Below are 57,671 nucleotides of genomic sequence, written 5' to 3' on the forward strand. Positions count from 1 at the left end.
AAAACAATTATTTAAATAATATTGGATATCAAGAATTATTATCACTTCACTTAATATTTATTGTCTATACTAAGTGAAGCTATTTATTTACTATTTATATTTTAAATTTAACCCAATCATTCTATTCCTTTCGCCATACTCATTTTATTTATACTCGTATTAAATATTATAAAACTTATGGCTGGTAATAAATATCGGCATCTGTACCCTCACCACCCTGTTTACCATCTGCGCCAAATGAATATAGGTCATAGCTACGGCCTTCTGAACCGGGAATTACATACTGGATATCATTATCCCAGCTATCTTTAGGGTAGCCCCCTTTTACATAACCTCCCGGTAGCCAGTTCTTGGCTGTCGCTGGCTGGTTAACCAATGCATCCAGTCCCCCATCCTGCATTGAAGGAAATTGGCCATTATCGAGTTTGTATTGGTCCAATGCTCCTGCTACACCTTTTAAGGTAATGACTGTGGTATCAATCTTGGCTTTTTCACCTCGTCCCATTACATTCGGTACAATCAGCGCTGCCAGTACGCCTAAAATCACAATTACCACCATGACTTCAATCAGGGTAAAACCAGACTGACGGGTTCGATAACTCTTGTTCTGCATTAAAATTTTCTCACTTTACTTATAGTCTTTAAAAAAATTAAACCATATTGTTCATATTCACGATAGGTAACATCACTGCAATTACTATTACCAGCACAATACCGGCCATGAGTACCAGCATCAGTGGCTCCAGCAAAGCGAGCAACGTAGATATAAAAGTAGCCACTTCACGGTCCTGCATGGTAGATGCCCGCTCCAGCATGCGGTCCAGCTCACCGGATGCCTCGCCACTGCGAATCATCTGTACCATCATTGGCGGGAAATAACCGGCACGTTCAAGCTGGGTCGCAAGGTTACCGCCTTCTGTTACTTTTTCTGCAGCAAGATTGACAGAATCCCGGATTACCCAGTTATTACTGACCGCCGCACCAATTTTAAGCGCATCAACCAAAGGTACACCGGAGCGGGTTAAAATAGACAGGGTACTGGCAAAACGGGCAGCATTGATACCACGAGCCAATTTACCAAAGAGAGGCAACTTCAGTACAAAGCGGTCAAAGGTATAATGGCCGGCTGAAGTCTTTAAAAAACGTATCAGCAGCATAATACCCACTACACTGATCACCAGTAAAAATGGCCAAGCCTGACGGATAAAATCACTGGTCTTCATTAAAATAACCGTAATGGCTGGAAGTGCCTGCTTGCTCTGATCAAATGTTTTTACAATATCCGGCACTACATACGTCATTAATCCCATTACGATCGCAAATGACATCAGCATCAGGATAATCGGATAAACCATTGCCCCCTGAATTTTCTTCTGCATGGCAAAGCGGTTTTCTGTATAGTCGGCCAGCTGATCCAGAATCAGGTCCAGATGCCCTGAACGCTCACCTGCTGCGATGGTAGCAATATAAAGATCAGGAAAACGCCCAGACTGTTGTATAGCCTGAGCCAGTGAATGGCCTTCGAGCACCTTGGAACGTACCGACATCAGTAAATTCTGCACATGTACTTTTTCACTTTGTTTGCCTACAGCCCGAATAGCTTCTTCTAACGGGATTGCGGCAGCGACTAGCACTGAAAGCTGACGGGTCATGAGTGCCAGGTCATAGGCATTTAAGCCTTTTTTGCGCCATGATCTGGTCTGACCTTTTTCTTTATTTTCTACTGGTTCGACACTGACCGGAATCCATGTCTTATCACGCAGCTGCTGTCGTATCTGACGTGCGGAATCGCCTTCCAGTATGCCTTTTTGCTGCTTTCCCGAAGCATCCATTGCAGTAAATTGATATGCTGGCATTGTAGTTTTCTAGTTTTTCCCAAAATTTATCATCATTGCTGTTGCATCAGGCAATACAGATCATTCATATTCATGTTGTTGTCCGCTTGCTCACTGTAATATAACCGAGTCGATAGCATGACGCCATTTTATCTAAAACCTTTAACGAAATTTATATGCCTAGCTCGTCCCATAATAACTGCTGTATATACCGTGTCCGGGTAGCTGTACCTGTTCATCTCTATGATAGTTTTGACTATCTGCTTAGTGCCGAACAATACTTACAGGCAGAAGTCGGTGCGCGGGTAGCAGTATCTTTTGGACGGCAGAATCTGATTGGTATCATTGTAGAGAAAATTTCTCCCGATGTTATGCCTGATCCGCGTATCAAACTTAAGGCTATTACTGAGCTGCTCGACAAGGAAGCCATTATAGACAGCAAAGTTTTAAGTTTGTTGACATGGTCTGCACAGTATTATCAATTTCCTTTGGGTGAGGTAATGCAATGTGCTCTACCCGGCCTGTTGCGTCAGGGTAAACCGCTAAATCTGCTGGCTCGAGTCTGGAAGGTGGTACAACCTGATGCAGAACAGCTGCTCAAGCGTTCAATCAAGCAGCAAGATGCTTATAAGATTTTAAAATTACATGCAGCCGGTACAACAGAAGATATCCTGAATTTAAGTGGTGTTGAAACTGCTACCTTAAAAGCTCTTGAAAAAAAAGAAATCGTCCGCTGTGAATTAACAGCAATAAATACCACGCCTGAACCGGTGCAGCTGGCACAAATGCCGCTCACACCCAATGAAGATCAGCACAAAGCAATTCAGCGTATTTTAAAATCCTTGAAGAAATTCCAGGCCTTCTTACTTGATGGTTTGACTGGTAGCGGCAAAACAGAAGTTTATTTGCAGGTGATGTACGAGGTACTAAAACAGGGCAAGCAGATATTGGTTCTGGTTCCCGAAATCGGGTTGACACCTCAGACCATTTCCCGGTTTAAATCACGGTTTAATGTAGATATTGTACTATTACATTCTGGTTTGAGTGAATCCAAACGTTTGCAAGCATGGCAGCATGCCCAAACCGGCAAGGCTTCCATTATTCTCGGAACCCGTTCAGCAATTTATACGTCGTTGCCCCGGCTGGGACTGATTATTCTGGATGAGGAGCATGATCTGTCATTCAAGCAACAGGAAGGCTTTCGCTACCATGCCCGTGATGTAGCTCTCTACCGTGCCCATCTGGAAAACTGTCCGATTATTCTTGGCTCAGCCACACCCAGTCTGGATAGCTATCATCTGGTAGAACAAAATAAACTGACACGACTGGAACTTAACCAGCGGGCTGGCAATGCGGTCTTACCCAAAATGCAGTTAATAGATCTGAAAGTAGCCAGAAAACAGCATGGAATCAGTGAACAGCTCATCAAGCAGATTCAGCAGCGGCTGGACAAAAAAGAACAGGTGCTAGTTTTTTTAAACCGGCGTGGTTATGCGCCGGTGCTGGTCTGTAATCATTGTGGCTGGCAGGCCAACTGCCCCCATTGTGATGCGCATTTTACTCTGCATACACAGCCCTATAATCATCTGCACTGTCATCATTGTGGTTCCATTCATCGTGTACCGGAAAGCTGTCCCGAATGTCAGCAAACGACCTTAAAAACGCTCGGAATGGGCACTGCCAAGGTTGAAGAAACCCTGACCGAGCTCTTTCCAGATTTTGATGTAATTCGTGTGGACCGTGATAGTACCAGCCGGGTTGGCCAATGGGACCATATCTATCAGCGGATTCATCAAAGCCAGCCTGCTATTTTACTCGGTACCCAAATGTTAGCCAAGGGCCATCATTTTCCCTACGTGACCTTGGTGGCAATTCTGGATATTGATGCCGGACTGCTCAGCTTTGATTTTCGTGCGCCGGAACGTACAGCCCAGCTCATCATTCAGGTAGCTGGTCGCGCTGGCCGTGGAGACCGCAGAGGCGAAGTCTATCTGCAAACATTAAGGCCTGATCATCCACTGTTAACTACATTGATCGAGAAAGACTACCGTGCTTTTGCCAAACAAGCACTCATCGAGCGCCAGCAGGCACAGCTGCCGCCTTATCGTTATACGGTACTGGTACGAGCCGACTCCAGAAACCAGCAATACAGTCAGGAATTTTTAGCTGAAATTGCCCGTAAGCTACGTGAACTTACAGGTAGTCAGGTTGATATCTGGGGCCCTATCCCTGCCCCTATGGAGCGTAAGGCGGGTCGCTATCGGGCCCATCTGGTCCTGCTTTCGGCTGACCGGGCACAGCTGCATTTTTATTTACGGCAATGGTGGGCGATGGTAGTACAACAGTCACGACAGCATCAGTTAAAGCTGAGTATCGACGTTGACCCGCAGGAACTCAGCTAGACAGATACGAGCGGCCTCTACAGCTTGGCAGTATTTTCAGGTTTAATAGTACAAAGAACAAAACAAACGCCCGGGATAAACTTATGTCTTTGATGTTATATATGACGATTTTTCTTGGAGCATCCTTAATCCTGGTAGCCCTGAGCAGACGTTTAGGCTTGACCTCAGTGCTCGGCTATCTGGTGACAGGCTTAATTCTGGGTCAAAGCGGATTTAATCTGATTAAATTTTCCCTGATTCAGAATTTTATAGATTATGCATCGATTCTTCTTGTATTTTTAATAGGACTGGAACTCAGGCCGCAACGAATCTGGTTGATGCGATCACACCTGATTAAACTGGGTGGTATTCAAATTGTTATCACTGCAGGGCTCATCGTAATCTTGGGAATAACTGTATTGCAGTTACCGCTGCTGAACAGTTTTATTGTTGGTTTTGCTCTAGCCCTCTCTGCCATGATTCTGGCCCTGCAGTTACAGATACAATATGAACAGCTTAATACCACTACTGGTCAATACACACTTGCAGTTACTCTGGCACAGGCATTGGTCGCCATATTCCTAATTGCCTTATTACCCTTATTTACCCGTACTGAAAGTTCACAGCATGGGATTGCCTATTTTGCTGCAACTCTTGCAACTATTAGTGGCGTTTTTCTTTTTGGCCGTTATCTGATCCAGCCATTTTTAAATTATCTGGCCAAACAAAACAGTATCGAACTGATGGCCGCTACAGCCCTGTTTACCGTACTGGCCATTTTTCTTACCGTAGATGCTTTAGGGCTGCATGTGCTGATTGGTGCATTACTGGCAGGGATGTTACTGGCAGATACTCCTTTTCGACATGCGTTTGAAACCATGATCAAACCTTTTCGTAGCCTGATGTCCGGTTTTTTCTTTCTAAGTCTTGGTTTATATGCTTCATTCGCTGTGATTACACAGTCCCCAGTCTTTATTGTCTCTCTGGTTGCGGCCCTACTGATCATTAAGTCAATTGTATTAGCTGTACTTGGACATTACTCGCGCCTGAACTGGAGTAATGCAAGTTTGTTGGGTTTAGGACTTTGTCAGAGCGGAGAGCTAACTTTTCTAGTGCTGTATGCGGCATTAAAAGAACAGTTAATTGGACAGGTTATAATGAACCAGCTAACCGCAGTTATTGTATTGTCAATGTTGCTCAGCCCATTTATCTATTTACTGGCCCAGCACATTATAAAACAGCGACCCGAACGAACCAGACAAGATGATGTTAATACTGAAGCCTCTCCAGCACTGATCATTGCCGGTTTTGGCCGTTTTGGTCAAATTATTGCCCGAGTTGCCCATCAGCAGCTGCTGCCCTTTACCATCATTGATAATAATCAGCCTGGAGCAGAGTTTATTGAAGCGTATGGCGGACGGTTTATTGAGGCAGATATTACTGATTCTCAAACCCTGCAACAGGCCGGTATTGAACAGGCCAAGATACTCGTTATCGCCATTGATGATGTCGAGGACTGTATGAATGCAGTACGCTATATACGGCTGAACTATCCTGAACTAAAACTATTGGTACGGGCTCGCGACCGCTATCACGTACATTTGCTACGTGATATGGGAATAGAACATTTCTGGCGGGAAACCCAGCTTTCTGCATTAGATATGGCAGAATATATGTTACATGCTCATGGTTTATCCTTAGAAGAAGCCCATGAGCAAGTAGATGCATTTCGCCAGCACGACTTAATACTGCTTAAACAGCAACAACGTCTTAATCGTGATGATCATAAAATTTATGAAACCCATGGCAATGCTTTAGCAGAGCTCAAACATTTGTTTGCCTATAATGAGCAGGTACAGGCAAGATATGAAGAATCTGATTTAAACCCGAATGTGGAATATTATCGTAGTGATGTTACACAGGGTGGTCAAAATTAACTTGTATTTTAAAATAAAGACACCATAAAGACAGGGTTTGGAGAAATTTATGTCTGATTTACGTCAACGCTTCTATCTTGAGAATAGCCCTGTTCGTGGTGAAGTTGTTCATCTTGAAGAAGCCTTACAAACTATTCTGGCACAGCGTCCCTATGCCCCCGCCGTACAGCTGTTGATTGGCGAAATGCTAAGTGCGACTGCACTGCTGGCCAGTACCCTGAAAATTAAGGGCCGTATCAGTTTACAAATTCAGGCTGCCGGTACTTTTAAATGGGCTATGGCTGAGTGTACCCATTTAGGTCAGGTCCGTGCCTTGGCTGAGTATGAAGAAGATCCACGTTTTGGCGAGGCCACAGATAGTAGTGTCGTACTCGGCTCTCTGGTCAATCCAGTGCTATTTATCAATATCGAACCCGAATTTGGCGAACGCTATCAAGGGATTGTACCGCTTGACCGTTCAACTTTGGCAGAATGTCTCATGCAGTATTATGACCTGTCTGCACAGATTCCGACCCGGTTAGTGTTGGCCAGTAATGAACAGCGTTCCGGTGGCTTACTGATTCAGCTTTTACCACGTAACAGTGAAGAAGAACAGCAAATCGTGGATGAAGACTTATGGCCACGGCTAACCATGCTGACTGAAACATTAAAATCGGAAGAACTGACCGAACTTGGCGCCGAGGAAATACTTTATCGTCTTTATAACGAGGAGGATGTCCGCTTGCCTGAGGTTGAACATTTACGTTTTGGCTGTACCTGTTCAAAAGAGCGTTGTGCTGCTGCTCTGCAACAGATTGGCGTAAGTGCTGTGCGTGAAACACTTGAATTCCAGAATCCAATCGTAATGGACTGCCAGTTCTGCCAGGCACAGTATACTTTCACTGCTGAAGAAGCCTTGGGCCTGTTTGGCGAACATCTCAGTTAAAAATTACTAAGAATCAGAATTTTAAAGCCCTAATTCTTTAGGGCTTTTTTATTATTTTCCTTATTCGCTTACCTGTTTCTCACGCTTTAACATTGAAGTTCTTATATCTTTATCTAAAAATAAGTTTTTGATTAATAAATAAAAAATTTAACTTCCTCTATACCAAACCTGGCTCAGATTTTATGACAGTCTTACTACTTTCTCCTTATCGCAATATCCTATTGATTTTTTGGTTGAAATTTTAAAGATGAGCCGTTATAAATTAGGCGTTTTACTCTAAAACAAGACTGAAAAAATTATTATTTTATATTTGGGGTTTATTTCATGAAGAAACTATTGTCCTGCATGGCTGCGGGGATCTTTTTTACAACGATTAGCACTTTAAGTTTTGCAAGCGTTGATCCTTTGGTCGGTAAATGGAAAACGGTAGATGACCGGACGGGCTATTCCCGCGCTGATGTAATGGTCAAGAAAAACGCAGATGGTACTTATACCGGCACAATCGTAGAAACCCGTGCAGTACCTGGCCGCCCAAAAATGGAAATATGTGAAAACTGTCCAGGTGATTTAAAAGGTAAGCCTTTTATTGGCCTTCCCTTTATTTATAACTTTAAACAGAATCCAAATAATCCATATGAATACATTGATGGTCGTGTACTTGATCCGATCGGAGGAAAAATTTATAAGGGTAAGGCTAAGGTCAATGCAAATGGCAAACACCTCACGCTAAGAGGCTATGTAGGTGTATCCGTCGTAGGCCGTAGTGTGACCTGGGTTAAATACTAGAATATTTAATTGAAACTTAAATCAAAAAGCTCCAGTTCTCGGGGCTTTTTTTGTCACGCTTTGAAACAATATAACTAATGCTTTACTCTGGCTTTTTTTTATACAACTCCAATAATGAATTAAAACAGATAAATGAATAGACGTAGAGCTGATCTATGGAAAAAAATTATTATGAACAATTGGGTATCTCACGAGATGCCAGTCCTGAAGAAATCAAGAAAAGTTATCGAAAACTGGCCCGTAAATATCATCCTGATGTCAGTAAAGAAGCAGATGCGGAAGCACAGATGCAGGCCATTAATGTTGCCTATGATACGTTAAGTGATCCGGAAAAAAAGGCTGAATATGACCAGATGCTGGATCATCCACAAGGCTTCTCTGGCTTTAATCAGAATGCAGGTCAGGGTGGCTTTGATGGCAGCCGTTTCTATCGGCAAGGTTTTTCTCAAGGAGATGCTTCAGATTTTAATGGTTTTGAAGACCTGTTTGGTCGTTTCGGTACAGGATTTGGTGGAGGCCACTATCAATACCAGCGCGAGCCTCGTAGTTATCGTGGTGAAGACCAGCATGCCAAGATCGAGATTGATGTAGAAGTCGGTTATCAGGGAGCGACCCAAAATATCACTTTGCAGATTCCAACTGTAAATGCATATGGGGAACCAGAGGTACAGCGCAAAACATTACAGGTTAAAATACCTAAAGGTATGAAAGAAGGCCAGCAAATCCGCCTAAGCGGTCAAGGTCAGCTCGGTATTAATGGCGGCGAGAATGGCGATTTATATATTGAAATACAATACCGGGATACTGACCGAATCAGGGTAGATGGTACGGATGTTTATTATACCGTCAATGTTACGCCTTGGGAGGCTGCACTAGGCAAAGCGATTACCGTAAATACACCAGCCGGTTCTCTGAATGTAAACCTGCCTAAAAATGCCCAGTCTGGCCAACAACTTCGCCTGAAGGATAAGGGAATTCCAAATAAAACACCGGGCCATCTTTATCTTATTCTGAACATTGTAGTGCCACCGGCAACCACTGCACAGCAACAGCAGGCTTATGAATCTCTGGCTGAAGCATTCGTATCTTATCAGCCTCGCGCTTATTAAGGAGCATGAAAAATGGCGATTATTCATTACCGTGAAGTTGTATATCAGGGCCAACATGACTCTGAAATTATTGACGAACAATCTATGCTAGATCTTGAACATTTTGCTCAAGTGTGTGGACAGAGTCAGGAATGGGTATTGGAATTGCTCGAATACGATATCTTACCAGTACGCTCTCAGCAATCTTCATATCAGTTTCTGGGCGAAGATGTAGCTCGTGCCCGTAAGGCTTACCGTTTACAGCGTGATTTCAATGCCAGTTTATCTGCAGTTGCAGTAATGCTGGATCTGATTGATGAAGTTCAGCATTTACGCAAACAGATTGGCATATTTAAACCCAAATAGCTGTATAACTTGGGCCAGATAAACTATAAAATTTAACTCTGGAGTAGAGAAAAATTAATCGACCGATTTACGTAATTTAAATCTGGCACGTTTTCTCTGCTGCTGTGCTGAATGATACCTTTCTTCATCGAGTAACCAGGACAGGTTTACATTACGCTGATGATGCTGCTGAGCCAGCAGATCCAGAATACTGCGCTCTCCCCGCCCTAGCAAATGTCGCCGGTAAAATAGATAAATGAGCAAGACTGTGCAAAATAGCATGGCTACCAGCATGAGCCAGAACCCGTTCTCTACACTAAGTCCCGGCATATATTCAAAGTTCATTCCATAAATACCGGTTAATAAGGTCAAGGGCGCAAAAACAGTTGTAATAATCGCCAGAATCCGCATATTTTCATTGGTCTGGTTGGAAATAGCAGAGAAATGTAGATTAATGGCACTTTGTATGGAGTTTCGAAGCCGGGTGGTATGCTTTTGTACCCGTTCAATATGGCCAGTTAGATCATCCAGTCGAATCAACAGGATATCCTGAGGATCAACCAGATCTTCTCCCATTAGATGATGATAGTTCTGAACAATTTCATCACGGATTTCCTGCATAGCCTCAATCTGTTCTTCACAGAGATTTTCAATTTGCTGAAATAGAGTCATTTCCTGAAATAATTGATGCCACTGTTTGAAACGTTTTCTGCCCTGCAGCAACTCACGCTGCCAGTATTCAACCCGCCGTGTTAATGGCATTCGGATATCGAGATAGTTATCGATAATGCTACATAAAAGACGTAATGCCAGGTCAAAAGGAGAGGTAGCGAGTTTTTGTGGTTTTCCAGGATCATCAATATTGCAACTGAGGCTGGCCTGAAGCCGGTGGATAAAGACTTCCAGTATAGTATTGCCTTTTTCCCGCACTGTAATTAATAGATCAGGGTTAAAAATAAAACTGACTGGCGTGGTAGCCAGACCAAAAGCACTTTCCTGCGGTTCCAGTCCAAGATCAATATTTTTGATCTGGTCATCTGGCGTAACCAGTTTTCTAAGGATCAGTAAATTGTATTCTTCAGTACTATCGAAAGTACATGGATGCTCTACGTTTAAAATATCTTTGACATGATATTCAGACAGGGACAGCTGTGAAAGCTCATGAATTTTATTCTGCCAGTCTTTAACATGATTAATTACATCGTCACGGGTCGAATCAATCCAGATAAACTCAAGCTCGTGGCCTTCTTCGGGTTGATGACTCACAAAAATGCACTGTTCGCTCAGATGTCGATAGAAATAATAAACCTGCATACCTGATAATTATTATAAAAACTTACATATGCATCATGACATAAAAAAAGCCTGCATCAAGCAGGCTTTTCTTTTCATTTCAAATTGATAACAAACTTAGTTAGAAGTTTGCTCAATATCTTTCATCGTCAGTTTAATACGGCCACGGTTATCTACATCAGCAACCTGAACTTTCACTTCCTGACCTTCTTTAAGAACATCAGTCACGTTAGCAATACGCTCATTTGAAATTTGTGAAATATGTAACAGCCCATCAGTACCTGGCATGATATTTACAAATGCACCAAATTCAACAATACGGATAACTTTACCGTCGTAGATCTTGCCTGGCTCAACCTCAGCAGTTAAGGCCTGAATCTTGGCAATTGCAGCGTTCGCAGCAGCTTTCGTTTCACCGAAAACACGAACGGTACCATTATCTTCAATATCAATTGCAGCTTTAGTTTCTTCAGTAATCTGACGAATTGTCGCGCCACCCTTACCAATAACATCACGAATCTTGTCTGGATTAATTGTAATCACAGCAAATGTTGGGGCATGCATACTAATTTCAGGACGAGCACGAGAAATGACTTTATTCATTTCATTCAAAATATGCATACGACCAGTAAATGCCTGATTTAGGGCAACTTCCATGATCTCTTCAGTAATACCTTCGATTTTAATATCCATCTGAAGGGCAGTAATACCATTAGCAGAACCGGCTACTTTAAAGTCCATGTCACCCAGATGATCTTCATCACCCAAGATGTCAGAAAGTACGGCGAAACGCTCTCCTTCTTTAACCAGACCCATTGCAATACCTGCAACTGGAGCTTTTAATGGTACGCCTGCATCCATCAGTGCAAGTGAAGCACCACAGACAGAAGCCATAGAAGATGAACCGTTTGACTCGGTAATATCAGATACTACACGTAGAACATACGGGAAGCGGTCAACCGGTGGAAGTACAGCCTGTACACCACGACGCGCCAGACGTCCGTGACCAATTTCACGACGTTTAGGACCAGATTCACGGCCAGTCTCACCTACTGAATACGCCGGGAAATTATAGTGCAGCATGAAGTTGTCAGTTTTGGTCCCTGACAGTGTATCAACCATCAACGCATCACGGGTATTACCCAGTGTTGCAGTAACCAGAGCCTGAGTTTCACCACGGGTAAACAATGCTGAACCGTGAGCACGTTCCAGTACGCCAACCTGTACATCAAGTGCACGTACAGTCTTAGTGTCACGACCATCGATACGTGGTTTACCTGACAGGATATTGTCACGTACGGTACGATATTTCAGCTCTTCGAACAGTTCGTTTACTTCGTCAGCAATACCAGTCTCGTCATTTTCAGGAACAAACTGTGCAATAGCTTCAGCATGTAAGGCATCAAGAGCTGCATAACGCTCCTGTTTTACAGCAATTGTATATGCTTCAGAGATTTTAGCTTCAAAAGCAGTTTTTAGCTGTTCAAGCAGTGCATCATTTTTAGTAGGTGCAACCCAAGTTGACTCAGTTGCGCCTGCTGCTGCTGCAAATTCTTTAATTGCCTGAATAGCAATCTGCATTTCATCATGACCGAACAGTACTGCGCCCAGCATCTGGTCTTCTGAAAGCTCCTTGGCTTCAGACTCCACCATCAGTACCGCAGTTTCAGTACCAGCAACCACAAGGTCAAGATCACTTTCTTTTAACTGTTCATGGTTCGGGTTAAGAATATATTCGCCGTTAATTAAACCAACACGTGCGCCAGCGATTGGGCCACGAAATGGCGTACCGGCGATTGACAACGCAGCTGAAGTACCCAACATGGCAGCGATATCGGCATCCATGGTCTTGTCAGAAGAAACAACGGTCGCAGTTACCTGAATTTCGTTGTAGTAACCTTCTGGAAACAATGGACGAATTGGACGGTCGATCAGACGTGAGATCAGAGTTTCAGCTTCAGATGCACGGCCTTCGCGTTTACCGTAGCCGCCCGGGATACGACCAGCAGCATATTGTTTTTCTTGGTAGTTTACAGTCAGTGGAAAAAAGTCCTGACCAGCTTTGGCAGTCGGTTGAGCAACTACAGCAACCAGTACAGAAACACCACCCATAGTGATCAGCACGGAATTCGCCTGACGTGCTACACGGCCAGTTTCCAGTACAACCTGATGCTGACCAAATTGAAATTCTTTACGGACAATGTTAAACATCGACATATATTTTAATATCCTGATTTTATTCTAGTGGAGGCCCCTAAGGTTTGACATTCATATCATTCCCGACAGCAATGATAAATGACAAAGCTTAGAAGCCGCACCTCACTAGTTTTAAACACAAAAGAAGGGACGAACTATTCGCCCCTTCTCACTTTAACCTGCAAAAGCAGATACACTTTCATTCTCAGCAAACGAAAAATCGATCATTCGACTTACCGAAAACAAAATAGGAATTGCCAGATTAACGGCGCAGACCTAGAGCAGCAATCAAATCGCTATAACGTGTAGTGTCTTTACCTTTAAGGTAATCAAGCAGCTTACGACGCTGGTTAACCATACGGATCAGACCACGACGGCTGTGATGGTCATGTTTATGAGCTTTGAAGTGAGTCTGTAAATCATTGATTTGAGCAGTCAGCAAAGCTACTTGAACTTCCGGTGAACCTGTGTCGTTTTCAGCACGAGCAAATTTAGCAACAATCTCTGCGCGATCTTGATTTGTTAAAGCCATTCGATTTCTCCGAGATGCTTTGAAAAGAGTTTTGATACCTACCAGTTTGACCGAGCCAAACTGACTGCCGTGCATCACTACAGCAAGCGTCATATTTTAAGCGAAAAACGCTCTAATTGCAAAAATTGCAGGCTGTTTTTCTGATTTAACCCTTTACCCTGACCGATTTATGATTTTTCTCCGCCTTAAATTTTTTATGAATATCTCTTATGTTTTATAAAATTGAAACTCACAGAATCCCTTAATTATTTTAGTACTTTATTAAACTTTTTAAAGATAATATATTTTGCCAATTCTAAAAATAATTATTTAAAAAAAAGCCCAAGCTAGGCTTGGGCTTTTTTTGCGCTGTAGTTTCTTCTTTTCTCGTTATTATTCTTTAATTTATAGTTGTTCTTAACTTCTTTAAGCCAATCTTATTATGAATGAATTAATAATGTCCTGTATATAATTGTATATTTCCTTATGTGTAATATTTTGTCAGATCTAATTATGTATAAAAGTCGTATTTTACGTATCAATATGTAAGCTAAAACCTACAAATGAGTAAATTCTATCTATTGGTGTATTTATGGTTGAGTCCCTTTGACATTTTAACAAGCAATAAAAAAGCCTTGTAGTCTCTCCCAAAACTACAAGGCTTAGCGGCTGTAAGTTTCCTCTTTTTCACTTACTTCATGCAAGTTCGCTGTCATTCGACTGATTATAGTTATAATGCGATTATTGCTTAGCTTTCCGTGCTAGGCTTTTTATGTGAAGCCATCATCTCAGAAACTCTGCATTAGCTCTAGGCGCTAATTTCTCGAATTGATGTAAGCAAAAACTTACAACAAGGCTTATTATTAACTTTTATTTCACAAACTTAGTTTTCTATTAATTTTACTAACCAATCCACTTTTACGGGTGGTTTTTACTGTTAAAGACTGGACAAATGCTTCCGTGTCTACCAGTAAGCTCACTACTTTCTTAGCTCGAGTAATGGCTGTATAAATCAGTTCCTGACTTAACAAGTTTTTCGCTGTCTGGTCTAATACAACTGCGGTATGAGTAAATTCTGAGCCTTGTGACTTATGAATAGTCAGCGCAAATGCTGTTTCAATATTTTTAGGTAGCCGTGTAGCAGCCACCCATTTGTTCAGACTGGGAAAATAAACTTCAAACTGGTCAGGATGCTCCCGATGTCGAACACAGATACCGATATCACCATTTGAAAGCCCCAGCTGATAGTCGTTATAGGTCATCATAACTGGACGGCCAATATACCAGTCACCTACTGCAATTGTTTTCAAAGCCTGATTCAGCCATTGTTTAGCATACTGATTAAGTTTCTCAAGCCCTAATGCCCCGTGTCGGGTAGCTGCAAGCAGTCGGTAATGGTCAAATGCCTGAACCAGAGGTTTGACTGTATCCTCAGAAGTTTCTTCTGCCTGTAAATAATTTTTAAGTGCTTTAAGATAAGGTAAATAACCCTGCATCAGTTTTTCATAGAATTCTGTCCAATTCAGGCTTTGAGCTGAAGCAGGCAAGAATTCAAGTTGTACCTGATCCTGCATATCATGACTTAATGTAATAGCTGAAAGTTGGTCAGCCGGTACAATCTGTTGCTGGAAATAATCCAGAATCTCTGTATGAGGTTTTCCAGCTTGAAACTGCTGGATAAACTTGGCCATTTTTCCAATAAGTGCATCTTCTGTAAAACGACGGCTATTTACCAGATGGACCCGGTGTTCCGCCAAGGCAGGAATCTGTTGCAGGTCAGCAAGAACCGAGCCTACTTCAACTGAGGCTAACTGCTGAGCATCTCCAAGTAAAATAAGCCGGCAGTGATCTGGTATAGCTTCAAATAGTAAGGTCGCGAGCTCCAGGTCAAGCATGGAAGCTTCATCAATAACGATAACATCATAAGGTAACGGCTGCCGGCTATGAAAACGCGGTTGCTGGTTTTGACCCAGCCCAAGCAGCCGGTGAATGGTTTGAGTAGTCTGCATTTGCAGGCTCTGTGTGATCAAACCAGATTCCAGTAATTTGGGATCTTGAAAAGAATAACGTAGTGCTTCCTGCATACGCTGGGCAGCCTTTCCCGTAGGCGCTGCCATAGCAATACGGATATCGGGAATAGCCTGGTTAAGAACCGCGATAATACGTGCCAGTGTATAGGTTTTGCCTGTTCCCGGTCCGCCAGTAATCATACTCAGTATTTTTCCGGCAACCATTGTCAGAGCAGATTTCTGATATTTATCTTGTAACAGCCCAGAATAGGCAGTCAGGTCAACCGGAGGAATCTGCTGCTGCCACAGGCGTTCAATCTGCTTTGCCAGTCGGGTTTCCAAGTTCCAGTAGCGGTACAAGTATAATGAGCTACCATCAAATATAAATGGCGCAACCGGCAAGTGCTCCTGCTGCTCAAATCCTACCAGATTATTTAAAACCTTGACCTGATCCTCGGTGGCTTCAATACAGCTATTGCCCTGCTGAAGAGCCTCGAGAACCTGGACAATTATATTAGTAGCATTTTCATGTTTTTCACCCGCATGAAAAGGGGCCTGTGTAATAAAACTGCTCCATGTACTGATCCATTGCTGTTGGGAGTTTTCATGAAGCTGTTTATTTTCCACACAGTTATCCTCATAGTTATCTACAGAGTTATAAACAAATTTATCCACAAGTTAAATTTTTGTTTATAAAATATTTCAAATAACTTATTAAGCAATTTTACTTATTTTATCTTCAATAAAATAACCTAATAAAGCATCAAGTCGCAGGATAAATTCTGTACTGGGTTTCCAGTGATACACGCCATGATCCGGTTGACCGTTCATGCCACGCAGATAGAGATAGCTTGCTCCGCCCAGATCCCGACTGATCTCGTAATTTTGCATCTGTATACTCAGATAACGATGCAGTGCAACCAGATAAAGACCAGCCTGTAACCAATAACTTGAATGTGACATACTGGCTCGGATTGAGGCATGATTATAGTCTGACTGATCACTACCCAGAAAATTACTCTTATAATCGGCAATATGATACTGATGACCATCAAAATAAACCAGATCGATGGAACCATTCAGATAACGCGCGGATTCGGCAGGATTTAGTTCAGGCATATCAATCCCGTATTCAGCAAACAGCTGGTGAATTCGCTGAATTGCCAGTACATGATCTGAAAGTGCCAGACAAAACGGAAATTCAGCCAAATGCTGTTCCGGTTGTAACTGCTTTAACTTAAAACCTGCGTGTAATGGGGTGGCAAGTACCTGTTGGAGCCACTCTGCCAGCCAGTTTAACAGTAGCTGTTCATCTTCTGCCTGTTCGGGAAAATCCCGCTGATATTTGTCCCGTAATTCATTCCACAGTCCACTATAATCATTTTTAAAACGGCGGCGGGTTTCCAGTATCCAGTCTGCCGGCTCCTGAAAATCAATATGCTCAAAAATCTCATGCAGGAAATTACCAGCAACAGTACCCATTGGAAAGTTCTGTTTGATCCAGCTTAAGGGCTGGGTTGCCGGTAAGTACACTTTATCTACTACATGCAACTCGTCTTCGGCACTTTCTGGTCGCTTTACTTCATTTGCAAGCGGATCAAAGATTTTTCTAGTTTTGAGATGCTGCGCCAGATAGCTAAAGCTGGTTTTGGCCCGAGGATAAAAACGCTGCTGGGGCAGATTCAAGGCTTGGACACTGATTTGCTTTGAGACCGAACTGGCAGAAACTTTTGCCGGTAGCTGCTCTAGAAGCGGCTCATCCATGCAGTGACGATGTACAAAAGGCTCTGTCCGATTACGCCAGAAAGCCAGGCTGTCCTTGGCTTTACCTTCAGTATCTTGCAGCATGGCATAAACACGGTGACTGGCGCGGGTTAAGGCCACATACCAGAGACGGCGGTTTTCTGCTGCTGCACGTTCCTGATGCTGGTTTACTGCATTTTCATCTAGCAGGTTTTTGTCTGCTACCGCAATAACCCGCTGCTTTTCAAGCTGACCTGTTACAGGGTTTAACTGCTCAACCGTAGAGAAATTCAGGGTTTTATTCATTTCCTTAAATGCTTTGTCAGCACCCAGCAAAAATACCACCTTAAATTCCAGTCCCTTTGACTGGTGAATGGTCATCAGTTGTACACCTGCTTCATTAGACAGGCGTCGTTCCAGTTCCCATTCTCGCTCGCTTGGTGACTGTAACTGTTTAAAATACCAATAATACAGATTCTTGGCACCCGGATAAATTTCGCTATGCTGGCTCAGTACTTCGGTTAAATGCCGCAGATTTACTACAGCCCTTTCGTTATCTTTACTGGCAATGGCTACCAGTTTCTGCCAGACCTGAAAATGTTGCAGACAGTACTGCCAGGCACTCAGGAAACCACGTTCCAGCCATAATTCACGGATATCATCAAACTTGTGTATAAAACTGCTCAAACCATCAGTGCGCTGCTCCAGCTCGACCAGACTTTGCAAATTAAAATCGAGTAACCGGCTCAGTAAAGCCCGTTTAACCTTACCCTCATCATACGGATGCATGATAGCCGTCAGCAGTGCTCCAACATCGCGGGCCACTTGGCAGTCAAATACGCTACGCTTAGAAGGCCGGTTAACCCGAATACCTAAAGACTCTAAAGCATACTGGGCTTTGTCTAGCCCATCATGATTCTTGGACAGGATAGCAATATCATTTTCATTTAAAGGACGCTGACCGCCTGACTCGTCAAATAACAACTCTCTGGCTATACCATGATTTAATAATTGACGAATCTTCCAGGCAACCTGTTCAGCCTCTTTGTTTTTATCACTAAGCTGGACCCAGCGCAGTGGACAGTAGTTTTTACGCTGCTGGTCGGTCAAAGGCGGATGCTGACGTGCTCCTGCCTGAATCGGGGTATAAATAACCTCTTCACCAAAGTTGACTTCACGTTGAAATAGCGCATCGACCACTTCTACCAGTTCAGGAACTGAACGGTGGTTTTGTCTTAAGGTATAGAGCTTACCCTGTTTGATTAAAACATCCTGCCGGGCCTTGATATAAGTCAGCATGTCTCCGCCCCGGAAACCATAAATTGCCTGTTTTGGATCACCGACCATAATCATACAGCTGTGCTGATGTCGCTGTGGATGCCGCCAGATACTGGCCAGCATATTATCCTGATCCTGATTGGTATCCTGAAATTCGTCGACCACAATCAGGGGATAACGGGCTTGGACATATACTGCAAAACGCTGGCCTTGTTCACCCTGCAAAGCCTCAGCCAAAGTCCGGATTTGCTGTGAAAATGTGGTTTCCCCACGCTGCTGCAGTAATTGTGGAAGGCGCTTACGCACTTCCTGACTAATATAAAACTGTAAATAGGTATCTAACCGGGAAAGATCAGTTTTTAAATTGGCTACACATTCGCAAAACCGGCGCAGACCCTGGATAATCTGATGATTTTCAAAGTATTCCAGCACCTCGGCAGCACATTTATTTAGAACCTTTTTTGTGACCAGATCTGTAATACACTTAAAGATATCGGTCCAGTGCGCTGCAAATAATGCATAAGAACGCTGGGTATGTAAAGCCTTAATAAAATCTGGCAGATTCTGACACAGCGTTGTTTCCATTAACTGCTCAGTCCGCCATTTTTTTCCGACTATACTATTGTGCTGTCCATCTGCCCGATAATAATCGGCCAGCCCTTCTACTAAAGATAGATCCAGTTTTAATAAGAGATCCAGCTCCGCTTCAAACTGTTCCAAATCCATGACTGGCACAGCAACAGGCATAAACTGGGCTGAAGAGAAATTCAGGCTGTTTTCTACAATCGCCAAATAACCGTCAGTATTTTTGAGTTGTTTGCTTAACAGCAAATAGTCAATCAAGGGCTGCGGCTGAGCTTGAATCCACTCTCTTAAAATGTCATGGACGATTTGCTGACTATAGGCCTTAGCATCTTCAGTTAACTGTGCCCGTTCAATTTTGCCACTTTCAAAGGCAAACTCACGCAGCAATTTCTGGCTAAAACTGTCCAGCGTACTGACAAACAGTTCATCCAGCTGGTCTATGACCAGTTTAAGTCGTTCGCAGACATAACCAACCTGTGTCGAAAATTGTTTACAGAGCACCTGATACAGGGGATCTTTTTCCTGTTCCGCCTTATGCAACATTTCAATTTCTGTCAAATCCTGACAATCATTAAAATATTGATAGGCTTCTACCAAACGGCTACGAATCCGGCTTTTTAGTTCAGCTGCCGCTGCTCGGGTAAAAGTGGTGGCAATAATCTGGTTGGGAAGATATTTCTCAATGAGAATACGCACTATCAGGCTAGACAGGGTATAAGTTTTTCCTGTGCCAGCCGAGGCCTCAATCAGATGCAGGCCAGAGAAATACATATCAGCAATCGGATATTCCGAAATAGCCTGTGGCTCATTCATGTTGTTTCAACCCGCTGATATTCAAAAATAGGTGCATATAACTCATAAGAGAAAGTTTTACAGCAATGCTCCAGTAAGGCAGTGGCGTCCTGTTCCTGCAAGATAAACTGCCAGTCACGGTGGAGCCGTACCGCCTCATTTTCTGTTGCGGAAAATGAACTGTACTGATGGGTTTCATTCCAGTCTTTTAACAGCGCATCAAAATTATTAATGACTTTCTGGCCAGCTTCATTTTCAGTCCATTCATGCTTTTTACCCTTTTCAGCCACACTTAATATCAGGGCAGCCGGTAGAACCAGCGGCTGGCTTTGGCCATATTGCCAAGCCTTAAACCAAGGATCAAGCAGCTTTCGTGCTTCCACTGAACAGACACCCGCACAGATTACAGTCTGGTCACTGAAGACAACCACACGCTGTAATTTCCGGCTTGTCTCTTCTGACTGGTTCAGATAAGCCAACCATAAAAGATATTCAAGCCAGACTTTGGCGCGGCGCTTAGCCCGTGCACTAGATGGCTCCATACTGACCCAGTCAGTCATACCTGCTTGAGGAATATTAATCTGCATATGCAGTTCAGCACTGACCTTCCACATCTGCTGGGTGACAGGAGTAACTTCGGGTGCATAACGTTGCAGACGGGCCTTTAAAGTTTCCTGTTCAGCCAGACTGATCTGCCAGGTACTATGTGCCACTTTTCCAACCGGCAGCTGGTGCATCAGTATTTGTGGCTCTTTCACACTATTCTGTTGATAGAGAAAATCTCGAATAGCATAGCGGCCTAATCCATCCAGTATTAAGGGTTCATGCTGGGCTGTACTTTCGCTCGAACTCAGATTTTCAACACCTAAGGTCTTTAAATACAGTCGCGCTGGAAAGATGACATCTTGTATCCATTGCTGGCTATGGAGAACCTGAATATTTTCAGTATTTAGCGGGTATGGTATGTTTGCCCACGGCTGGCGTTGTCCACGCGCCTGTAGTAAGTGCTGTGCCACATTAAACCATTGATCCTGATAGCGGATCAGCTTTTCAGTGGCAAAACCAGCCGGGTCAAAAGGTTGCAGGTGATGAACGTGATAAAGCTGCTCAAGCTGTCGGGGTACTTCAATCCCATTTAGGGAAATTTTTTGGTCTATCACCTCATCGGGCTGTTCAGAAGCAACAATCAATGCCAGATGCTGTACAAATTCCTGTAGGGTACTCGATGGTTCACGTACTTCCCCGTCATTAACATCAAAGCCATTATAAAACAGCCATAAATTTTCCTGAGCTAACAGTAATGCATCTAGAAATGCACCCTGATCATCTTCCAGTCGTGAGCGGTCACCCAGCTGTGGACGCAGTATATCCATCAGGTCAAAAGGTAACCGCTGGCTGCGACTTGGAAACGTGCCACTGTCCAGGTTTAGCATGACAACCAAGCGGTACGGTAAGGGCCGGATTTGCCCGATCTGGCTAAAGGTAATCTGGCCGGTAGGTTCCGCCTGCTCAATCTGCGCATCGAGCGCTGTATTAATTTCTTCAATGAGGTATGCCAAGGGTAAACAGATACCGCGTAAATTTTGCTCTTCTTGCTCACTATAAAAGTTGGCCAGTGTCAGCATTCTAATCTGTTTATGAATAATTTCGCGTACCGGTTTTAGTGCAGTAACGCCCCGTTGTTCAAATTCTGCAATATCTTCATTTAAACGCTGTAACCAGCTCTCAACTACTACTCGTTCTCCCAACTCATGGCACAGTAGCCAGTCCCGGCGCTGGTCAAAGTCTTGATAAATTTCGATCAGCTTGGCAACTAGCTCAAAGTCACTCGGTTGTACCTGGGCAAAGCTTAGGGTTTCATTAAAAATCGTATGGTCAGGAATAGCAATGCCCAGTGCCAGCCGGTCTAGTGCAAATCTGAATGTAAAACGGAAGTCCTCATCATGCCGGCTCAGGCTATATTGTAAATGCCGGGCATCCAGTCCGCGTTTAAAGCCGGCTGCAGCCAGCAGGACCAGCATACGTTCACTGCGATTGACATCCAGTCCGTAACGCTGTTGGGTTGCTGTCAGATTTAACCAGTCTGAAAATTCTTGCAAGGTGAAGCGGCCACGCACCAGCTGAATTCGTTCCAGAACTGCGCGCCAAGCATTACTGGCATCAAGTTGTGCCACACCGGCAATTTTAATAGGCAGATGACCCTGCCGCTCTCTGGTGGCTGCCTGAAAAATATTAGAATCAGTGCTAGATGTACTGTATTTAGGGGCAACAGCAAAAACACTGCGAATTAAAGGTTCAAGTTCTTTTAGATTAGGTACCAGCACTAAAACATCGCTAGGCCTACGCTGCTGGTCTTTTGAGCTTTGCGAGAGCCAGTAAGTCAGCTGGTCTTTTAAGACTTCAAGCTGACGCAACGAAGAATGACAGACATGAATCTGGATAGAATCATCTGTTGCATTTAGTGGATATCGATGTTTCTGCGGTTCTGCCAGATACAGGATATCTGACTGTAATTTACCCAGCAGATTATCAGGAAACTCGTCAACAAAAGCATCTACCCATTGTCCTTCTTCCCCTGAGGATAAACTCGACAGCAATGAAAAATGGTCACGTGCCTGCTTGCCGAAACGGGTCAGCAGCGGATGACGCGACTCTCTGACTTCCGCATTAAAATGCAGAGTGAAATCCTCAAAAAACTTTTTGATATCGACATCGGTTGCCTGCGGATTTTTACTGATAAAACGCTCTTTCACGCGCAGGTCATAACGCTTTTTCCAGACCGGATCGACACTGTCTGCCCAGTATTCCTGCGAAGGGTTGTAGTGCAGAATGAAGACATCAATATATTGTCCCAAACGGCGCAAAAACTGTAACTGGATCGGTGGCAGATCCAGCAATGTAAATACCACCAGTTGCTGAGGCAAACGTTTAAGCGCCTGCTTGCGCGTTGCTTCCTGTTCCAGCTGTTGCCAGAACTCGGCATCAATTTCCTGCATCAGCTCGAAGTCTTCATGAAATACTTCCTGCCAGAGCCAACGCTGCCAGCCTTCCAGTTCATGTGCTTGGTTCAAGGTAAAGGCAGAGATTTCAGTGCCTGTTGTATAAAATAATGCTTCGATATCAAGTGGCTGGTTGTTTCCCCAGGCTTTTAGCCAGTTGGTTGGACAACGACAAACATCTGTACACCCTTTTTTAGTACAATAGCCACGGTAAACCATATAGTTGCTAAACAGGCTAGAGACCTGCTCAGCTACCCAGTACAGCATGCCTTGTTTCTTGAGCTGCCGGATGATACCCGGTTCAAGTCCTTCGGCGGTATCGTAAATCCGGCAAATAATCGGATATAGGGGATGCTGCTGATCTAGCTGTAATTTTTCAGCTTAAATAAAAGGGCCCAAGGCCTGATAACCCCGCCACTTCATAATCAGGCGCGGAATATTGGCTTTACGGACCTTATCTTTATCAGCCAGTACCTGCTGATAGGCATACCATTGGAAACCGCGTATACGCTGGTGAAACAGCTGGTTGGCGCTAATGCCTTGTTCTTCAGCCATTTTCTGGGTCAGCCACTGCTCGATAGCTGGAGTCGGTACCACAAAGTGCTGGGTTTTCAAGACTTCAAGCGGATGTACTGCCGGCTGACCCAAGGTAGAAAGCACCCCGTGTACCAATACGTCAATACGCTGGCTTTGAATAACATGAATCCCCATATTCTTTTTACCCTAATAACAAATATTCAAGTTCTGTGCACAAAATCACAAAGATAATTCACTGTACAATACCTGCTGGCCATGTCACTTTTAAATCATCCATGGGTACAAAATTTCTTTGAAATACGTATCTTAATAGTGATTCAATTGGAAAATTAACACTTCACTGAATAAGGTATTCATATAATGAAAATAGACAAGATTCCTGATGCCATTGATCCTACCCTGAATTTAGAACAGATTCGTCAAGAATGTCTGGAACTGGTCAAAAAACGTGCTTACGTATCCGCCGGGGCGGCCGTAATTCCAATTCCTTTTTTTGATGTCGTGATTGACATCGGTATTTTATCGCAATTATTGCCGGAAATTAACCATCGTTTTGGTCTGACCCCTGACCAGATCAGTGTTTATGACGCAAAAACCAAACAAATTCATTGGAATGAGCTACGTAAACGTGGCGTAGAATTTTCTGGCTTGGTAGTCGCCCGTACTGCAGCAAAGCAGTCATTAAATGGAATGGTCGGTAAAGTATTGACTAAACAGGTGACCAAATTTATTCCGCTCGGTGGTCAGATTGTTGCAGCAAGTCTGGGTTATATTATTATGAAGAAGATAGCCGAAGCACATGTTGAGGAAAGCTATAAAATGGCTAAAAATATTCAGCAGAAAATACAAAAAGCTTAAAAATAATCTCTATAAATCAATATTAAAAAACTACAGGCTGACTAATCAGCCTGTAGTTTTTTTAGAATGCCTTCGAGTACCTGTATACGAGCGGCTTCTTTATTATTTGTCGCAATTACCTGCCAAGGCGCCCATGCAGGACTGGTCCGCTCAAACATGTCAGCAGTAGCTTTTAAATATTCATCCCATTTTTCCCGGTTACGCCAGTCTTCATCTGTAATTTTAAAACGTTTATGTGGTGTATCGGCACGGGCCTGAAAGCGCTTGGCCTGCTCGTCTTTACTGATCGCCAGCCAGAATTTGATCACCAGAGTCTGACTGTCAGTTAGGTCTTTTTCAAAACGGTTAATCTCATCGTAGGCCCGTTGCCACTCTGCCGGCTTGGCAAAACCTTCTATACGCTCGACCAGTACCCGGCCATACCAGGAGCGGTCAAAAATCATAATATCTTCATGTTCATCCAGCTTGTTCCAAAAGCGCCATAAGTAGGGACGGCGCAGCTCGTATTTTTCCGGGGCAGCAATGCTATAAATTGTATATTCACGTGGGTCCAGCTTTTTAACAATCCGTTTAATGGCTCCTCCTTTACCAGCTGCATCCATGCCTTCAAAAACGATTACCACCTGACGTTCATCATGACGTAGTGCCGTTGCAACCTGACGACTTAATTCCTTTAAACGACTCTTATACTCATTTTCTGCCAGTTCTTCATCTTGGGGCTCCAGCAATAGTTGCGGAACAACTGCCTGTTTCCAGTTAGCTGCTCCATTGTCCTGATGGACTGGCAGGCGTTGCATAGCTTCTAATATAGATTGCGCAAACTGCTGGTCACGGATTTTTTCATTCTCTCCATCAATGATCAGCCAGTCATCAGTAAAACGCTGACGTAACTTCTGTAGAGTTTCATACTGTTTTTTATTGCGCCAGTCCAGCCCATGCAGGCGGTGCCAGTGCAATTCTGAAGCATCGATATTGTCCAGACGCTTTTGCAGATTTTTCCAGGGCAGATCAAACCAGACTTTAACAACCTCGACATGATTATTCTGGAGGTCCTGCTCAAAGGCACGCATATTTTCGATATAACTGTCATACATGCCTTGGTCAAGCGGTTCAGAAACATGCATAGCTGTTGCCAGCAGGTCGCTGTACCAGTTCCCAAACATCACCACAATCTGCCCTTCTGCAGGTATGAAACGACTATATGGCTGCCAGAAAGCCAGCTTGGGGGTCAATAGATGTGGAGGATCAGCCTTGACCTGCAGATAACGTGGATCCACCCATTCACGAAGCTGCTTGACTGCCTCGCCCTTACCAGCCAGCTCAATGCCACTTACCAAAATGACCAGACTTTTAGCCTGCGGTGTTCCCCGGCTTTCCCGCAGGGCATACTGGGCATCGATCAGGGCAAGTGATAACTCATCTTCATTCATCAGTTTAAAAGATCTTTTTTCTTGTCCGGCCATGCGTGCCTCATCATTTCTGTTTTGTTCAATATACTGTGATTTACACTAGCGCCCTGAAACTTAATGTATTATTTGTTTCACTTTATTTAGCGCATCTTTTATAGATTGACTGACTATTTTTTAATAAGTCCAGAACAATGTTGTCATAGCACCTGATTTAAACTCTGGCTATGCTTTTCTTTTTTTATATTTAAACTGGGTTATGTTATCTCATGTCTAAACTCGACGCCCTTGACCAGCTTTTAAAACAATATAATGACTTAAGCTATCATCAGGATCCTGCTTTAAAAAAACGTTTATACGAGGCTCAAGCCTGGCTTAAAGCCCGAATCCAATCTACGCATCAGGGACTTTTTAGTCAGCCACAAAACCAGCTGATGGCTACATATTTTCTAAATCGTCTATATGGCGGACCAGAATTTGATGATCTGGCTAAACAGATTGAACGCTTACTCAAGTATGCACATAAAGCAGAGAAGCTATTGCCTGAAAATGCCATCAGAACCGGATTGAAATCCGTCAGTCTGGCAGTATTGGCAATGCAGCTTGATGAACAGGTGGCTGCACAGCTTCTTGAAGACTACCCGGCTGAGGAGCCTATTAATGATGAAATGATGCGTCTGACATTAATCAAATTAAATCAGTCAGATGCGCGTTACCATCAACTTGATTTACTTGATGAACTGGGGCTAAATCTTGATAAATACATGCGTTCTTTTGTTATGCATACTGCATTCAAAATGTGTAAAGGCGTAGCGCAAAAATACCAGTTCCAGCTGATGTACGATTTTATTGGGGAGGGGTTTGTGGCTATGAAACCCATGAAATCAGCTGCTGCTTTCATTCATAGTTTTACCGAAAAAGAACGGAAAATCATCGACAATGTTCATTCAGGTAAGGCAGATCCGTTTAAAATATAATCTGTGCTAGAAACCGGATAAAAGATAACTCAACAGATTTTTTCTGTATATTATTCCGAGCAATTACAAGATGAACGCTGTAAAAATAGCGAGAATCTGTCATCATGCAATCTACTGCAAGATTTATTATTTCTGTGTTCAGGAGTGACTCGTATGTCTAATGAAAACCCTACATCCAGCCCAGCCACTGAGTCGGTATCCAATACAGAGAAAGTCAGTCCGTTCTTAACCGAGCCTTTACCGCAAGGTGCACCTCAAGGCCAGCAGCAATCCCTACAACAACAGCTGACTGATGCTTCAACCAATACACAGGTACCTAAATATAACCTGCCACGTGGTGCCAATACCGGCAACGTAGGTGAAGTGACTCACTTTGGCTATAAGAGTGTACGTGCTGAAGACAAGGCACAAAAGGTTGCAGAAGTATTTCATTCGGTCGCCAGCAAATATGATGTCATGAATGACCTGATGTCTTTCGGCATTCATCGCTTGTGGAAGCGTTTTGCAATTAACATGTCAGGTGTGCGTCGCGGCCAGCATGTACTAGATATTGCAGGCGGCACAGGTGATCTGGCTAAAGTTTTTAGCCGTGAAGTTGGCCCTACTGGTCATGTTGTTCTGTCTGATATCAATGAATCCATGCTCAATGTTGGACGCGACCGTCTGCTAGATGCGGGTTGTACTAATGTCGATTTTGTACTCGCTAATGCTGAAACACTGGAACCATTTGCAGATAACAGTTTTGATCTGCTGACTATCAGTTTTGGCCTGCGTAATGTGACAGATAAAGATGCAGCGCTACAAGCCATGTACCGCGTACTTAAACCGGGCGGCCGCCTGCTGGTTCTGGAGTTTTCTAAACCGGTATTTGAGCCTTTTTCAAAACTTTACGACCTATATTCATTTACTGCCCTGCCGCTTATGGGCAAACTGGTTGCAAATGATTCTGAAAGCTATAAATATCTTGCTGAATCCATTCGTATGCACCCGGACCAGCGTACACTTAAAACAATGATGGAAAATGCCGGATTCCAAAACTGTGATTACCACAACCTGACGGGTGGTATTGTTGCGGTACACCGTGGATTTAAACTTTAAAAGGTAGAACGGTATGTGGTCGATTTTAGCACTGGGTGCTATCGAGCGTGTCATTCATCACTGGATTGAGCTGGATTCGCTGACACGTATTCAGCTTAACCAGCTACAAGGCAAAATGCTAAGGGTTGTAATTGCTTCACCGCAGCTGTCTGTAGATATCTGCTTCGATGAAGATGAGGTGCGACTGGAACCAACCATTACCGGGCATCCGGAGCAGTCTTCTGTTTTTGAACAGCGTCCTTTTGATCCAGAACATGCTTTTAGTGAAGCGACAGCAACCTTAAAGGTTGAAAATATAGTTGAACTGGCCAAACTTTTTCTGGCAGAAGAGATCGGTAATATTCCGGTACAAGGTGATTATCGCTTGCTACAGGAGTTACAGCGTATTATTCAGCAGGCCGAGCCTGATCTGGCAGCACATCTTTCTCCATGGATAGGTCCCACCTTGGCACATGAGCTCGGCAAACTCCAGCTTGCACCTAAAATTTTAAAGCGTTCAATGCAAAGCCACTTCTTTTTTGCCGAAGATGCACTCAAAGAAGATAGCGGGCTATTTGCAGGCCACTGGGAAATGGATGAGCTACATCACTCTACCCGGCAACTTAACCAGAATATTGACCGTCTAGAAGCACGTCTTCAGCAGCTTCAAGCTCAGCTTTTGTCTCAATCAGTCCAAAAACAAGACTAGGTAACACTCTCTATGATTCCGCACGTTACACGTTTACTCGAACTCTGGCGTATCGCAGCCCATTACAGACTCGACACCCTGGTTCCCGCGGAAGAAATACCAGTCAAAGCCCGTCCTGTACTGAATTTAATCCACCTGCATCCGGCTGCATGGTCGAGTAAAGAACGTAAAAACTCACTCAAGCTAAAAGAAGCCCTAGAAGACATGGGGCCATTAGCAATCAAGCTGGGACAACTGCTTTCTACCCGTCGCGACCTGATACCACCCGAGATTCTGGCACAGCTGGTGCTGTTACAGGACAGAGTCAAGCCTTTTCCAGTTGAGGTGGCTAAATCAAGAATCCAGCAATCCCTGAGAGCTGATATATACACCCTGTTTGCGCGTTTTGACGAGCAGCCGCTGGCTGCTGCTTCAATTGCCCAGGTACATACAGCTGCCTTGCATGATGGCCGTGAAGTGGTCGTTAAAGTAACCCGGCCCGATATCCGAGTGCAGATTTTACAGGATTTTGAAATTTTGGCCTGGCTGGGCCATTGGCTGGAAAGCCGGATTGAAGCAGCACGTGCCCTGCATTTATCTGAAATCATCCAGGATTATCGCCAGATTATCCTGAACGAACTCGACCTTACTCTGGAAGCTGATAATACGCGTCGCATGCGTCATTATTTTACTGGCTCTAGCATGATGTATGTGCCGGAAGTCTATATGGACAGTCCGGATGTAATGGTTGCAGAGCGTATTACGGGCGTTCCAATCTCAGATACGGCCACCTTTGACCGTATGGGGATGGACCGGGCCGATCTGGCTGAAAAGGGATTAACCATTTTCTTTACCCAGGTATTCCGTGACAACTTTTTCCATGCTGACATGCATCCGGGCAATGTCTTTGTGGAAACTATCAACCCGCAGAATCCACGCTTTATCGCACTGGATTGCGCGATTATGGGTGAACTCTCCAAACATGACCAGATGACTGTCGCACGAATGCTGCTGGCCGTGATGAACAGTAATTTTATGCAGTTGATCCAGATTGTGCATCAGGCGGGCTGGATCCCTCCAGGTACGGACCAAGATGCGCTGGCTCGTGAAATGCGCCGTACTGTCGGGCCAATGGTTTCCAAGCCAATGGATCAACTGGACTTTGCTGGTATTCTTATTCAGGTGATGGACATTGCCCGCAGGTTTCATCTGGAAATTCCACCACAACTGATGCTTTTGCTTAAAACATTAGTTCACGTGGAGGGCTTGGGTACTGACCTCTATCCACAGCTAGATATCTGGAAACTGGCCAAACCCATCCTGACTGACTGGATCAAGGTAAATATGCATCCCGTCAAGAATATTAAGGAAATAGGTCAGCAAATTCCAGACCTGCTCCTGGGTGCACAAGATTTACCAAGCTTATTGATTGACAGTCTTAATGGACTAAAGAACCAGTCATCCTGGCATGAAAAGCAACTGCGTGAGTTACAGGGTATGCGTCTGCAAATGGAACACCAGCAGCGACGTAGCTGGATTTTCGGCAGCCTCATAGCTATTTTTCTCAGTATAGCCATTATTGCGCCATGGTATTTATCGGTTTTGCTTATTGCGTTTGCCAGCTTCTTAGCCTTATGGCGGGTGGTAAAATAATTTTAAATTCAGCTTTAGTTTTTCTTGACTGACGCCATAGGATTAAACATTCATGGCGTCTAATCCTGTCGTTTTTTTCTTGGATAACGTTCTTATCTTCCGTGCTTTGCCGTACACTATAGCCTCATAAAAATTCCTGCCGGTCTTTTCACCGGTTCCATCTTTTATTGCGGTGATGTATCCATGAATAATTTGCAGTGGCTCGATGAAGTAAAATTTAACGATCAAGGTTTAGTACCTGCTATTGCACAGCATCATCAGACTGGCCGTGTTTTGATGGTGGCATGGATGAACCGCGAAGCTCTGGCACTTACTGCTGAAAAAATGCAGGCTGTGTACTACTCACGTTCACGTCAGAAACTCTGGCATAAAGGTGAAGAGTCTGGACATTTTCAGACTGTATATGAAATCCGTCTGGACTGTGATGCTGATGTGATTGTTTTGCAGATTGAACAGCATGGAGGAATTGCCTGCCATACTGGACGTGAATCCTGTTTCTATCGAAAACTTACAGCCAATGGCTGGGAAATTGTAGATACCCAGCTCAAAGATCCAGAGCAGATTTATAATAAGAAAACACAGAATAGGCATACAGCTGTGATGTCTGTATCAAATGCTGAATCCGAACAGGTAGAGATTTTATCTTATCTGGGTGGAATGATGCGTGAGCGTAAAGCAGCTGATCCTGACTCATCTTATGTCGCCAAACTCTACGATAAAGGTTTAAATAAAATTCTGGAAAAAGTTGGTGAAGAAAGTGTAGAAACCCTGCTTGCAGCAAAAGATTTCGCTGCATTAAACAACCAGGACAATCGCAATGATCTGGTCTATGAGACAGCAGATCTCTGGTTCCATACTATTGTAATGCTCGGTTATTTTGATCTGGAGCCGCAACTGATACTCAATGAACTGGCACGTCGCCAGGGTTTATCCGGACTGGTTGAAAAAGCCAGCCGTCAACATTAAGGCGTTTTGTGTCTATTCAAGAAAAACCTCAAGCCACTTATGAACAGGCTGTTGCCATAGACAATGCCCGTCTTGGCCAGTCCTTTAAAGTGATTGCCTATGCAGGAACAGGTAAAACTACAACCTTACAGATGATCAGCGATGCCATGCCACAAAGGCGTGGCATGTATCTGGCTTTTAACAAGGCTATTGCCGCTGAAGCACAGCAAAAATTTCACCGTAATGTCGACTGCCGTACTTTTCACTCGCTGGCTTTTCGTAGCGTACCGCGTGGTGTGACGGATAAACTGCGTTTACCACGTTTGAGTCCCAGTTTTATTGCTAAAGAATACCGGCTACAGCCTATTACATTACGTCGTTTGATGGGTGGACGCTATGAGAAGTATGTACTCATGCCCAGCCGTCTGGCGAGTCTGGTTGCCAATGCAGTCAGCTTTTTCTGTTCAACCAGTTCGCAATATCCGGCACCACGACATATTCAGGCTCCAAGCTGGTTACATGCAGATGATATTATTACTCTACAGCAACATCTGTATCCTGCGGTAGAACGGCGCTGGTTAGAATCAATTGATCCCAATCATCAAGCAGGTATCGGGCATGATATTTACCTGAAGCTTTGGGCCTTGTCTGAGCCGTATATTCCAGCTGACTATGTCCTCTTTGATGAAGCTCAGGATGCTGATCCGCTGATGCTTGGAATTTTACTTAAACAGAAAAGTACCCAGGTTATTTATGTGGGAGATGCCCATCAGCAAATTTATGCCTGGCGCGGGGCTATTAACGCCATGCAGCAGCTTCCCTTGCCAGAATCCCGTCTTACCACCTCATTCCGTTTTGGAAACGAGATCGCACAGGTAGCGAACTATCTGCTGGGTGCATTAGATGAAACTGTGCCCCTTCTTGGAAACCCTGAGCTAAAGTCGAGCGTAGTTAACAAGCCTCATATTAAAATGCGGGATGCTATCTTATGCCGGACCAATGCCCGGGCGATGGAGCTGCTATTGGCCGGTTTAGTACATGGAGATAAAGTCAGTTTACAGGCTGACCATCTTAAACTGAATCGTTTTGTCGATGCAGCCAGCCTGCTTAAACAGGGCAAGCGAGTTACCGATGTGCCTGAACTGGCTTGGTTTAATTCTTGGCATGATGTTCACGAATATTGCGAAACTAATGAAGGAAGTGATATTAAACCGCTGGTCAAACTGGTGGATGATCATGGTACGGATCCACTCAAGAGGGCACTAGCCAAAATTACCCCGATTGAGCAGGCCGATTATGTAATTTCAACTGCACATAAGGCAAAAGGACTGGAGTGGAACCGTGTCCATATTGAAGATGATTACCAGTTTAAAATAAATGGACTGGAACATAAAATCAGTGATGAAGAGCTAAGATTACTATACGTCGCATGTACACGTGCTAAAGTGAGCTTAAATATTCATCATATCTATGACCTGATCCAGCAGCTCAAGCTCAAGGCTCCTCAAAGTTTGCGCCGCTCCGTGGGTTAACTTATGCCGGGGGCATATGAAGCTCAAGTCTGTCCGTTTAAAACATATCAGCCATTTTACTGACCTACAGCTGGAACTTGATGAGCAGCCACTGACATTGATCATTGGTGATCAGGCTTCTGGCAAAACATCAATCCTTAAAAATATCTATCAGGCACTGACCTGGTTTCCTGCACGTTTAAAAGATCTCAGAACTGCAGGCGTAGTTATTCAGGACCAGGATATCATGCATAACCGGCTGCAGGCCAAAGTCGATATACAGGTGAGTATCCCTGCCGAAATTGGTAACCTGGCTGAAAGTAGTAATGTTCAAGCCACAAGCTCGTCTCTGTGTTCATGGCAATTGTATAAAACTCTTAATACTCAAGGCACAGGTATCAGCAAAGTTGAAACTGTGCAGCTTGAACAGATGGTTATGCTGTACCAGCAGGCGATCAGACAGGATCCAATGCTGGGTTTACCGCTAATTGCCTATTACCCGGCAGAGCGTTTTACCAATGCAACCAATTTGCTGAGCAAAAATATTCCGACTATTTTTCAAGCGGCTTCAGCATACGATCTGGTATCAGTACCCTTCACCACTTTTATACGCTTTTTCGAATGGTTACGTGAAGTCAGTGATGTTGAAAATGCCCGGACTACCCAGCTTTTTCATGAGCTACTCAAGCAACATCATGCATCCACTATAGAGTTCCAGCATGGAATCTCCCAGCTTCAGACACAGCTCTATGCACCTTGTCTCAGTGCTTTAAAACATAGCCTTCAGACAGTCATACCAGAATTAACCGAGATTTATCTGGAGTATCAGCCCAAATTACAGCTGATAGTCGTCTATGCAGGAAAAACGTTGATGTTCCAGCAGCTCTCCAGCACTTTAAAAACCTGGGTTGCCCTAGTCGGAGATATAGTACGCCGCCTTTGTTTATTAAACCCGCTAAGTCTATATCCATGTCTTGAAGGAGAAGGTATTTTGCTGATTGACAATGTAGATGCACATTTAGATTTGCAAAGCTCGCACTACATACTTGAAGGTTTGAAGCAGGCTTTTCCAAGACTACAAATTATTGCTACTGCCAGCCAGAGTGAGCTGCTGGACACCAATACCTTATGTGGGCTGTGTTTAGACAACAGGCAATTATATAAAAAGCCAGAAAGTACCACCTGGACTGGCTTCATTACTCTCTATCAGGACTTAGAGGGACAAGAAACATTACCTGATTCGGCAAACATAAATGAGGCAGCGTGCTCGGGTTTGCCCCAGATTGTTGAGCTGATTAAGCAACTTTCAGCTACAGAATACGAAGAGCTTTTACATTTGATAAAAAACGGTTCCTATTCACTTCCTATATCTGATGCTGATTTTAAATAAACCTGGTAATGAAACTATTAAACAGGCAATTGCTTTAGCAATATGAAAAAAATCTTGGGATCACGAATGAGTCGCGTATAATAAACAGGCGTAACACATAAGTCTTTGATGTTGTTATTTTCGTGTAATAAAATCAAATTTTACGTAATTTTTTATAGTAAGATTATTGATCGTTTTGCTATAGCATTTTACAAGTTGCGCAATACAACTTGTCCTTTTCTGATTTACATACAAGTTTCGGCTTTCAAGATTTAAAGCTTTGGATATCTCATTGATCTCCTATAAACCCTTGAAAGATAAGGTTCACCTTTAGGTCTCGACCTAATCATGACATGGATACGAGTGTGCTATCGATTATTATACTGCTCCCTTTAATACTTGGCACCACCCTTGTCTCGTGGCTGAAGAGATTCTCGCGCGGGGTAACAGCTTTAGGGGCGATTGGAGTCAGTTTAACCAGTTTTAGTTTATTACTGACTCAAGCAAAAAGTATTTTAAATGGTCAGGTTTTTTTAGAAAGCTGGCCTTGGCTACCCGAATTGGGACTGAATCTGAGCTTGCGTCTTGACGCACTAGGGCTGATGTTTGCCTTGCTGATTACCGGTATCGGCACCTTAATTTATATTTATGCCTATTATTATCTTAGTCCTAAAAATTCCCTCAGCAAGCTCTACAGTCTACTCATGCTGTTCATGGCAGCCATGCTGGGCATCTCTTTATCTAATAACCTGATTCTTCTGGTGACCTTCTGGGAACTGACCAGTATTTCATCATTCCTGCTGGTCGGTTACTGGAGCAACTATGAAGCCGCCCAGCGTGGTTCACGTATTGCACTAACGATTACCGGTATGGGTGGACTGGCAATGCTCGGTGGTTTTGTTCTGCTTGGACATATTACTGGCACTTATGAAATTGACCAGATTTTAACTATGCGGGAGCAGATACAGCACCATTCTCTTTTTGTACCAGTCTTATTACTGGTTCTACTCGGTGCATTTACGAAAAGTGCCCAGTTTCCCTTTCATTTTTGGCTACCTAATGCCATGGCAGCACCTACCCCTGTTTCGGCCTATTTACATTCGGCCACTATGGTGAAAGCTGGTATCTTTCTACTGGCCAGACTGGCACCCATTTTTGTGGGGGCTGCACTTTATCATAATATTGTTACCTTTATTGGCCTGTTTACATTAACCATGGCAGCTTTTTTTGCCATTTTTAAAGAAGATCTAAAAGGTCTATTGGCCTACTCTACCATTAGCCATTTGGGACTGATTGTTTGCCTGTTAGGCATCGGCTCACCGCTGGCTGTTGCTGCTGCTATTTTCCATATTATTAACCATGCAACGTTTAAAGCTGCATTGTTCATGATTGCTGGAATTATTGATCATGAATCAGGCACTCGTGATTTAAGAAAATTAAGTGGTCTCTGGCAATTCCTGCCATTTACCGGCACCTTAACCATGATTACCGCTGCAGCAATGGCTGGCGTCCCCCTGACCAATGGTTTTCTGTCTAAGGAAATGTTCTTTACAGAGCTAATGGCTAATCTCTCAGGCCCAGTTGCAATAATTTTTGGCATCATGGCGACCCTAGCCGGAGTATTTGCAGTTGCTTACTCTGTCCGGCTGGTTCATGGTGTGTTCTTCGATGGACCGATAAGTAAAGCGGTACCAAACCGCTCACCACATGAACCGCCATTTGGAATGCGGGCACCTGCGTTACTACTGGCCCTCTTATGTATTTTAGTAGGTATAGCTCCAGCCTTACTGGTTGAAGATATTATTAACTCAGTTACACGTGCCAGTTTAATGCAACCAGGATTTGAAGGTGCTCATTTGGCCATCTGGCATGGGTTCAACTTGCCACTGGTTATGAGTATCATCGCTCTGGCCGCCGGTGCAGGACTATACTTTAGCCTAGCCAAAAATGGTCGCATCCGCTCAATTGATCTGGACCCAAAACTTGGAAAATTACAAGGCCGGGTACTGTTTGATCTTTTTCTAAAATACCTACTAATCAACTCACGTCGACTTAAACGCAAGACTGAATCAGGGTCATTACAGAATTATCTGCTCTGGATCATCTTATTCAGTATCGCACTGGTAATGACGCCTTTATTTAATCAGGGCTTGACTACTGGAGCACGCGAACTTACTCATGCACCTGCTATTGCTATCGTTTTATGGCTATTACTGTTTTCATCCTGCTGGATGATGCTGTGGTTTCATCATGAGCGTATCAAGGCAGTCCTTATCAGCGGTGCTATTGGCCTAGTCGTCACCATGGTGTTTGTGGGACTTTCGGCACCTGATTTGGCATTAACCCAGATTACAGTCGATGTAGTGACCACCGTACTTTTACTGATGGGGCTGGGTTTACTGCCTCAGCTTACACCATACGAATCAAGCCGGACACGGCGCTGGCGTGATGCTGTGATTGCCATTGTAGCGGGCTTGGGTATTGGCTGGATTACCTGGTTATTATTAACCCGTGACCATGAATCTATTTCATGGTTTTTCCTCCAGCAGTCGCTGCCGCTTGGAGGCGGATCAAACGTAGTGAATGTCATCCTGGTTGATTTCCGTGGCTTCGATACCTTTGGTGAAATTACCGTTCTGGGTATTGCGGCAATTGGTGTGCTCTGTCTGATGGATGGCATGCGGGCACATGGCACCACCATGACTCAAGGCCTGACCTTCCGGTTTAACCCTTCACCGTTGATGTTGCGCTCTACAGCGTCTTGGGTATTGCCTCTTGCCCTGGTGGTAAGTCTGTATATCTTCTTACGTGGTCACAATTATCCAGGTGGTGGTTTTATTGCCGGGCTGATTACCGCAATGGCCTTAATTATTCAATACATAGCCCTGGGTCAGGACCAGACTGAACAGATGCTTAAAGTCCGCTCCGGGCGCCTCTACGAAGTCTGGATTGGTGTGGGTCTATTAATTGCAGGTCTGACTGGTATTGCTGCCTGGTTCTGGGCACGGCCATTTCTTACCAGTGCTCACATTTATATTTCTCCACCTGTTCTAGGTGAACTGCACTTAGCTTCTGCTGCGGCATTTGATGTAGGTGTATACGTAACTGTTGTCGGCGCTACCATGCTGATGATTTCTGTATTAGGCGACTCCAGACATTCCAGCATGTCAGGACCGATGCCAAGGGAGTAATTATCCATGATCAGTTTAGAATTCTTACTTGCCTCTGCGATTGGTCTACTGGTTGCTACAGGGGTCTATCTGTTATTAAGAGCGCGTACCTTTCCCGTGGTTTTAGGCCTGGCAGTTATTGGTTATGCCGTTAACATGTTTTTGTTTGCAACTGGCCGTATTCAGCTTAATGCCCCGGCAATTCTGTCACAGACTGTAAGAGTCACAGACCCATTGCCTCAGGCACTGGTATTGACAGCTATTGTGATCGGTTTCGCGACAACTGCTTTTATTGTACAGCTGGCTTTGCGTAGTCGCTATGAATCAGGAACTGACCATGTCGATGCTAAGGATGACCCGTCACCCAATCTTGATGCGCGCGGGGATGAGCCATAATGTCTGATTTCTTAAGTTTCTGGCATGCTCATACGCCAATTTTCAGTATCCTGATTCCGTTATTTACAGCAGTACTCTTATTATTGTTGGGAAATCCGGGCTCAGGAGAGTTAGCGCAAGACTGGCGCCAGCCTTGGCGACGTGGTATCAGTTACTTTTCTGCACTTGCCGGGTTTGCTACAGCCATCAGCTATTTTATACAGGCCAGCCAAGGCACCATTACTGTTTATAATTTAAGTGAATGGGCCGCCCCCTTCGGCATTATTCTGGTTCTTGACCAGTTATCTGCCATGATGCTAGTGCTTACCTATACCCTGGCGGTGCCTCTGCTCTGGTATGCCAGCAAGGACTGGGATACCCGTGGACGTTATTTTCATGCCATGGTTCACTTCTTGCTGATGGGGCTGTGCGGTGCATTTCTAACGGGTGACTTATTTAACCTGTTTGTATTCTTTGAAATACTGCTCATGGCCTCTTATGTACTGCTGCTACATGGTCAGGGGAAAGCACGTTTTCAGCTTGGGGTACATTATGTCACGATTAACCTGTTGGCTTCTGCCCTGTTCCTGATTGGACTTGGAATTATTTATGGCAGTGTCGGCAGTCTGAATATGGCTGATGTAGCGCGAATTGTGCCTTCATTACCACCAGATCAGCATCAACTGGCAGTTGCGGGTAGCCTGCTTCTCTTTGCCGTATTTGCTATTAAGGCGGCGTTACTTCCGGTCGGATTCTGGCTGCCTAAAACCTATGCTGTAGCCACTACACCCGTTGCGGCCCTATTTACCATCATGACCAAGGTAGGTATTTATGCCATCCTGCGGGTAAATGGCACTATTTTTGATGATTATTTTGCCCAGACTGCACTTAAAAGCTGGCTTCTACCACTTGCTATTATTACTGCTATTTATGGCACTATCGGAGCAATCGGTGCTGAACGCTTACGACGCTTCGTAGGCTTCATGATTGTATCTTCAATTGGTACCCTGCTGATTGCCATTTCGATGTTTAATACCGAAGCCTGGTCTGCGGCTCTTTATTACCTGGTGCACAGTACTCTGATTGGTGCTGCTTTTTATCTGCTGTGTGGCTGGATAACTTCGCAACGTGGCGAGTTTAAAGATCATCTGGATGTGTCACCAAAAATGAAACAGGACAAGACCATTGCTCTGGTTTACCTAATCATTGGTATGATGATGGCTGGCTTACCGCCATTTAGCGGCTTTTTTGGCAAGCTATTTATTTTGCAGGCAACCGCTAATCATCCGCAGCAGGGAATTATTATTGCAAGCCTGCTGATTGTCAGCCTGCTCAGTATTATTGCTTTTGTCCGGGTCGGCTTCATCCTGTTCTGGCGAGCCACTACACCAGAAATGGACCCACGTGAAATTGCTTTCGAAGCGTACAAGGTTTTACCTGAAACAGCGCCGGTACGTAATGATAAAACCTTGTACCTGTTACTTCTGCTTCTGATCCTTTATGTGGTTTTTGCTGCACCGATCCAGCGCTATAACCATAATACGGCACTGCAGATTCAAAATGATCAAGCTTATGCAGATACGATTTTAAAACGTGGTCCGCTTAATCAGGTCATCAGTGTTAAACCTTACGATGCCAGTTATGTACCAGAAACAAAATATGGCGGCGAGAATAAAGACCGAAATGCCAATCTGATTCCATTTATGATCAGTGAAAATACACTAGAAGGTGGACACATCTCGGAATATAAATGGCGACAAATTCAGCAACAGCATAGTCTGGAACCTGCTGTTCCGGAAGATGCACAGCTTAAACCCATGGAGCCTTAATTAATGAAGAAATCCATGCATAAAATACCTGTTTTAGAGTGGTGTTTTCCACATCCCTTTGTTTCAATACTGGTAGGTTTAAGCTGGCTCATGCTGGCACATAGCGCCGATGCCGCCAACCTGGCCATGGCAGTTTTACTGGGCATTGTTATACCGAAACTGGTTCAGCCCTTTATTATTCGTACACCGGATATTCACTGGGGTATGGCCTTAAAACTGTTTTTTGTAGTGTTGTGGGACATTGTTACCGCCAATATCAAGGTAGCCATTTTAGTACTTGGCCCCTCACGCAACCTCAAGCCAAAATGGTTTAGGGTACCGCTAGAGAGTGATCACGAACAGGTTAACAGCTTGCTGGCGATGATTATTACTACCACGCCTGGAACAGTCAGTGCGGGCATAGATCAGGAACGTGGTGATATTCTAGTCCATGCCTTAAGTGCCGAAAGTGAGGAGGAAGAAATTGAAACTATCAAGCAACGCTATGAAGCTCCTTTACTGATCATCTTTAATGTCGAGCCAGCTCAAGGAGAAATCGAATGATCTTACCTTATGTACTAGGAATCTGCCTGATCGCGATTATGGTCTCGATGTTAATGTGTCTCTACCGTCTGGTTACAGGCCCATCCATAGTTGATCGGCTACTTGCACTGGACACATTTTTCCTGAATGCCACCTGTCTGGTAGTTGTACTCGGAATTTACTGGATGAGCACTTCACTGTTCGAAGGAGCACTGCTGGTGGCCATGCTGGGTTTTGTTTCTACTGTTGCGCTTGCCCGTTACTTTACCAGTGGCCATGTAATCGACTAGGAGAACGAAATGCAAGAACAGTTCATTATGGAAATACTGGTTTCTTTTTTCCTGGTAGTTGGCTCATTTTTTATGGTGGTTGGGGGCATTGGCATGGTGCGTTTACCCGATTTATTTATGCGCCTGCATGCCCCGACCAAGTCCAGTACTTTGGGCTTAGGTAGCTTCTTGATTGCCAGTATCATCTTCTCGGCATTCCATGGCCGCTTTGGTTTTGCTGAGATTTTAATCACCTTGCTGGCTTTTATCACAGCGCCTGTTTCCGCTAATTTGATGGCACAGGCTGCGCTCCATCTGCGTTTACGCTCTAGAAGTGGTGATGTACCCGAGGCACTGGACCGGCCCTTGCCTTGGGAAGGTTATCGACGCCGGGTAACCAAACGGATTAGAGAGAGTCGAAGAGGAAGAAAAAACACCCCAGATTCTTGATGATTCTATTTCAGAATATTAAGGATCTGGCTGAATCATCAGGTCATGATCAAGGATGGTACTTGACCTGAGATCAGTTACTCACATATTAAATAGATTATTAAAATTTATAACCACATTCTGAGCTTTTAATTTCCAAGCATGTATTGCTAGATAAAGATTAAAATATTTATGGAATCAATCATTAAATAATTGATATAAAGTTCAGCCCAATAATTAAAGAGCCTAATTTATAAACTAAAATTTTCATTTCTGGCTTAACAGAAGCCACCTTTTATAGAATACGAGTAGAACCTGTAATAAAAGAACTTTTTTAATTCTTCACGTTCAAACTTTTTATTTCATATTAAATGATCAGTGATAAATATCAGGTCAGATTTTTACTTTAATAGCGCAATAAATAATTTAAATAAAATAAATTTTTCAATTAAAAAAAGCGGACTTTAAAGCCCGCCTTTTTGCCAAAAATTTTTTTAAAAGAATTCAGAATAAAAATTATTCTTCATCTTCTTTACGCTCAGGCAGGTCTTTCACTGCCTCAGCAATCAGCCCAAACATATAGTTGCCGTAGGCATTAGTCTTGTCATAATGGAAACGCAATCTTGGTGTAATGCGTGTCTTAATACGACGACTCAATTCCTGGCGCAGGAAACCTGAAGCCTTGTTTAGAACTTCAAGTGTCTGCTGATGTGCCTGTTCATTCTGGTCATCAGATAACTCACGACCCATAACTGTGACATACACATCGGCATAACCTAAATCTGGGCTCACTTTCACGGCCGAGATGGTCACTAGGCCACCCAGACGTGGATCTTTCAGCTCTTGGCGGATCAGCTCAGACAGCTCACGCTGCACACTGTCGCCCATACGCTTCAGACGTTGACTACCCGCCATTAAAGACTCCGTTTGATTTGCTGAACATCATAAACTTCGATTTTATCGAGTTCCTTGATGTCATTATAACCTTTAACTGCCAGACCACATTCGATACCCGCACGAACTTCGTTTACGTCATCTTTATAGCGGCGTAGAGATTCTAGTTCACCCTGGAATACTACAACGTCATCGCGCAGTACACGGATTGGTTTATTACGATAAATCGTACCTTCCATGACCATACAGCCGGCAGCAGCACCAAACTTGCTTGAACGGAATACTTCACGAACCTGAGCTACACCCAGAATCGTTTCACGATGTTCTGGAGCCAGCTTGCCGCTCATTGCATCTTTTACATCATCAATCAGTTGATAAATCACGCTATAGTAACGGATATCAATTCCATCAATGTCAGCTTTCTGACGTGCTGTGTTGTCTGCACGAACATTAAAGCCGAGTAGTACCGCTTCAGAAGATTCAGCCAGTGTCACGTCAGATTCAGTAATTGCACCTACACCTGAACCAATGATACGTACTTTTACTTCATCTGTAGCCAGATCGGCCAGCGCCACATGCAAGGCTTCTAAAGTACCTCGTACATCTGTCTTCAGTACCACGTTTACTACAGGCACATCTTTCTTGCCCATAGACGCCATGATATTTTCCAGACGCATTGCACTTTGACGCTCAAGACGTTTTTGGCGTTCACGGTCCATACGGGCATCAGCAACTTCACGGGCTTTTTTCTCGTCATTCACCACAAGAACTTCATCCCCCGCCATTGGCGCTTCTGGTAGACCCAGAATTTCTACCGGAATTGAAGGACCTGCAGATTTAATCCGTTTACCGTTTTCATCTGTCATGGCACGTACACGGCCATAAGATGCACCGGCAAGAACCAGATCACCGACATTAAGCGTACCATTTTGTACCAGGATCGAAGTAACTGCACCACGGCCCTTATCGACACGCGCTTCAATAACCACACCTTGCGCTGCACCTTCTTCAGAAGCTTTGAGCTCCATCAGCTCTGCCTGAATCTGGATCAAGTCAAGTAACTCATCAATCCCTTCACCACTATGTGCAGAAACTTTGGCAACTGGTACATCACCACCCCATTGTTCAGGCACGATTTCTTTAGTGGTTAATTCATTCAGTACGCGGTCCGGATCAGCCGATTCTTTGTCCATCTTGTTGATTGCAACAATAATCGGTGTTCCTGCAGCACGTGCATGATCAATTGCTTCTGCAGTTTGTGGCATGACACCATCATCTGCTGCAACGACCAGCACAACAATATCAGTCGCCTGTGCACCACGTGAACGCATTGCGGTAAAGGCAGCGTGTCCCGGAGTATCCAGGAAAGTGATAATTCCCTTGTCGGTTTTCACATGGTAAGCACCGATATGCTGGGTAATTCCACCTGCTTCACCGGCAGCCACTTTCGAGCGACGGATACGGTCAAGCAAAGATGTTTTACCATGGTCAACGTGACCCATAATTGTCACGACTGGAGGACGTGTAGTTTGAGCACCACGAGCCTCTTCAGCAGCTTCTAGCAGGTTATCTTCCGCCTGTGTATCAGAAACAAGTACCGGATTATGGCCCATTTCTTCTACAACCAGGGCAGCAATTTCCTGGTCAATTGCCTGGTTCTGAGTTACCAGTTCACCAATTTTCATGAGTGACTTGATCACTTCACGTACTTTAACTGCCATTTTCTGTGCAAGATCAGCCACCACGATGGTTGAACCGATCTCAACATCATAAACCTGCTTTTTAACCGGTTTTTCAAAGCCATGTTTGTTGGCCTGACTGGTTTTTAAACCACGTTTATGCTGGTTCTGGTTAAATGACTGCTCTTCTTGACCACGACGACCACCTTTTTTCGGTGAACGTGTATTATTGGTATTGGTACCACGCTTGATTTCACGGTCTTCTTTAGCAAATGAATCTTCATATGCCTGACCAACCAGACCTGCCGCGAGTGGAGAATCATCTACAACACGAATAGTTTTGGTGGCATCTTCATTTGAATATTTGGAAGCCATCTGGCGCATTTGTTCAAGCGTACGCTGTTGTGCCTCTTCAGCAGCCTTGCGACGCGCAGCTTCTTCAGCCGCTTTTAATTGTGCTGCCTGCTCTTCACGTGCTTTACGCTGCTCTGCAGTCTCGGTTGGCTTGACTACCGGCTTAACAATCGGCTTATTGGTTGAGCGTTTTTTCACCACCACTTCAGCTTTTTGCGGGCTTTTCGCAGTTTCCTGCTTAGCTGCTGCACGCATTGCTTCCAATGTTGCATTCGCTTTATTTTCACCACTAAGTTTTTGCCCGTCATTTTCCTGACGCGCTGCCTGTTCAGCTTTTTGACGTGCAATCATGTCAGCACGTGCCTGCTCTTGCGCATCAGCTTTAGCGCGCGCTTCAGCAGCAATCTGTTCAGGGTTCGGCTTAGTAAAAGTATGTTTTTTACGTACTTCTACATTAATCGTTTTCGCCTTACCTGAGGTACTGGCCACTTTAGCCGTACTAGTTGTTTTACGTTTCAACGTGATTTTTCCTACGCCACTATCCGCTTGCCCATGTACTTTTTTGAGATGACTCACTAGTACATCCTGCTGCTCGGTAGTAATAATATCTTCAGCCTGACGCTGTGGTAAGCCTGCATCGCGAACTTGCTCTAGGAGCTTTTCTACAGGACGACCTACGCTGAGCGCTAACTCTTGAATCGACTTGTCCGTCATATATTTCCTCCTAGTTAAACCATGATTCACGCGCTTTCATAATGAGCTGACCCGCACTCGCAGCATCCAAACCTTCAATATCAGCAATATCGTCAGTTGCCTGATCGGCCAGGTCATCTACAGTCACTACACCACGAGCGGCAAGTGAATAAGCAATCTCTCGTGTCATCCCTTCCATATTCAGAAGTTCTTCACTCGGATCTTGAATATTTTCCTGCTGTTTTAACGCATCCGCTAAAGCAGCTTCTTTGGCACGGCTTTGCAACAACTCGACCAGTTCGGTATCCAGCTCGATTTCATCGAAGGTTTCTGCCGGTACATAAGCCACTTCCTCAAGTGAAGTAAAGCCCATTTCAACCAGTGCCATCGCCAGGTCTTCTTCAATATCCAGACGTGAAACAAACATATCCAGATATTGCTGTGCCTCATTCTGCTGGCGAGCACGATACTCGTCTTCCAGCATCATATCCAGCTTGTAACCGGTAAGTTCTGAAGCAAGACGTACATTCTGGCCCTGTGAACCAATTGCACGTGCAAGCTGGTCACTGGTCGCAAAAATGATATCAGCACTATGTGTATCTTCATCCAGTACAATTCCAGAAACATCAGCCGGCTCTAGGGCACTGGCAATATACTGGGCCGGATCATCAGACCACACTACAACATCAATACGCTCACCGTTGAGCTCCTGCTGAACAGCCTGGATACGTGTACCACGCATACCAATACATGCACCCACCGGATCAATACGGTGGTCATTGGTTTTTACGGCAATTTTAGCACGAACACCAGGTTGACGTGCTGCTGCTTTAATCTCAATGATTTCTTCAGAGATTTCAGGAATCTCTTTTTTCATCAGGGCAATCAGCATTTCAGGCTTGGCACGCGAAAGTAGAAGCTGAGCGCCACGGCCTTCACGGTTTACACTGTACAAAATGGCATTGATCCGCTGTTTTGGACGCAAAATCTCTTTAGCGATCATTTCTTCACGCGCCAGATAAGCTTCTGCATTATCTCCCAGATCAATGATAAAGCCATCTTTGGTCTGCTTCTTCACTTCACCGTAAATCAGCTCACCTACTTTAGACTCATAAGCATCCGCAATGAGCGCACGCTCTGCTTCACGAATTTTCTGTACAATAACCTGTTTGGCAATTTGAGCTGCGATACGGCCAAATTCAATTGACTCGACTTCCAGCTCCCGAATATCGCCAATTGACCATTTTGCTGGGTCTACATCGGAAATCGCATCTTGACATGCCGGCATTTCATGGTCTTCGTCTGCGACCACTTCCCATTGACGGAATGTACGATAATCCCCAGTCTTACGATCAATTTCAACACGTAAACGTGCTTCTTCTGCGGTGGTACCTTCGTAGAATTTTTTCTTCGTCGCTGCAACAAGCGCCTGCTCTAAAGCTTCGAAGATCGCTTCCCGACTAACACCTTTTTCATTACTAACCGTTTCAACAACGGTAAGAATTTCACGGCCCATAAGTCACCTATTAAATTGAATTCTTCTTAATGGAATTAATTTAGTCCTGATAGATCAAATTTGCTTTATCGATATTGTTGCTATCGATTTCGAGCACCTTGCTGCCTTCTACTTCTACCTGAATCTGTTCTTGCTCCAGGTCCACACTCACCAGTTTAGCTTGAAATTTACGGCGGTTATCAACAGCACTAATCAGACGTAGAGCCACCTGCTGACCAATATAAGCCGACATCTGTTCAAGCTGGAAAAATGGGCGATCCCATCCTGGTGAAGAGACTTCAAGTGAATATTCACCTGAGATTGGATCATGCACATCAAGAATTGCGCCCACTTGCTGGGTCACCCGGACACAGTCCTGCACACCAATTCCACGGCCCTGTTCCAGCTCACCGTCTTCATTCAGCACAGGTTCTGCATTTTCATCTACAGGTTTATCAATAAAGATGCGGACTAAAGAACGTTTGCCCTGAGGAAGGAATTCGATCCCCCACAACTCGACGTCACAGGCTTCGACCGCTGGTGCAATTAAATCATGGAGGGCTTGGGTTTTATTTGATAATTTCATTTACTCTCGTCTTCTCGTGCCATTCAACCGGTCAGTACGTTCTGACCGATGCAGACTGTTATAGTGAAGCATCACTATTTGACCAATTGATGTCGACACTACACGATAGCCAATAAAAAAGGGCGTCAATCGCCCCTATATTTTACACAGAAAACTAAAGTCCACTGTGCAAAAAGGCCCACCTATTTGTGAGCCCTCTTAGAAACTTGGTAGCGGGAGCTGGATTTGAACCAACGACCTTCGGGTTATGAGCCCGACGAGCTACCAGACTGCTCCATCCCGCATCAACGTGCAAAAATTATAAACGAATTTCAAAAAAAGTCAATCTGACTTACAAGAAACTCTCAACTGCTTTACACTGCAATTGAATTGGTAGCGGGAGCTGGATTTGAACCAACGACCTTCGGGTTATGAGCCCGACGAGCTACCAGACTGCTCCATCCCGCATCAACGTGCAAAAATTATAAACGAATTTCAAAAAAAGTCAATCTGACTTACAAGAAACTCTCAACTGCTTTACACTGCAATTGAATTGGTAGCGGGAGCTGGATTTGAACCAACGACCTTCGGGTTATGAGCCCGACGAGCTACCAGACTGCTCCATCCCGCATCAATGTTTTCTGCTGCATGCATCAACGATCTGGTTTATCGTTGGTGCGGAAGGGGGGACTTGAACCCCCACGCCCGAAGGCACTACCACCTCAAGGTAGCGTGTCTACCAATTCCACCACCACCGCAGCAGGTCGCATTCTAGTAGCTTCCCTAGTAAAAGAAAAGCTTTAATTTAAATTATTCACCAGTTTTCGGTGCAGTTGGTGAAGTTTCAGGCGAAACCGGTTGCGCAGGCACACTGGTTTGTACACTTTGCAAGCTATAAGCAGCTGTAGTCTGTTTTTTTGCAAAGACTGCCAGGGTCAGGCTGGTTACAAAAAACAGTGCAGTTAAAATAGCGGTGAGCCGGGTCATGAAGTTACCAGACCCCGAAGCACCAAATACGGTTGCCGCACCACCGCCTCCAAAAGAAGCTCCGGCGTCAGCACCTTTACCATGCTGGACCAGGATCAGTCCAATCATCAAAACAGCCAGAATAATATGTATTACCAATACAAACGTATGCATGCCGAACTCCTCATTCTTTTATTTGGGCAAATGCCTGAGCAATTTTATGGAAGGACTCGGCGTTTAAGGAAGCCCCGCCAACCAGTGCCCCATTAATATCCGGACAGGCTGCCAGCTCTACTGCATTCTCAGGCTTAACACTGCCACCGTAGAGGATGGCTATATTAGAGCCAAGCGGGGTGATTTGGCAAAGTGCTTCACGAATTTTTTCATGCATGGCCTGTGCATCTGCGGCAGAGGCAGTCTTACCCGTACCAATTGCCCAGATCGGCTCATAAGCAATCATGATATTTTGCCATTGCTCGGCCTGTACAACTTCGGCAATGTCACAAATCTGTTGCAATACCACTTGTGCTGCCTGCCTGCCTCACGCTGCTCCAGGCTTTCCCCTACACAATAAATAATTTTCAGACCGGCATTTAATGCATTTTTAATTTTTTCTTTTAAAATCTTTAGATCATCACCTAACAGTTCTCGACGCTCTGAATGGCCTATGAGCACCCAGTGAATCTGACTGTCTTTTAATAGCTCTGCACTAACTTCGCCGGTATACGCCCCAGTTCCTGCTATACGTGAGACATCTTGTGCCACTATATGCACCGGACTTGCAGCATTTCCAAGCTGCTGTTTTGCAGAGGTCAGCGCAATTGCCACAGGCGCTATCCCCAACTGACACTGCTCAGGACTGATGTGCTGTTCTATAAGTAATTGCTTAAATTGTTCAATGAGTTGCTGGGCATCTGCGTGCATTGGGTTCATTTTCCAATTACCAACAACCCAAGGAATAATTGTCGAACCCGACATACTTCTAACCTTTCATCAAAAATGCACCACATTCTACACGGAATTCATCTATTTGAAGATAAATTTCGTAACTCCATTGCTGCTATTAGGCTTTTAAAGTTAAGCTTATTGTTCTGTGATATGTCCTGACGATCTATATAGAAAATTCTTCCTAAAGATAGCCATTGTTCAGGTTAAATACATGATTTCATACCAGAGCCTTTATTTAAACTGTGGTATTTTTCGGCAACAAAAGTATAATTTTACAGAGATCTATAAATCGTCGGTCATTTAAAGGCGCAATAAACAATGACAGTTAATTTTACTCCAAAGTTTTCCGGTTTTATTCGCCGTCTGGTTGAGGATAACCACGTGTCTGCTGCTGAAATGCAGAATGCGGTCGATACTGCTAAAAGAAACCGGCAGGATATCGTGCCTTATCTGATCGATCATTTTAAGCTTTCACCCTTACTGATTGCAGAATTTATCTCGATTGAGTTTGGTGAAGCTTTATTCGATTTGGCTGTTTACGATACTGTCCAGATTCCACGAGATGTAGTTGATGAGAAACTGATACTCAAGCATCGGGTCTTGCCCCTCATTAAGCGTGGTCATACCCTGTTTGTTGCTACCAGTAATCCTACCAATATTGAAGCTTTAGAAGCTATCCGGTTTAACAGTAAACTGAATATTGAAGTTGTTATTGTCGAGCATGACAAACTGCAGCGTACTATTGAGCAGAATTTTTCTGAAGAAAGCAATTTTGATTTTGGTGATGAAGAACTCAATATTGATGTTTCAACCAGCAATTTAGATGAGGACGACAGTCAAGATAATACGCCTCAGGAAGAAGAAGCTCCAATTGTTAAATATATTAACAAGTTATTGGTAGATGCCATTCGTATTGGTGCATCAGACTTACATTTTGAGCCTTATGAAAAATATTACCGGGTACGTTACCGGGTCGATGGCGTGTTAAGACAGGTTGCAACACCACCTTTACAGCTGGCTACCCGACTGGCTTCACGTTTAAAGGTTATGTCACAGATGGATATTTCCGAAAAGCGCGTTCCCCAGGACGGCCGGATCAAATTAAAACTCTCTAAGACCAAAGCTATTGATTTCCGTGTGAACTCACTGCCTACACTATTTGGAGAAAAACTGGTTCTGCGTATTTTGGATCCGTCCAGCGCCATGCTGGGTATTGATGCATTAGGCTATGAACCCGAGCAAAAAGCCCTGTTTATAGAAGCTTTAGAAAAGCCACAAGGCATGCTGCTCATTACCGGGCCTACCGGTTCCGGTAAAACCGTATCGCTTTATACAGGCCTCAATATTTTAAACCGTGAGGATACCAATATTTCGACTGCCGAAGACCCGGTAGAAATTAATCTTGAAGGTATTAACCAGGTCAATGTGAACAATAAAGTCGGGTTAAGCTTCTCTGCCGCGCTAAAGTCATTCCTGCGTCAGGATCCAGATATTATTATGGTGGGTGAGATTCGTGACCTGGAAACAGCAGAAATTGCCATTAAAGCAGCTCAGACCGGTCACATGGTTATGTCTACCCTGCATACCAACAGTGCTCCTGAAACACTAACACGCCTAAGAAATATGGGCGTAGCAGCATTTAATATTGCCACTTCAGTTAATCTGGTCATTGCACAGCGTCTAGCTCGACGTTTATGCAACCAGTGCAAGGTACCAGCAGAGATTCCTAGAAATAGTCTGCTTGAGATGGGCTTTACCGAAGATGATCTAGCCAACCCTGATTTTCAGGTTTATCAACCTGTCGGTTGCCCGGAATGTCGTGATGGTTATCGGGGTCGTGTGGGTATCTATGAAGTAATGAAAGTTACACCGGAAATTTCAAAAATTATTATGGAAGACGGTAACGCCCTTGAAATAGCAGCAACAGCAGCACGCCTGGGTTTTGATAACTTGCGTCGTTCTGGCCTAAAGAAAGTCATGCAAGGTGTAACCTCTTTACAAGAAATTAACCGTGTGACCAGTGAATAAAGTCAGCATTTAAAAATAAGGATAAAGCAATGGCAGTCAAAAAAGCACAAATGATGCCGACTTTTGCTTATGACGGCGTCGACCGTAAAGGAATTAAAGTTAAAGGGGAGCTGACAGCCAAGAATATGGCGTTGGCTAAGGTGACTTTGCGCAAGCAAGGAATAACTATCAAAACCATTCGGGAAAAACGTCGCAATATTCTAGAAGGCTTGATGAAGAAAAGGGTTTCTACACTAGATATCACTATCTTTACACGTCAGCTGGCCACCATGATGAAAGCGGGTGTTCCCCTTGTACAAGGCTTTGAAATTGTTGCTGAAGGTCTTGAAAATCCGGCTATGCGTGAAGTGGTTTTGGGTATTAAGGCTGAAGTTGAAGGGGGCAATACATTTGCCGGTGCACTGCGTAAATATCCCCAATATTTTGACAACCTGTTTTGCTCACTGGTCGAATCTGGTGAACAGTCTGGTGCACTTGAGACCATGCTCGACCGGGTGGCCATCTATAAAGAAAAGAGTGAACTTCTCAAGCAGAAAATTAAAAAGGCGATGAAATATCCCGCCACAGTTATTGTGGTTGCGGTGATTGTAACCATTATTCTGATGGTTAAGGTAGTTCCGGTATTCCAGGACCTGTTTAGCTCGTTTGGTGCAGATCTGCCTGCATTTACCCAGATGGTTGTCAATATGTCGAACTGGATGCAGAAGTACTGGTTTATTCTCATTATCGCAATTGCTGCTCTTATTTTCGGTTTTCTTGAAGCCAAAAAGCGGAGCCAGAAGTTCCGTGATGCGCTTGACAGAATGGCTCTTAAACTGCCAATTTTTGGTGATCTGGTCTATAAAGCAATTATTGCCCGTTATAGCCGTACGCTGGCAACCACATTTGCAGCCGGCGTACCACTTATTGATGCACTGGAATCTACTGCCGGTGCAACTAATAATGTAATTTATGAGCAGGCTGTCATGAAAATCCGGGAAGATGTAGCAACCGGTCAGCAGCTTCAGTTTGCTATGCGTGCCTCTAACCGTTTTCCGCCTATGGCAGTACAGATGGTTGCCATTGGAGAAGAATCGGGCGCCCTTGATGCCATGTTAGATAAAGTCGCGACACATTTTGAAAATGAAGTTGACAATGCCGTTGACGGTCTGACTTCCATGATGGAACCCCTGATTATGGCAATTCTGGGTGTATTAGTGGGTGGCCTTGTGATCGCCATGTATCTGCCAATTTTCCAGATGGGTTCAGTTGTTTAATGCAAGAATTAATTACCTTATTAAGTAATAACCCGACTGCGCTCTACATTGTGGTTGGGCTTTTCAGTCTATGTATTGGCAGTTTTTTAAATGTCGTTATTCTTCGCACTCCTAAAATAATGGAGCAGGAATGGCGCAATGAATGTCAGTTGTTGCTTCATCCAGATCAGCCCCTAATTGATGAAACAAAACTCACGCTCAGCTATCCGGCTTCTACCTGTCCCAACTGTCATACGCCGATTCGCTGGTATCAGAATCTGCCTTTAGTCAGCTGGCTGCTACTCAGAGGCAAATGTGGTCAATGCCAGAATCCGATCAGTATCCGTTACCCTCTAGTTGAACTTTTAACTGCTCTGTGTTCACTTATTGTAGTAGCTGTCTATGGCCCTACCCTGCAAATGCTATTTGGTCTGTTACTGACTTGGGCATTAATTACCCTGACCTTCATCGATTTTGATACTCAACTGCTTCCAGACCGGTATACCTTGCCGCTTGCCGCCTTAGGCTTAGCTCTAAACAATTATGCATTATATACCTCGGCAAGCTCTGCTATTTGGGGTTATGTGATTGGGTTTTTATGCTTATGGATTGTGTATTACCTGTTTAAAGTCATCACCGGCAAAGAAGGCATGGGATACGGGGACTTTAAGTTACTGGCCGCACTCGGAGCCTGGATGGGTCCTTTAATGCTGCCTTTAATTGTGCTACTTTCATCTTTAGTCGGGGCAATTATTGGTATCGTACTGCTCAAGATTCGCAAGGAAAACCAGCCTTTCGCCTTTGGTCCCTATATTGCGATTGCTGGCTGGATCGCTTTTTTATGGGGTGAGCAAATTATGAAAATTTATCTGGGAGGCTGATATGACATTTATCTTGGGGTTAACAGGAGGAATAGGCAGTGGAAAGTCAGCTGCCAGCCAGTGGTTTGAGTCTCAAGGTATACAGGTCGTAGATGCCGATGTAGTAGCACGTGAAGTGGTACAGCGTGGCCAGCCAGCACTGGCACAAATTCATGATGCCTTTGGTGACTGGGTGTTACAAGAAGATGGCGAGTTAAACCGGCGGGCATTGCGTGAACATATTTTCAAGCTACCGGAAGCGCGTCAGACTCTGGAAGGAATTACCCATCCTGCTATCCGCCAGGCGTTAATCCAGCAGCTACAGGCTGCCCAAAGTCCTTATGCCATACTGGTTTCTCCTCTTTTATTTGAAACCAATCAGCATGAACTTGCCCAGCATACACTTTTAGTCGATACCAGCGAAGATATCCAGATTATGCGTGCCTGTGCGCGTGACCAGCAGTCTGAGGACCAGATCCGTCAGATCATTGCCGCACAGATGCCTCGCTCACAAAAACAGACTCTCGCTCATGATATTGTAACCAATGATGGCCACCTGGAGCATCTATATGCTCAATTACAGCCTCTTCATCAGCTTTATCTCATCAAGGCTGAAAAGCTAAAAGCAGATTAGGAGATGCGAGAGTCTGGACCAGAACCTTTTTTCTGGTTTTCCAGCTGTGCCTGTAAAGTATCTTTGCGGAACCAGCGCCATGGCTGTAAAGCTCCAAAACTCATCCCGATTAGTCCAGCAAGCACAGAGAGACTTAATGATTCGCCGAGCAGTGGTATAGCAAGCAAGGCTGCAATAAAAGGTGCCAGAGTTACAATACTTCCAGTTTTAAAAGCCCCTAAACGCTCAATGGCTGCCACATAAGTCAGGGTAGCAATGATTACCACAAAAACGCCGTGGAAAAGTGTCTGGATAACCAGATGCAGAGGTTCTGGCTCACTGAGATGTTTAGGTATAAATAACAAGTAAATTGGAACATAGATAAGGGCTGACCAAATTACGACGCTCGCCATAGAGTGCCACGCAGACAGCTTCCATTGCTTGAGCAGTACAGTAAATACGCCCCACCAGATGGCACTGGTAAATAGAAGGATATCTCCTATACCAAATGCATGACTGCTTGAGCGTGAAATTAGATAACTCATGACAGCTAAAGCAAGTAGCATAATGCCAAGACTTAGCCAGGTATGCTGATCAAAAGGCTGTTTAAATAAAATCCATGCTGCTACAGCAGTGGTTAGTGGAATACAACCGTTGAGAAAAATCGCGGCATGGGCAGCAGGAGCATACAAAAATGCTGTATACACTGTTAAGCAGTATCCTAAGCCGCCAATCAGTGCCAACAGAACAGACTGCCTCTTCCATAAAAATGCCGTATCTTTTTTATACAGCAGAATAGGCATGAGAATGAGAAAGGCCAGACCAAAACGTAAGGCCGTAATATCCCAAGGACTGATATGCCACTGGGCATTTAAACGGGAGAATAAAGTGAAACCGCCCCAGATACACATGGTAATCGCCACAAACAGATAACCTTGAACCCGGGGAGTCATACTGAATCCTTTTAATTAATCAACTTATAAACTTTTAGCATTACGCTGACGACAGGCTTCATAGAGCGCCATACCGGTTGCCACACTGACATTTAAACTTTGCAGATTTCCAGCCATCGGAATGTAAACCTTGTGGTCGCACTGTGCCTGGGTGATAGGTCTTAAACCGGTATCTTCAGCACCCATTACAATCACTATAGGTCCGGTCAGGTCACATTGCTGAAGCGGCAATGCTTGTTCGTCGAGCATGGTTCCTATTACTCGTACTTGTGAATGCTCTTTCATCTGTGCAAGCGTACGGGCCAAATTGGTAACCTGAATGAACTTGACTTTCTCCGCCCCACCGGCTGCCACTTTCCGTGCCGTCGGTGTCAGACTGGCTGAACGGTCACGTGGCACAATAACTGCCTGTACACCCATTGCTGCGGCTGTACGGATACAGGCCCCCAAGTTATGCGGATCAGTTACCTGATCCAGGGCCAGCAATAGAACATCCGGTGTTTGTTCAAGTAACTGTTCTAGATCTTTTTCATTCATAACCGGATGTGGACGGACAGCAGCCACAACCCCCTGATGAAAGGGTAACCCGGCCAGCTTTTCAAGACTGTCCCGGCTGGCTTTTTGCACGCTAATTCCGAAAGGTTCAGCCAGTTCCAGAATCTTTTGCAAACGCTGGTCTTCACGCCCTTTTAGTGTAAACAGGGTCAGAACCCGTTCTGGCTCCAGTTCTAATAATGACTCCACTGCATGAACGCCATAATAATATTCAGGTTTCGCCATGAACGACCTCTAAGCTGGTGACTTGTGAAAAACAAAAATCCTGCAAAGTAACTTCGCAGGATCTCCTATATCAGTCTAGTGTACCTGATTTATTGCAGAATGCTTAGCCTTCTAGGTGGCAAACATAATCAAGCACATCATCAGTTTCAATTTTAAAGGTGCTGTTACCTGGTACATAAAAAGACTGACCGGCGCGGAACAGTTCAGCCTCTTCATTATTGGCAATTTTAACACGGCATTCACCAGAGATAATCTCCATACGCTCAGGCACATGGGTTTCAAAGGTAAGCGGCTGCTCTGTCGGTAAAATGACCCCCAGAGTTTTTTTAGTACCGTCTTCAAATAAAATTGTATGGCTAATACACGAACCACCAAAATAGACATTTGATTTTTTTATTACTGATACATGATCAAACTGTGCTGACATGCGTATTCTCCAGATAATGCGCATTTATATACGTTATGATTGCGGTAGTTTAATTGCGGCGGCGCAACTAATCAATTGCCGTTTCAACAGGAAAAATCAATATTTTCCATTCCTTGCTGTTCAGTTTATTCAGATCTACAGGCAGTCTTGAACCAATAGTTGAAAGTTCCAGCATAGAGGTTGGTGAGCGACCATTTTTTATCATTCTCTGTCTATAACTTACTATGATATTGTGTCTGCTATATTTGTTGCACTTATGGTTATACAGATAAAATTTTGAGTTAAACATCTAATTCATCATTACATTTTTGATCAAACCGTATTTTTCATTTTGTAATTCTAACCATCAACAATATATGACTGGCATAACAACAATGGAACACTGATCTTTGCTGGCAATATATTCTCTTAATTAGTTTTCAGTATTGTTAAAGCGAATACAGCTTTTTGCCAAGAACAGAACAACTGTATTTACAAAATTTTTATTCGCATATTTATTTTAAGATCGCGTTATCATATTTTGAATGTCTTAAAATAAAAGCCATCTTGTGACCACAACAAAACTTGACTATCTTAGACACAAACCTTTCGCAGCCTGGATGCGTTTATGCTGACACATTTAACACTGATCAATTTTGCGCTTGCTGACCATCTAGCCCTTGATATTGAACAAGGTTTTAACGTACTCACAGGTGAGACCGGTGCTGGTAAATCCTTATTACTTGATGCGCTTTCTGCCTGCCTCGGTGAACGTACCGATACCAACTATGTTCGTTATGGCACAGACAAAGCCGACATTACTGCCGTCTTCAGCTACCAGCCAGATAGCCCTGAAGCAGGGTGGCTCAGTGCGCATGAGTTAAATGATGAATCAGGTGAAATACATTTACGCCGGGTAATTTTTGCTACAGGCCGCAGTAAAGCCTGGATCAATGGCCGCCCGAGCAGCCTATCTGAACTGAAAGAAATTGGACGTCTTCTGGTTCAGCTTTATAGCCAGCATAGTCAGCAGCAGCTTCTGGAACCACCTTATCCACGCAAGTGGCTAGACCGCTACAGTAATTTTTATAATGAGGCCCAGCAAGTACGTGATGCATATAGCCAGTGGCAGAAGAATATTCGCCAGCATCAGGCTGCGCTTGAAGCACAGGCTAGCCGATTACAGCGGATCAGTACGCTGGAGCTACAGCTTGAAGAACTTGAAGATATAGTTGCTATTCACTATAAAGAAATAGAGCAGGAATTTGACCGTCTCAGCCATCATGAACATATTATGCAGGACTGCGCTTACAGCCTGAATGTACTCGATGAAGCGGAATCCAATCTTTCTCAGGAGCTCTCTTCGGTAATTCGCCGGCTGGAAACACATGCTGGGCGTAGTGAACAGCTGTCCAGTATTTATAATGCATTATTAAATGCGCAAAGTGAACTAGATGAAGGAACAGCGCAGCTACGCCAGTTTATTGACCGGCAGAGCTTTGATCCAGAACGTATGGAAGAGCTGAATACCCAGCTTGAAATTTTTCATCGTTTGGCCCGTAAGTATAGAATCCAGCCAGAGCAGCTAAAAGAAGAATATGAACTCTGGCAGCAGGAATTGGAAAAACTGCAACAGCTCGAAGACCCAGAAATGCTGGCCGAACAGGTTGAATGCGCTCATCAGGACTTTTTGCAGAAGGCTGAGCATCTGGACCAGATTCGACGTGAAGCCGCGATACCACTCGCCAAACAGCTGACTGAACAGGTAAAACCACTGGCCCTGCCCGAAGCTTATTTTGAATTCCGTTTTGATGCACTGGAACAGCCTACTGCAGAAGGCCTGAGCTTTATCCAGCTACTGTTTACCGCCAATAAAGGTATACCGGCCCAACCACTGGCACGGGTAGCTTCAGGAGGTGAGCTGTCACGTATTGCACTGGTAATGCAGGTGATGAATGCCGAGAAAACTGAAGCTGAGGTTCTGGTGTTTGATGAAATCGATGTCGGGATCAGCGGCGGTACTGCCGAGATTGTAGGACGACTGCTTGGCGGGCTGGCACAGCATGTACAAATTCTGTGTATTACCCATCAGGCCCAAGTGGCGGCTCAATCTGACCAGCATCTTCTGGTAAAGAAACTGCAGACTGATCCGGCCAGCAGTACCATCATTGAACTGGATGAAGATGAAAGGATTCAGGAACTGGCCCGTATGACAGGTGGCGTTGAAATTAGTAACACCACCTTGCAGCATGCCAGACAGTTGCGTCAGCTTAAATTCCAGCAGGCTTAATAGATAATATCTTTTAGCAATCAGCAGCCAGTTTGAGCTCTTGATTTTTATGAAATTGCCACAACTATCTTCAAGCAGCAGCTTTTATATTCTAGTCTGTCCCCATTCTACAAGCCTTGAATAGACAGTATTTAAGGCTACATCTGACCAATAAGTTTCTGCTTTTTTGCTGAAAGGCACAGATGCTTACGTGCAGAGGATTGTATTCTCGACAGTAGTCACTTATAAGTGAAGAGACCATACTCTGTAATTTTATTGAAATTTATCTTTTTGCCTCAATTTTTGTCCAGACAAAACTTTATGCTGACAATTTAGGAGAACAGCTTAGGTGACCAAACAATATTTGACGCATCGTTGTCTTATCGCTCCTCCAGAAATTGCCGATGATTTCTTTGCTCATACGGTCATCTATCTGGCTCGACATGATGAAGACGGCGCACAAGGGATTATTATCAACCGACCTGCTGGCATTCAGATCAAAGAATTGTTGAATGACCTGGAAATTGATGCAGATAATGTCCAACCTCATGATGTGCTTCAGGGCGGTCCATTGCGTCCGGAGGCAGGTTTCGTTTTACATACCGGTCAACCCGT

At 44.2% G+C, this 57,671-nt stretch carries 43 protein-coding genes, 4 tRNA genes and 2 pseudogenes (1 of these 49 running past the window's edge); 26 read left to right on the forward strand and 23 right to left on the reverse strand.

The features are described from left to right. Positions 1-175 precede the first annotated feature (175 nt). Both gspG and gspF read right to left on the reverse strand, forming a co-directional pair. Positions 176-613, reverse strand: a complete 438-nt coding sequence (gene gspG, locus J502_RS06215) for a type II secretion system major pseudopilin GspG (protein ID WP_005023137.1) — start codon at positions 611-613, stop codon at positions 176-178. Between the two features lie 37 nt (positions 614-650). Then, positions 651-1,856, reverse strand: a complete 1,206-nt coding sequence (gene gspF, locus J502_RS06220) for a type II secretion system inner membrane protein GspF (protein WP_034683416.1) — start codon at positions 1,854-1,856, stop codon at positions 651-653. Positions 1,857-2,011: 155 nt separating this feature from the next. Here gspF and J502_RS06225 point away from each other — a divergent pair, with 155 nt between their 5' ends. The 6 genes from J502_RS06225 (at position 2,012) to J502_RS06250 (ending at position 9,318) form a co-directional block, all read left to right on the forward strand. After that, the gene (locus J502_RS06225) at positions 2,012-4,237 is read left to right on the forward strand and encodes a primosomal protein N' (RefSeq protein WP_034683418.1); all 2,226 of its coding nucleotides are present in this window, start codon (positions 2,012-2,014) and stop codon (positions 4,235-4,237) included. Between the two features lie 83 nt (positions 4,238-4,320). After that, positions 4,321-6,153, forward strand: a complete 1,833-nt coding sequence (locus J502_RS06230) for a cation:proton antiporter domain-containing protein (RefSeq protein ID WP_034683420.1) — start codon at positions 4,321-4,323, stop codon at positions 6,151-6,153. A gap of 49 nt (positions 6,154-6,202) precedes the next feature. Further along, complete coding sequence (hslO, locus tag J502_RS06235) at positions 6,203-7,078, forward strand: Hsp33 family molecular chaperone HslO (RefSeq protein ID WP_005016915.1); 876 nt, start codon at positions 6,203-6,205, stop codon at positions 7,076-7,078. 324 nt (positions 7,079-7,402) lie between these two features. Further along, on the forward strand, positions 7,403-7,864 hold the full coding sequence (locus J502_RS06240) for a DUF2147 domain-containing protein (RefSeq protein WP_005405863.1): 462 nt from the start codon (positions 7,403-7,405) through the stop codon (positions 7,862-7,864). A gap of 155 nt (positions 7,865-8,019) precedes the next feature. Then, a complete protein-coding gene (locus tag J502_RS06245; RefSeq protein WP_005405721.1) occupies positions 8,020-8,973 on the forward strand; it encodes a DnaJ C-terminal domain-containing protein in 954 nt (317 codons plus the stop codon). 12 nt (positions 8,974-8,985) lie between these two features. Further along, on the forward strand, positions 8,986-9,318 hold the full coding sequence (locus J502_RS06250; RefSeq protein ID WP_034671095.1) for a chaperone modulator CbpM: 333 nt from the start codon (positions 8,986-8,988) through the stop codon (positions 9,316-9,318). A 54-nt stretch (positions 9,319-9,372) separates the two neighbouring features. On the opposite strand, the gene J502_RS06255 is transcribed toward J502_RS06250, so the two are convergent. From J502_RS06255 to J502_RS06280, 6 genes and pseudogenes are all read right to left on the reverse strand, one after another. Further along, on the reverse strand, positions 9,373-10,611 hold the full coding sequence (locus J502_RS06255; protein WP_005405997.1) for a magnesium transporter CorA family protein: 1,239 nt from the start codon (positions 10,609-10,611) through the stop codon (positions 9,373-9,375). A 96-nt stretch (positions 10,612-10,707) separates the two neighbouring features. After that, positions 10,708-12,801 carry a polyribonucleotide nucleotidyltransferase gene (pnp, locus tag J502_RS06260; RefSeq protein ID WP_171057104.1) on the reverse strand — a complete coding sequence of 698 codons (2,094 nt, stop codon included), beginning with the start codon at positions 12,799-12,801 and terminating at the stop codon, positions 10,708-10,710. A gap of 247 nt (positions 12,802-13,048) precedes the next feature. Then, the gene (rpsO, locus tag J502_RS06265) at positions 13,049-13,318 is read right to left on the reverse strand and encodes a 30S ribosomal protein S15 (protein WP_005016930.1); all 270 of its coding nucleotides are present in this window, start codon (positions 13,316-13,318) and stop codon (positions 13,049-13,051) included. Between the two features lie 854 nt (positions 13,319-14,172). Beyond that, on the reverse strand, positions 14,173-15,933 hold the full coding sequence (recD, locus tag J502_RS06270) for an exodeoxyribonuclease V subunit alpha (RefSeq protein ID WP_052026668.1): 1,761 nt from the start codon (positions 15,931-15,933) through the stop codon (positions 14,173-14,175). A gap of 87 nt (positions 15,934-16,020) precedes the next feature. After that, positions 16,021-19,725, reverse strand: a complete 3,705-nt coding sequence (locus tag J502_RS06275; protein WP_034683423.1) for a UvrD-helicase domain-containing protein — start codon at positions 19,723-19,725, stop codon at positions 16,021-16,023. Next, a pseudogene (locus tag J502_RS06280) lies at positions 19,722-23,414 on the reverse strand (exodeoxyribonuclease V subunit gamma). The gene J502_RS06275 and the pseudogene J502_RS06280 overlap by 4 nt, the downstream one beginning before the upstream one ends. A gap of 186 nt (positions 23,415-23,600) precedes the next feature. Here J502_RS06280 and J502_RS06285 point away from each other — a divergent pair. Then, on the forward strand, positions 23,601-24,098 hold the full coding sequence (locus J502_RS06285) for a hypothetical protein (RefSeq protein ID WP_005016937.1): 498 nt from the start codon (positions 23,601-23,603) through the stop codon (positions 24,096-24,098). A 41-nt stretch (positions 24,099-24,139) separates the two neighbouring features. On the opposite strand, the gene pap is transcribed toward J502_RS06285, so the two are convergent. After that, positions 24,140-25,561, reverse strand: a complete 1,422-nt coding sequence (pap, locus tag J502_RS06290; protein WP_034683425.1) for a polyphosphate:AMP phosphotransferase — start codon at positions 25,559-25,561, stop codon at positions 24,140-24,142. Positions 25,562-25,773: 212 nt separating this feature from the next. Here pap and J502_RS06295 point away from each other — a divergent pair, with 212 nt between their 5' ends. The 13 genes from J502_RS06295 to J502_RS06355 all read left to right on the forward strand — a co-directional run bounded on the left by J502_RS06295 (position 25,774) and on the right by J502_RS06355 (position 40,339). Continuing rightward, on the forward strand, positions 25,774-26,481 hold the full coding sequence (locus tag J502_RS06295; protein WP_034683427.1) for a DUF8198 family protein: 708 nt from the start codon (positions 25,774-25,776) through the stop codon (positions 26,479-26,481). A gap of 153 nt (positions 26,482-26,634) precedes the next feature. Beyond that, a complete protein-coding gene (gene ubiE / locus J502_RS06300) occupies positions 26,635-27,579 on the forward strand; it encodes a bifunctional demethylmenaquinone methyltransferase/2-methoxy-6-polyprenyl-1,4-benzoquinol methylase UbiE (RefSeq protein WP_034683429.1) in 945 nt (314 codons plus the stop codon). Between the two features lie 13 nt (positions 27,580-27,592). After that, entirely contained in the window at positions 27,593-28,267 is a 675-nt protein-coding gene (locus J502_RS06305) for a ubiquinone biosynthesis accessory factor UbiJ (RefSeq protein WP_034683431.1), read from the forward strand. Between the two features lie 12 nt (positions 28,268-28,279). Further along, the gene (locus J502_RS06310; protein ID WP_034683433.1) at positions 28,280-29,899 is read left to right on the forward strand and encodes an ABC1 kinase family protein; all 1,620 of its coding nucleotides are present in this window, start codon (positions 28,280-28,282) and stop codon (positions 29,897-29,899) included. Positions 29,900-30,082: 183 nt separating this feature from the next. Next, a complete protein-coding gene (hisIE, locus tag J502_RS06315) occupies positions 30,083-30,865 on the forward strand; it encodes a bifunctional phosphoribosyl-AMP cyclohydrolase/phosphoribosyl-ATP diphosphatase HisIE (protein ID WP_034683434.1) in 783 nt (260 codons plus the stop codon). Between the two features lie 8 nt (positions 30,866-30,873). Beyond that, a complete protein-coding gene (locus tag J502_RS06320) occupies positions 30,874-32,376 on the forward strand; it encodes a UvrD-helicase domain-containing protein (RefSeq protein WP_005023095.1) in 1,503 nt (500 codons plus the stop codon). Between the two features lie 16 nt (positions 32,377-32,392). Then, a complete protein-coding gene (locus J502_RS06325; protein ID WP_034683436.1) occupies positions 32,393-33,745 on the forward strand; it encodes an ATP-binding protein in 1,353 nt (450 codons plus the stop codon). Positions 33,746-34,077: 332 nt separating this feature from the next. Further along, the gene (locus tag J502_RS06330) at positions 34,078-36,915 is read left to right on the forward strand and encodes a monovalent cation/H+ antiporter subunit A (RefSeq protein ID WP_034683438.1); all 2,838 of its coding nucleotides are present in this window, start codon (positions 34,078-34,080) and stop codon (positions 36,913-36,915) included. A 6-nt stretch (positions 36,916-36,921) separates the two neighbouring features. Continuing rightward, positions 36,922-37,290, forward strand: a complete 369-nt coding sequence (locus tag J502_RS06335; protein ID WP_005016960.1) for a Na+/H+ antiporter subunit C — start codon at positions 36,922-36,924, stop codon at positions 37,288-37,290. Next, entirely contained in the window at positions 37,290-39,098 is a 1,809-nt protein-coding gene (locus J502_RS06340; RefSeq protein WP_034683439.1) for a monovalent cation/H+ antiporter subunit D, read from the forward strand. Before J502_RS06335 ends, J502_RS06340 begins: the two co-directional genes overlap by 1 nt. A 3-nt stretch (positions 39,099-39,101) precedes the next feature. Continuing rightward, positions 39,102-39,641: a Na+/H+ antiporter subunit E gene (locus J502_RS06345; protein ID WP_005405911.1), complete on the forward strand. Its 540-nt coding sequence runs from the start codon at positions 39,102-39,104 to the stop codon at positions 39,639-39,641. After that, positions 39,638-39,910, forward strand: a complete 273-nt coding sequence (locus tag J502_RS06350) for a monovalent cation/H+ antiporter subunit F (RefSeq protein ID WP_034683441.1) — start codon at positions 39,638-39,640, stop codon at positions 39,908-39,910. Before J502_RS06345 ends, J502_RS06350 begins: the two co-directional genes overlap by 4 nt. A gap of 9 nt (positions 39,911-39,919) precedes the next feature. Beyond that, positions 39,920-40,339: a Na+/H+ antiporter subunit G gene (locus J502_RS06355; protein WP_005016970.1), complete on the forward strand. Its 420-nt coding sequence runs from the start codon at positions 39,920-39,922 to the stop codon at positions 40,337-40,339. A gap of 495 nt (positions 40,340-40,834) precedes the next feature. On the opposite strand, the gene J502_RS06360 is transcribed toward J502_RS06355, so the two are convergent. The 10 genes and pseudogenes from J502_RS06360 to tpiA all read right to left on the reverse strand — a co-directional run bounded on the left by J502_RS06360 (position 40,835) and on the right by tpiA (position 47,942). Further along, positions 40,835-41,233 (reverse strand): ribosome-binding factor A, encoded by a 399-nt coding sequence (locus tag J502_RS06360; RefSeq protein WP_005016973.1) that lies wholly within the window; start codon positions 41,231-41,233, stop codon positions 40,835-40,837. Beyond that, positions 41,233-43,959 (reverse strand): translation initiation factor IF-2, encoded by a 2,727-nt coding sequence (gene infB / locus J502_RS06365; RefSeq protein WP_034683443.1) that lies wholly within the window; start codon positions 43,957-43,959, stop codon positions 41,233-41,235. Before infB ends, J502_RS06360 begins: the two co-directional genes overlap by 1 nt. 10 nt (positions 43,960-43,969) lie before the next feature. Then, positions 43,970-45,454 (reverse strand): transcription termination factor NusA, encoded by a 1,485-nt coding sequence (gene nusA, locus J502_RS06370; protein ID WP_005016980.1) that lies wholly within the window; start codon positions 45,452-45,454, stop codon positions 43,970-43,972. A 40-nt stretch (positions 45,455-45,494) separates the two neighbouring features. Continuing rightward, the gene (rimP, locus tag J502_RS06375) at positions 45,495-46,019 is read right to left on the reverse strand and encodes a ribosome maturation factor RimP (RefSeq protein WP_005016981.1); all 525 of its coding nucleotides are present in this window, start codon (positions 46,017-46,019) and stop codon (positions 45,495-45,497) included. A 207-nt stretch (positions 46,020-46,226) separates the two neighbouring features. Further along, positions 46,227-46,303, reverse strand: a tRNA-Met gene (locus J502_RS06380). A gap of 86 nt (positions 46,304-46,389) precedes the next feature. Further along, a tRNA-Met gene (locus tag J502_RS06385) sits at positions 46,390-46,466 on the reverse strand. A gap of 86 nt (positions 46,467-46,552) precedes the next feature. After that, positions 46,553-46,629 (reverse strand) — tRNA-Met (locus J502_RS06390). A gap of 42 nt (positions 46,630-46,671) precedes the next feature. Then, positions 46,672-46,756, reverse strand: a tRNA-Leu gene (locus J502_RS06395). A gap of 52 nt (positions 46,757-46,808) precedes the next feature. Continuing rightward, positions 46,809-47,138: a preprotein translocase subunit SecG gene (gene secG, locus J502_RS06400; protein WP_005016983.1), complete on the reverse strand. Its 330-nt coding sequence runs from the start codon at positions 47,136-47,138 to the stop codon at positions 46,809-46,811. Between the two features lie 10 nt (positions 47,139-47,148). Continuing rightward, positions 47,149-47,942 (reverse strand): annotated as a pseudogene (gene tpiA / locus J502_RS06405) (triose-phosphate isomerase). A gap of 288 nt (positions 47,943-48,230) precedes the next feature. Between tpiA and pilB the strand changes: the two are divergent. From pilB to coaE, 4 genes are read left to right on the forward strand one after another with little or no spacing between them, the layout of a single operon-like run. Beyond that, positions 48,231-49,940 carry a type IV-A pilus assembly ATPase PilB gene (gene pilB, locus J502_RS06410; RefSeq protein WP_005406017.1) on the forward strand — a complete coding sequence of 570 codons (1,710 nt, stop codon included), beginning with the start codon at positions 48,231-48,233 and terminating at the stop codon, positions 49,938-49,940. 29 nt (positions 49,941-49,969) lie between these two features. Beyond that, entirely contained in the window at positions 49,970-51,196 is a 1,227-nt protein-coding gene (locus tag J502_RS06415; protein ID WP_005016988.1) for a type II secretion system F family protein, read from the forward strand. Beyond that, positions 51,196-52,056 carry a prepilin peptidase gene (locus J502_RS06420; RefSeq protein WP_034683444.1) on the forward strand — a complete coding sequence of 287 codons (861 nt, stop codon included), beginning with the start codon at positions 51,196-51,198 and terminating at the stop codon, positions 52,054-52,056. The genes J502_RS06415 and J502_RS06420 overlap by 1 nt, the downstream gene beginning before the upstream one ends. Position 52,057: 1 nt before the next feature. Beyond that, the gene (coaE, locus tag J502_RS06425) at positions 52,058-52,669 is read left to right on the forward strand and encodes a dephospho-CoA kinase (protein WP_034683446.1); all 612 of its coding nucleotides are present in this window, start codon (positions 52,058-52,060) and stop codon (positions 52,667-52,669) included. Here coaE and J502_RS06430 read toward each other — a convergent pair. The 4 genes from J502_RS06430 to J502_RS16935 form a co-directional block, all read right to left on the reverse strand. Further along, entirely contained in the window at positions 52,666-53,601 is a 936-nt protein-coding gene (locus J502_RS06430; protein WP_005405800.1) for a DMT family transporter, read from the reverse strand. The genes coaE and J502_RS06430 overlap by 4 nt on opposite strands. A gap of 24 nt (positions 53,602-53,625) precedes the next feature. After that, the gene (gene rlmB, locus J502_RS06435) at positions 53,626-54,381 is read right to left on the reverse strand and encodes a 23S rRNA (guanosine(2251)-2'-O)-methyltransferase RlmB (protein WP_005016996.1); all 756 of its coding nucleotides are present in this window, start codon (positions 54,379-54,381) and stop codon (positions 53,626-53,628) included. 103 nt (positions 54,382-54,484) lie between these two features. Beyond that, positions 54,485-54,808: a pyrimidine/purine nucleoside phosphorylase gene (gene ppnP / locus J502_RS06440; RefSeq protein ID WP_005016998.1), complete on the reverse strand. Its 324-nt coding sequence runs from the start codon at positions 54,806-54,808 to the stop codon at positions 54,485-54,487. A 67-nt stretch (positions 54,809-54,875) separates the two neighbouring features. Continuing rightward, complete coding sequence (locus tag J502_RS16935) at positions 54,876-55,013, reverse strand: hypothetical protein (protein ID WP_005405135.1); 138 nt, start codon at positions 55,011-55,013, stop codon at positions 54,876-54,878. Between the two features lie 402 nt (positions 55,014-55,415). On the opposite strand from J502_RS16935, the gene recN reads away from it, so the two are divergent. Together recN and J502_RS06450 are read left to right on the forward strand one after the other, a co-directional pair. After that, on the forward strand, positions 55,416-57,077 hold the full coding sequence (gene recN / locus J502_RS06445) for a DNA repair protein RecN (RefSeq protein WP_034683448.1): 1,662 nt from the start codon (positions 55,416-55,418) through the stop codon (positions 57,075-57,077). Positions 57,078-57,405: 328 nt separating this feature from the next. Then, positions 57,406-57,671: the 5' end (the start) of a YqgE/AlgH family protein gene (locus tag J502_RS06450; RefSeq protein WP_005017002.1), read on the forward strand. Its footprint extends 289 nt past the window's final position; only the first 266 of its 555 coding nucleotides appear in the window; the start codon lies at positions 57,406-57,408; its stop codon lies off the right edge, out of view.

The sequence above is a fragment of the Acinetobacter sp. 1294596 genome, assembly GCF_000582925.1.
GTDB classification, from domain to species: Bacteria; Pseudomonadota; Gammaproteobacteria; order Pseudomonadales; family Moraxellaceae; genus Acinetobacter; species Acinetobacter radioresistens.

Coding starts and splice junctions, on each gene's coding strand:
- gspG (WP_005023137.1), bottom strand. CDS start 613: ATGCAGAACAAGAGTTATCGAACCCGTCAGTCTGGTTTTACCCTGATT.
- gspF (WP_034683416.1), bottom strand. CDS start 1,856: ATGCCAGCATATCAATTTACTGCAATGGATGCTTCGGGAAAGCAGCAA.
- J502_RS06225 (WP_034683418.1), top strand. CDS start 2,012: ATGCCTAGCTCGTCCCATAATAACTGCTGTATATACCGTGTCCGGGTA.
- J502_RS06230 (WP_034683420.1), top strand. CDS start 4,321: ATGTCTTTGATGTTATATATGACGATTTTTCTTGGAGCATCCTTAATC.
- hslO (WP_005016915.1), top strand. CDS start 6,203: ATGTCTGATTTACGTCAACGCTTCTATCTTGAGAATAGCCCTGTTCGT.
- J502_RS06240 (WP_005405863.1), top strand. CDS start 7,403: ATGAAGAAACTATTGTCCTGCATGGCTGCGGGGATCTTTTTTACAACG.
- J502_RS06245 (WP_005405721.1), top strand. CDS start 8,020: ATGGAAAAAAATTATTATGAACAATTGGGTATCTCACGAGATGCCAGT.
- J502_RS06250 (WP_034671095.1), top strand. CDS start 8,986: ATGGCGATTATTCATTACCGTGAAGTTGTATATCAGGGCCAACATGAC.
- J502_RS06255 (WP_005405997.1), bottom strand. CDS start 10,611: ATGCAGGTTTATTATTTCTATCGACATCTGAGCGAACAGTGCATTTTT.
- pnp (WP_171057104.1), bottom strand. CDS start 12,801: ATGTTTAACATTGTCCGTAAAGAATTTCAATTTGGTCAGCATCAGGTT.
- rpsO (WP_005016930.1), bottom strand. CDS start 13,318: ATGGCTTTAACAAATCAAGATCGCGCAGAGATTGTTGCTAAATTTGCT.
- J502_RS06275 (WP_034683423.1), bottom strand. CDS start 19,725: ATGAATGAGCCACAGGCTATTTCGGAATATCCGATTGCTGATATGTAT.
- J502_RS06285 (WP_005016937.1), top strand. CDS start 23,601: ATGAAAATAGACAAGATTCCTGATGCCATTGATCCTACCCTGAATTTA.
- pap (WP_034683425.1), bottom strand. CDS start 25,561: ATGGCCGGACAAGAAAAAAGATCTTTTAAACTGATGAATGAAGATGAG.
- J502_RS06295 (WP_034683427.1), top strand. CDS start 25,774: ATGTCTAAACTCGACGCCCTTGACCAGCTTTTAAAACAATATAATGAC.
- ubiE (WP_034683429.1), top strand. CDS start 26,635: ATGTCTAATGAAAACCCTACATCCAGCCCAGCCACTGAGTCGGTATCC.
- J502_RS06305 (WP_034683431.1), top strand. CDS start 27,593: ATGTGGTCGATTTTAGCACTGGGTGCTATCGAGCGTGTCATTCATCAC.
- J502_RS06310 (WP_034683433.1), top strand. CDS start 28,280: ATGATTCCGCACGTTACACGTTTACTCGAACTCTGGCGTATCGCAGCC.
- hisIE (WP_034683434.1), top strand. CDS start 30,083: ATGAATAATTTGCAGTGGCTCGATGAAGTAAAATTTAACGATCAAGGT.
- J502_RS06325 (WP_034683436.1), top strand. CDS start 32,393: ATGAAGCTCAAGTCTGTCCGTTTAAAACATATCAGCCATTTTACTGAC.
- J502_RS06330 (WP_034683438.1), top strand. CDS start 34,078: ATGGATACGAGTGTGCTATCGATTATTATACTGCTCCCTTTAATACTT.
- J502_RS06335 (WP_005016960.1), top strand. CDS start 36,922: ATGATCAGTTTAGAATTCTTACTTGCCTCTGCGATTGGTCTACTGGTT.
- J502_RS06340 (WP_034683439.1), top strand. CDS start 37,290: ATGTCTGATTTCTTAAGTTTCTGGCATGCTCATACGCCAATTTTCAGT.
- J502_RS06345 (WP_005405911.1), top strand. CDS start 39,102: ATGAAGAAATCCATGCATAAAATACCTGTTTTAGAGTGGTGTTTTCCA.
- J502_RS06350 (WP_034683441.1), top strand. CDS start 39,638: ATGATCTTACCTTATGTACTAGGAATCTGCCTGATCGCGATTATGGTC.
- J502_RS06355 (WP_005016970.1), top strand. CDS start 39,920: ATGCAAGAACAGTTCATTATGGAAATACTGGTTTCTTTTTTCCTGGTA.
- J502_RS06360 (WP_005016973.1), bottom strand. CDS start 41,233: ATGGCGGGTAGTCAACGTCTGAAGCGTATGGGCGACAGTGTGCAGCGT.
- infB (WP_034683443.1), bottom strand. CDS start 43,959: ATGACGGACAAGTCGATTCAAGAGTTAGCGCTCAGCGTAGGTCGTCCT.
- nusA (WP_005016980.1), bottom strand. CDS start 45,454: ATGGGCCGTGAAATTCTTACCGTTGTTGAAACGGTTAGTAATGAAAAA.
- rimP (WP_005016981.1), bottom strand. CDS start 46,019: ATGAAATTATCAAATAAAACCCAAGCCCTCCATGATTTAATTGCACCA.
- secG (WP_005016983.1), bottom strand. CDS start 47,138: ATGCATACGTTTGTATTGGTAATACATATTATTCTGGCTGTTTTGATG.
- pilB (WP_005406017.1), top strand. CDS start 48,231: ATGACAGTTAATTTTACTCCAAAGTTTTCCGGTTTTATTCGCCGTCTG.
- J502_RS06415 (WP_005016988.1), top strand. CDS start 49,970: ATGGCAGTCAAAAAAGCACAAATGATGCCGACTTTTGCTTATGACGGC.
- J502_RS06420 (WP_034683444.1), top strand. CDS start 51,196: ATGCAAGAATTAATTACCTTATTAAGTAATAACCCGACTGCGCTCTAC.
- coaE (WP_034683446.1), top strand. CDS start 52,058: ATGACATTTATCTTGGGGTTAACAGGAGGAATAGGCAGTGGAAAGTCA.
- J502_RS06430 (WP_005405800.1), bottom strand. CDS start 53,601: ATGACTCCCCGGGTTCAAGGTTATCTGTTTGTGGCGATTACCATGTGT.
- rlmB (WP_005016996.1), bottom strand. CDS start 54,381: ATGGCGAAACCTGAATATTATTATGGCGTTCATGCAGTGGAGTCATTA.
- ppnP (WP_005016998.1), bottom strand. CDS start 54,808: ATGTCAGCACAGTTTGATCATGTATCAGTAATAAAAAAATCAAATGTC.
- J502_RS16935 (WP_005405135.1), bottom strand. CDS start 55,013: ATGATAAAAAATGGTCGCTCACCAACCTCTATGCTGGAACTTTCAACT.
- recN (WP_034683448.1), top strand. CDS start 55,416: ATGCTGACACATTTAACACTGATCAATTTTGCGCTTGCTGACCATCTA.